Here is a 50,193-nt window from a genome sequence, read left to right as displayed (position 1 = left end):
TGTGTCGGTAAGTAACATAGGACTTGGGGTTGTAGAGGTTTATTTTTTTCCTCTAATTTTCACCTCAAGTCCTTATCTTTTTAATCTTAACTTTTTTATTATCAACCGTTTGTTGTCAATTTAATCCATAGCTCACGTTAAATAAAATATCAAATTTCAGTCCCCTTATAAATACGTCCGGATCGGGTATACGACAGATTTTCCATCCAAGCCTCCTTCTCCTTTGGATGCGACAAAAATGGAAATTTGTTGTGCAGATCTGTATAGTATTTCTCTTTGGTATTATTATTATTTTCAAGTATATTGGTCTTGCTTTTTATAAACCAAACTCTTCATCAAAAAATTTTTACCCATGAAATCAACTCTATCCCTGATCTTTTTTTTATTTTTTTCAATTCATGTATTTGCAGGCAATAGTGACAAGTGGTTTACCATTGGTGCCAGGGGCACTGTTACCGGACCCTTTCTGATCAACTCAAATGAATATAAAGACAAGGGCTTAAAGCACAATTTCGCTATAGGTGGAAGCGGTGGTGCAATGATCGGGTTTCACTTCAATGACTGGGGATCAATAAATGTAGAAGGATTGTATTCCATATATAGTCAGAAGCTTAAAAGTGCCGTTGACAGCTTACCCTGGACAAGTTCTACCACTCTTACCTATCTGGAGTTCCCTATACTGTTCAGAGCTGAGTGGAACTTCAAATATATTGAAGGAGGAATATTATTTGGACAGTTGATTGGCGCTAATGGATCATATGCAAATGAAAAATATCCCAAACTTGATTATGATGTAAAAGATATTAAAGACAATCTTAACCCGTCAAATACCGCTATTGTATTTGGCTGGGGTACAAACCTCATGGGGGATGGAGGATTGATGCTTTCTCTGGGGGTTCGTTTCACTTATGGATTAACTGATATAGTTAGCGACCTCGGAGGAAAAGGGAAAAGTTATTATCCCTTGGCTGACGGAGCAACAGCAACAGCTCAATCATATAAACCTACCAATACCGCTACTGTTGGTATTCACCTTAGCCTTGATTTTGACCTTGGGTATATTGTATCATCAAGCTGTGGAAGAAAGCATAAATTCTCGCTTTTCGGGCATTAATGATGCTATAAGGTGTTTTTAATTTAAGGGAGGCCTCATAATTTTATTCCTATCACCAGCAGATCATCCACCTGTTCAAATCCTTTCATCCAGCCATTGATGTTACCCTCCACAAGAGCAAGTTGCTTTTGAATCGGCATATCCTTTATGGAAAGGATGAATTTTTTGAAATTGGCCGTCATATATTTTTTTCCTTGCGGCCCACCGAACTGATCGGGGTATCCGTCACTGGTCATATATAATCTATCTCCTTCGGATAATTGCATTTCGTGTAATTTGTACTTAAAGTCGTGCACTGTATTGCTTGCTACGCTGGCCTTTGTAGGCTTTATCTCTTCCAGGTCATTACTTCCCTTTTTAACGATCCACAGGGAACGGTACGCCCCGGTATACCAAACCCTGCGTGTTTTTGTATTGATACGCAACAATGCAATTTCCATCCCGTCCTTTGTGGTATTTTCATCCTCACTTTGCTTCAGGGCAATTTTTATTTCATTGTTGGCATAATGTAAAATTTCTGAAGGCACCTGGGAAATATTTGCGGCCTCATTTAATTTATCCGAGCATATCATGCTCATGAACCCGCCCGGAACGCCATGTCCTGTACAATCGGCAGCGCCCAGCAAAAATTCATCGTCACTGATCTTGTGATACCAGTAAAAATCCCCGGACACAATTGCCTTTGGCTGAAAGAATACAAAAAGATCATTCCATGTTTTTTTAATTTCCCTGACCGATGGGAGTATCGCATCCTGTATTCGTTTGGCATAGTTTATACTATCGGTGATCTCCTGGTTCTTGTGTTCGATCTCTTCCTTCTGGTGCGCTATTGTTTTGGTTCGTTCGGTAATGACCTTTTCAAGTCTTATATTCTGCTCCTTTAGTCTTTTAATATTTAGCTTCACGATCAGCCAGATCAGGGAGGCTGTAAGAATTCCATAAAGCACATATGCCCACATTGTGCGATACCATGGAGGCAAAATGGTAAACGTAACAGTAACGGGATTCCCTTCTTGCCCCATCACATTACGCGCCTTAAGGTGAAATACATAACTGCCTTCCCGCAAATTGTTATATGTTATGCCAGAGGTCTTTGTCCAATTGCCATACTTTTCTTCTTTACCTTCCAGGTAGTAGGCAAATTTCAATTCATTCTTATCGTAATAGTCGGCCGCGGCCGGCACCACCATGATCTCATTTGAACGATAGGGTATTTCCAGATCAGGATATGTACCGCTGCCTGACAGATTATTCAAAACAGATATTGTGTCATCTTTAAACTCAAGTTTTGAAATAAATGTGTGAAAAGGATTTTGCTTCGGAGACGACCCGTTATCATAACAATAAAGCCCGACATTTGTAGAGATATAAACCCGACTTGAATCATTTAAAAAATTTCTTGCATTAACCCCTTTGATCCGGCGCAACATGCGATGTTTCTCCGTAACACCATTTGCATCAAACTTAACAGACCTCAACACATCGGTCTGTGTCTGGTTATCCGCAAGCATTTTGCCATGAAACCATATTTCATTGTCTATTTGTTTTGCATTTGTAATTGTTAAATTTTCCAATTGCAATGAAGCAAGGCTATTGATCTTCAAACACTGCGGCACTGTTGTGCTATTTATTATTTTATACAGACCTTTTTCTGTTCCGACCAAAAGCTCTCCTTCATAGCTAAATATGTAATTTTCGATCAAAGAAGGTAATCCCTCTTTTTCGGTCAGGTGCTGATAGCTATAACTTTTATTTACATTCAGAACAAATACTCCATTGCTTGAAGTGCCAAACCCAATAAGGCCCTCTTTGTTTTTAGCAGCCGACCTCACATCTCCCCATTCATCGAAGCTTTTTACTTTTGTAATCCCACCTTTAGAATATCTTACTATTGTCATTCCTTTGTCAGTCCCCAAATACAAAATAGTGGTATCGCTGGGGTCGGATAAAATACTGTAAACAGTAAGATCAAACAACCGTTCAACTTTACCTCTGGCCAGGCTGTATAAACCATTAGCTGTTCCCACAAGTAAACTTTTGTTTTTAACCAAAAGGGCAATTGACCGATCACCAATTTCGGTATCTGTAAATCTGTTTTGTTCTTTATTCAACACCTGCAACCCTTTGTCGGTTGCTATATACAAGTGCCCTTCAAATTTTGCAGATGATTCTATAACTCCTTTTATGCCGTTATTCTTCGTCCAATGTGTTATAGGAGTATTAAATTCAATGAACGACATTCCGAAGTTCAACGAAAGCCAAATGTTCTCATTCCAATCAACAAAAATATTTTTTACGCTATTGTCTAACAACCCGTCTTTATCAGAAATGCTTTTATATGTTTTGAAATTTTTATCCACCAGCAACACACCTCCCTTCAAACTGCCCAGTGCATATGTTTGTTCATTTATTTTTGCGCCGCAATACAAGTCATTTTTTGCCAGCCAATCATCAACTGCAGTTCTTATTTTTGAAAAAACAGATTTCCATGGAAACTCCAGATCATATACCAAAAGGTGCATCCCGTCATTCCGTGTTCCGACCCAAAAAGTTTGCCTTTTATATGGCATAATAAAATCAACGCGTTGATCGGCAAAATTTTCAGTGTTCTCCACCATTTTAAGCTTACCATCTACGAAAACCTTAAATCCCACTCCCTTTTCGCGTATAAACAAATGGTCTCCAACTGTGAAAAATGTATGAAACCCTTCCGAATCGGGAGAGAACGAACGGACCTTCCCATTTTTATACCAAAACAGTTTTGCGTTGGAGCCAAAGAATACTTCATCATTTATACACCGTGTGGCCCATACATAACCAAATTCCTGATCCATCAATGGTAGTTCTTTAGAAAGAGATTGGTATACGATCTGCCCGTTTGGCAAGGTTGTTAAATAACCAAATTCGTTTTCACCCCCTACAAATATTCTATTGTTCTTGTCTTTATCCAATGAGATACAACGGCTTTGATTTCTCAGCTTTACCGTTATCCACTCCTTTCCGCCATCATTTAACAATACTGCAAAATTGTTGGCAATGTATATTCTGCCATATTCATCCTGAACACTACACCAATTTTGATCGGTAGCGCCATAATCTGAAGGAGAAAAATTGCTGATATAGTAATTCCCGGTTTGACCATACGCCGAAAAAATAAATAAACTCAGAAAGAGTGAACAGCGAAACAGAAATCCGGAAACAATTGTCCGCTTGCTACCCAGGTTGCCAAATTCCGGCATCTTCGTATTCCCAAAGAATTTTTGAAGCCTGTGAAGTAAAGAGTGAATGCAGAAAATTGCTTTCATAATATATGCTGCAATAGTGGCTCTAAAGTACAAAAGGTTATTCAAATCTTCCTGGTAATTTCTCATAATTGACTGGCATTAACACATTTAAATATGAATATGGCTGACCTCTTTTCAATTACTTTATTTTGGCTTTGTTTACTATTTTTCCACATAATATTTATGCTATTATTTGATTTTTGAAGTATATTAGCTGCCTTTTATACTAAGAACTTGTTTTGAAACTATAATTTAGGAAAACAACGATTGTGCATGCCGTTATTAATGGCTGCTGAAAACGAAAAAATTAACAATTATAAAAATGAAAAAAATGAAAAAGTCGATTTTTACATTAGCGCTATCTGCCCTATTTTTCACTTATTCCTGGGCGAAAGTAAGAACAGTAAGCCAGGATGCCGCAACTCCGGCGCAATATACAACAGTCGCAGCGGCAATTACCGCTTCAGCTGCAGGTGACACAATATATATTCATGGTTCGGCCACACAATATCCGAATTTCACGGTAAATAAAATAAACCTCACATTTATCGGTGCGGGATATAAACCTACAAAGGAAAATCCTTTGTCAACCAAGCTTAACTATGTATATCTTGATACTACCGGAAACAACCAGACCGGCAGGGGCACAAAATTGATTGGATTTGAAATTTATGGAGTTTATGTTGGCCCAAACTGGGGAGGAGCCCCCGCTGGAAAAAATAATAATGTTGTTATTTCAAGATGTGATATTTCATACCTTGATGTTACCGGAAACAATTGGACTATCAACAATAACGTTATCACCGGCTGGCTTAATATTGAAGACCACAGCTCAACAGTTATCTCAAATAACATTTTCGATCAGTCATATATAACAAACAGCGATAAATCGAATGTGCTGATAGCAAACAATCTTTTCTACAGAGGGGGCAATGTTTTTTACAGCAATATTACCCAGGCAACAATTGCGAACAACATTTTAGTAGGAACGGCACTTACTGTTTCCGCCAATGTTACACTCAACAATATGAATAACAACCTTACCTATAGCATTTTTGGGATCACCGGGAGCGGTGAAGCTCTTCCTACAACCAATAATACCGGATCAGGAAATATTCAGGATCAGGATCCGATGTTCAACTTTGAAACCAGCGTAACACTTACTGCTACTACAAACTTAACCCTGGACTGGGATTTCAAACTTCAAAGCGGCTCTCCTGCATTAACAGCATCGGCCAGTGGAGGTGAGATCGGTTTATATGCAGGGGCTTTCCCATGGGTCGACAATACGGGGATGGGTGCCATGCCTTATATTAAACACATGAATATTTCAGGAGTGGTTCCGGCAGGTGGAAATATTAATATTGATGTGAAAGCTAAAAGGCATAATTAATAGAATAAATAAAGCAGCATGCTTTATTCTGATTTTTAAATTGTTGATTTACGGCAGATGCTTAGTTAAAAGCGTTCTCTTACATTAATATTGTATTTAAAACAAGACTGATGAAACGAATTATATACACCATTGCATTATTTAGTTTTTCGGTTTGCCTTTTTTCTCAGCAAATAACCAGCGGTGAATACTTTTTTGATACGGATCCCGGCCAGGGCAATGCTACAAGTATTAGCGTAACAACAGGCGACTCTGTTATGCTGAGTTCAGCAATTCCAATAAACAGTCTATCAGCGGGATTTCACAAACTGGGTATGCGCTTTCGTTATACTACCGGGGTATGGAGTCTGAATGAAGCACGGGCATTTTATGTAAGTTCTTCGCCAACTCCCAGCGCCACTATAGTCAACGCGGCCGAGTACTTTTTTGATACCGACCCCGGAAAGGGTAACGGCACAGTGCTTAGCATCACCCCTGGCGATTCCACAACTCTTTCATCAACTGTTCCTACAGGTTCCTTATCAGCTGGTTTTCATAAGCTTATAACCCGTTTTCGCGACGACAATAATGTGTGGAGTTTAAATGAGGCACGGGCATTTTATATTTCCGCTCTTCCCCAGGCTCCTGCAACACAAGTAACTAAAGCCGAATATTTTTTTGATACTGATCCCGGACAAGGTAATGCCACGGTCGCCACTATCACTGCCGGAGATTCGGCTTCTATAATTACAACTATCCCTGTCGCTTTAACACAGGGTTTTCATATCCTGTATTATCGTTTTCGTGATGATAATGGTAAATGGAGCATGAATGAAGCCCGGTCATTCTATATTGCTTCTCCGGTTACTCCGGCAAATGCACAGGTTGTTGCAGCCGAATATTTTTTCAATGATACGGATCCCGGTGTTGGGAAAGCTACCGCAATTCTTGGTTTTACACCCGGCGACAGCACAACTATAAAAAACATAATTGTTGCCTCCGGACTAACAGCCGGGCAGACACATAAACTTACCATACGTGTAAAAGACAGCAAAAATGTATGGGGACTGAATGAAACACGAAAATTTGATGTTTGTAATGCTCCTGCTGTTGCTGGCTTTACTGCCAGTGTAAGCGGCAATACTGTTACAGTTACCAACTCTTCTACAAATGCCTATGGCTACTTATGGAGATTTGGCGATGATAGCACCAGTACAAGTAAAGATACATCCCACACTTATGCATACGGCGGCATTTTTAATATATGCCTGATTGCCTATAACCCTTGCGGAAATGACACTGTATACAAGACAATTAATTTCAGCTGCACGCCTCCTTCGGCCTACTTTACCCCATCTATAAACCAATTAACGGTTGGTGTAAACAATTACTCGTCCGGAGCCACTACATATTCCTGGGATTTTGGAGATGGCTTTACTTCAACCGGCACCGCACCGCAACATACTTATTACGCTACCGGTATTTATACAGTATGTGTAACCGCAAATAATGGTTGCGGCAGCAGCAGCTATTGCAGTACCGTGAATGTTACCTGCGCTATCCCTTATGCACAGTTTTCTTCATCATTAAACGGATTAACCGCTTATTTTAACAATCAAAGTACAAATGCAGCGAATGTTAACTGGTATTTTGGCGATGGCGGGATTTCTAATCAACAGTCTCCTAATTACACCTATAACGCATCGGGAACGTATACTGTTAAACTGGTTGTAAGTAATGCCTGCGGGAAAGACTCTATCACTCATTCTTTAACTATAGCCTGCGCATTACCTGTGCCTTCCTACAGCTTTAATGCTGATGGGTTATCTGTTCAATTTGAGAATAATTCTACCAGCGCTATCTCCTATAAGTGGAATTTTGGCGATGGCAAAACCAGCTTACTTAAAAATCCTACTCATAAATTTCCTGTAACCGATGTTTATACTGTTTGCCTGGTAGCGACCAATGGTTGCGGGAAAGACAGCATTTGCGAAGAAGTGAGTGTATGTGTTGCTCCAACAGCCGACTTTATTTTTTATGACTCTTTATTGACTGCTAATTTTATTAATTCCAGCCTGAATGGCGACCGCTTTTACTGGACTTTCGGAAACGGATATGCATCAAACCAGATAAGTCCTTCCATTAAATACAATACTCCCGGAACTTATAATGTTTGCCTGAATGTTACCAACTCCTGCGGTGATGATAAAATATGCAAGAATGTGACGACTTCATGCTCTCCATTCGGACCGCCCCAAATATGTTTGGTGACTACGGACAGTCTCTCTCAATACAATGTCATTTATTGGGACAAAACTCCTTTTGCCGGAGGGATTGTAGATTCATTCATTGTTTACAGGGAAGTATCAACTAACACATATAAAACTATTGCAACCCTTGCTTATACGGATTCAAGTTTTTTTGTTGATACAGTCAGAACCAGGTATACGATCCCATTAGCTAACGGCGACCCCAACAAAGGCACATATCGTTACAAGATCCAATACAAAGACACTTGCGGCGGATATAGCCAGTTAAGTCATTACCATAATACTATTTACATTGTTTATAATGGGAATGGCCAGTTTTCGTGGAATCCGGGATATACGATTGAATCAACTGCCAATCCTGTAAGTAATTATTTATTATTGCGGGATGACAACGGCACAGGCAGCTGGAACTCGATTGCAAGCATCAGCGGTACACAAAATACATTGGTTGATCCGGCTCACGCAAGTTATCCGAACGGGAAATGGCGCGTGGCAACTCAATGGGGGATTGTATGCACTCCTACTTTTGTAACAAAAGGGAAAGAAAATAACATCGAGTTGTTTACTACCAAAACTGTTAATAACTCACGAAGCAATATTAAAGATAATCTTCCTGCCATTATTGGTATTAAGGAGCACGAAGCTAATGGTGCCGTTAAAGTATATCCAAACCCAGCTAACTCTGATTTGAATATTGAATGGTCGGAATTGTTAGCTGCTGATCAACCATATGTAGCCATTAGAAATTACCTTGGCATGGATATTATGAAATTTACGCCGGAAAAGAATCAACAGAAAATTACATTTAATATTTCCAGCCTTGCAGCAGGCTTGTACTTTGCTGAAGTACGAAGCAATAATTACCGCTCAGTTAAAAAGGTAGTTATTGATTAGAGGTTTTCCCGAGGGGCAAGAATACTCGTTACTAATCGTTATAGAAATGGAAACGAAGTGTTCTTTGCTATCACTTCAAAATAGTCACATTCCCCTTAAGTTTCACTTCAGTATTGGTTTTTGAGCAGGTGGCTTTCAGGTAGTAGACATAAGTACCGGCATCCATTGCGTTACCTTTTTTGGTTCCATCCCATCCATGCGCCTGATCAAAAGCCTCAAATAACAGATTTCCCCAACGGTCATATATAGCCCAATAAATATTTGCAAGGCTATTGCCCTGAATATATAATACGTCGTTCTTCCCATCATTGTTTGGCGAAAATATGTTTGCCACAAATACATCTGCATCATCGCCTACACAAGGCGGTGTAACAGTTATGCTGAACATAACCACTACAGTGCATCCTCCTGCATCAGTAGCTGAAAGCGTGTAAATAGTGGATGTCATAGGGGTCGCTACAGGGTTAGGACAATTTGTACACGAAAGACCCCCTGAAGGGGTCCAGGTATAAGTTACCCCTCCGCTTACAAGCATGTATATACTTGCTCCGGCCGTAATAGTTTGTTTTGCAGGAATATTGGTGAGAATGGTAAAAGTTGAATCACCAACCGTTGAAACAGAGCTCGTAGTGCAGCCTTTGCTGTCAGTTACTGTTACAGTATAAATTGCAGAAACCAGGCTATTTATTGTCTGACCCGGTCCGGCCGGGGAGGACCAGATATAGGTATATCCACCACTTCCACCTGTTGCAATAACCGAAACTGAACCGTTATTCTTCCCGCACTCGGCAGGAGTACTTGATGTAGTTATGTCAAGTATCGACGGTTCTGTAAGGATTTCGGAGGCAATAGTAATACAGTTTTTACTGTCTGTTACTGTTACAGTATAACTTGCCGCTTGCACCCCGCTGATCGTAGATTGCAAAGCTGAGGTAACAGAACTGCTGCCATTGCTCCAACTGTATGTATAAGGACCAGTTCCGCCACTTACAGTTACATTTACAGAGCCGGTATCTCCATTGCAGTTTATTGATGACACAACAGAAGTATTAGCCGTTGGGGCGCCAACATTAACTACACTTGCAACCGCCGATCGGGCACAATTGTTCGCATCGGTCACAACCACTGTATATGTAGCGGCAATCAGATTATTTGCAGTTTGCCCGGTGCTTCCATTACTCCACGAATAGATCAATGATCCTGTGCCACCGGTTGAAGTTGCCGTAATGGAACCATTACTTTGTCCACAGGCTGCATCACTGGTTATAAATGTAGTGGTTATTGCAGTAGGCTCGGTAATTGCAACGGTTGTTATGATCTGACAATTTTTAGCATCTTTCACTGTTACAGTATAAGTGGCGGATTGTAAATTACTGATACCAGATTGGGTACCTGTTGTAACAGATGTCGCTCCTGTACTCCATCTGTATGTATACGGAGCTGTGCCATTACTGATTATTACCACTGCCGAACCTGTTCCTCCTCCATTGCATAACAGATCAGTGGGGGTGACCGATGTTATGGTTGGACCTCCGCTATTACTAACATTTGCAACAGAAGAATTTGTACATCCATTTGCATCAGTAACAGTCAACGTATAGCTTCCTGTTGCGAGGTTATTTACCGCAGCAGTTGTTGAACTATTGCTCCAATTATAAGTTAAACTTCCCGTCCCGCCCAAAACAGTTGCAGTGGCCGACCCATCATTTACGCCGCAATTGGCATTGGTTGTTGTAAATGTCGGCGGGTTTAATACCGGAGGTTCCGTAATAGCAACTGCACTTATAGCAGTACAACCATTGGCATCAGCAACGATAACACTATATGTTCCTGCAGCAAGGCCTGTAATGGAAGTACCTCCTGATGACGTATTGCTCCATGAATAGGTCAGTGTTCCGGTGCCTCCGGACGCAGTTACTGTAACGGAGCCGCTGCTGTTTCCATTGCACAACAGGTTGGTGCCCGACAAGTTGGTGATTGAAGGAGAGGCATTGCTGATGATCGTTACTGTTGTTGTTAACGAGCAACTATTTGCATCGGTAACTGTAACGGTATATATTGCCGGAGCAAGTCCCGAAATGGTTTGTCCGGTCCCACCGGGAGCAGACCAGCTGTATGAGAACGTTCCGGTACCACCACCCGGATTAACGCTTGCACTGCCATTGGACAATCCGCATGAAGCTGGCACAGGAGTAACATTAGCTGTTATACTTGTTGGCTCAGTGATCTCCACTGTGCTTATTACCTGGCAGCTGCTGGCATCAGTAACTGTTACTGTAAAAATTCCTTTTATAAGATTATCAGCGGTTTGACCTGTTCCGCCACTGCTCCATGAGTACGTGAAACCTGGTGTTCCTCCGGTAATACTTGCAGTTGCACTTCCATTATTTCCTCCACTACAGCTTATATTAGACTGCACGGCTGTTGTAACATTCCCTGTGCCGGTATTGCTGATTATCGCCACAGCTGTTATTGTACAATTTCCGGCATCGGCAATTGTAACTGTATATGAACCGGCAATTAATCCCGAAGCAACCTGTCCCGTGAAACCGCCTGTCCAGTTGAATTGAAACGAACCGCTACCGCCACCGGCTGTAACACTGGCACTTCCATTGGCAGTACCACAGGTAGCAGGGGAAGAAGATGTATTCGCCGTTAAAGCAATGGGTTCAGTAATAGTAACACTGCTTGTTGAACTGCAGCCACTGGCATCCGTTGTTGTAACCGTATATGTTCCGGCAGTTAAGTTATTTGCAGTCTGAGTTGTCGAGGTATTACTCCATGAGTAAGAATAATTAGGCGTTCCTCCTGAAACGGTTGCTGTGATACTTCCATTACTACCTCCATTACAGCTTACGTTCGCTTGTGCAGTCGCACTTACTGTTCCACCGGTAATGTTATTTACTGTAACGGCATCCGTTTTAGTACAGCCATTAGCATCAGTAACAGTTAGAGTATATATTGCAGGTGCAAGTCCCGAAACAGTTTGTGCAGTTCCTCCATTGTTCCAGTTATATGTAAATGGGCCTGTACCGCCACTACTAACAGATACACTCACTTTTCCGTTCGATGACCCGCATGCAGCGGAAACAGGAACAAGGTTTGTAACCATCGCCGGAGGACTTGTAATGGCAACTGTACTTACTGCAAGGCAGCCATTTGCATCCGTTACTGTTACAACGTAGGTTCCGGCAGTTAATCCTGTTATTGTGGTTGTGCCAGAAACTCCATTGCTCCAGTTGTAAGTCAACAGTCCCGTTCCGCCGGATGCTGCTACTGATGAGGAACCATTACTTCCGCTGCTGCATTGCAAAGCGTTTCCTGTCAAACTATTTATTGCAGGAGAGGGGCTGTTGCTTACCGCAGCCACAGCTGACTTTGTACACCCTTTTGAATCAATAACCGTAACAGTATAAGAGCCCGCTCCCGCGCCACTGATAGTTTGTGCAGCACCACCATTACTCCAGGTATATGTAAACGGACCCGTTCCGCCGCTGACAGCTATACTTGCGCTGCCATTTGAAGTTCCGCAGCCGGCAGCTCCGGAATTGGGAGTAAGTGTTATAGCCGTTGGCTGATCCACCATAGCTGTCGCGGTTTTGATACAGCCCTTCGAATCGGTACTGGTTACGGTATATGTACCCGGAACAAGGTTTGAAGCGGTAGCTGAGGTGGATCCTGAACTCCATGAATATGAATAAGGAGCCGTTCCCCCTGTAGCAATCCCTGTGGCGGTTCCGTTTGTTCCTCCGGGGCAACCTACGTTTGTTATAGTTGTTGTTAAAGTGGTTGTTGGGTTAATGCTGACATTCACTACGCCGGTTTTCGTGGCTCCCGTATTGTCAGTTACAGTTACAGTGTATGCAGTGGCCGCTACAGGGCAAACGTTTATTGTAGGAGTTCCACCCCCGGAACTCCAGTTAAAAGTATACGGACTGACCCCAGAACTGGTCGTTGCAGTCAAATTTGTACATCCGCCGCTGCAAACCGAACTGCCGGCAACGCTTACCTGAGGGCCTACACAATTGCTGACATAGACCTTATAAGAAAATGTCTGGATACCAACACCGGGACAATTATCATCCTTTACATTCACAGTAAATATATAGGGTGCTGTTCTTACATCTGTAGCAGTAGGGGTCCAGCAAAAAGTCCCGGTAGGACGCGGGCCTCCGCTTGAGGTAAACGTGCCGGCCGGAATACCATTGTTCCAGGTTATTGTCAGGTTCTGACTTGCATCAGCATCTGTACTGAAAATATCGAAGCAAAGCGGACTGCCCTTACAAGCTGTTATTGAATAACTACTGGTATTGTTGACTCCTGAAAGAGTAGGAATATTATTTGTACATGCCTTAACATATATCTGCATATCACGGACAACATTACCGACAAGTACTTTGTTCCTGTATTCATCCACCCTGATTGCTATTACCCCAATTTGTTGGGTTGTAGGAGTAAAACAAATATCACCTGTAACTTTATCAATAGTTACGCCGGACGATGTTGCAATAGGATTGGTTCCTGAATAAGGAGGTGAATATGTTACAACATTAGAATAGGGAGTAGAGGAAGTCCCACCTCTTGCGGGGATCAATGAATAAACCAAAGAATCGCCATCCGGATCAATGGCTCCCGGGTTAAAACAAAATTTTTGCCCCACACAAGCTACCGGAAGCGGGATGTTTGAAAACGTAGGCGAGCTGTTACATCCAAGAGTATTATTAAGCAATGCATCAACATAGGCACAGGAAGAGCACGGAAGAATAATGGTGTTTATTGAACAACTGCGATTGCATTTACCGTAACCGAATGTAATATTATTACATGTACCGGCCAGCGTAATGGTGTCCACATATTCATAATATTGAAACCCGGGGGTAGTACCTCCGTTGCAAGTTGATTTACCGGTAGGACAAAGAAAAGTAACTTCCGGCCCTACATAATTGGTACTTGCATCGACATTTGTAGGTTTTGGAAACCTAATTGACCCTGAGCCACAAGAGGATGTCCAGGTAATGTCTTGCTCAGCGCCCACACCAAAATATTGGTTCAAAAATGAACTATATGAACTTATCATAGGAGCCCCTGAACAATCGCGGTAAAAGTGAAGTTTGATCTCATACTTGCCGCCACCCAGGCAGCGATATGACAGTTCCATGGCAGCTGTATGATCCGCTTTTACATTGAAACCCAGGAAAAGAAATAATATGCCGGCAAGTAGCTTTGTGTGTGTGTTCACAGGGTAAATCAATTTATATCAATCGGGGAATAGGACAAAATTCCTCGGAAATAAGTGGCAGTTTTGTTAATTTCCAACATATATCTGCTATATAAATGTAGAATATACTGTCTTCTAAGCAAAACCTCTTTGTGCTCAAAATTATGCCTCATTTAATACACTTTTTTCGCGTAGAAAAACAAATAAACCTCGTAATATCCGAGCCATTTCAATTATAATAGTTTGTTTCCCCACAAAAAGTATTAGACAATAGATATGTAAGTTTTTTGAAATTTCTTGATTCTTGAAAAAAAGTTGCATCAAAATTTTGCTTCAATCCAAAAATGCCGGGAAAGCTGAAATAATGCAGAGAACGGTATATGTCAAAAGTTTTTAAATCGTCCGAAAACTCCCAGAGGTAATTTGTGGCCGGAATCGGCTTGCAGATATAATTCTCCTGTCTGGAGATTATGTTTGGCCTTTTCTTTTAAAAGATTTTCAATGATCATGGATGAAAACCCAAGTGAGTATGCATTCAGGATAAGGAAATGCTGCTTTTCATCAAGGAGATTCAATACCCCTTTTATCATTTCATTGATATTGTCTTCCAGTTTCCATTTTTCACCTGCCGGGCCATGTCCATAGGCAGGAGGGTCGAGAATAATGCCATTATACTTGTTGCCGCGTTTCTCTTCACGCTTCACAAATTTCAACGCATCTTCAACCACCCAGCGGATATTATCAAGCCTGGATAGTTCCATATTTTCACGTGCCCAGGTAACAACCTGTTTAATGGAGTCAACATGTGTAACATCAGCCCCTGCCGCTTTCGCGGCCAACGAGGCACCACCGGTGTATGCAAATAAATTGAGGAAACGGGGTTTGTCCTCCCGTCGGCCCTCTCCTTCGGAGAGGGTATTGTTTTTCATAGTAATTATTGTATTGTAAATATATTCCCAATTAACACCTTGCTCGGGGAAAATGCCAACATGTTTAAATGAAGTTAAAGCCAAACGAAAATTAAGTACGTTGTTGGTTGTTGGTTGTTGGTTATTTGTCTCCGGTTGTTTCCCGACAACTGACAACCGATAACTGATTCCCCACCTATCCGGCATTTGTTTAAACTTCTTCCACTCCCCTGCCGAGCTCGATTTAGGCACAAACCGCACATGTGCCATACGCTCCCATTCTTTATCCGAAAGGTTTTTATCCCATACAGCCTGTGGCTCAGGGCGAACCACGATGTATTGACCAAAACGCTCCAGCTTTTCAAATTCGCCGCAATCAAGCAACTCGTAGTCGGACCAGTTATCGGGAGTTAATAATTGCATGCGGCGAATTTACGATTTACAAGGGAGAATAATATCTTTACACCGAATAAAAAATAACTATGGAAAACAGGAGAGTGAGAGTTCGTTTTGCCCCAAGTCCGACCGGGCCTTTACATATGGGAGGAGTGCGTACAGCGCTATACAATTATTTGTTTGCTAAAAAACATAACGGAGATTTTTTGCTCCGCATTGAAGATACCGACCAGGAGCGCTTTGTCCCTGGAGCCGAACAATACATTATTGAATCACTGAAATGGTGCGGGATCTGCCCGAACGAAGGGGTTGGATTTGGGGATGGCCCTCATGCACCTTATCGGCAGAGTGAACGCAAACCCATGTACCGCCAGTACGCTGAACAATTAGTGGAAAGCGGAAATGCCTATTATGCATTTGATACGAAAGAAGAGTTGGATGAAATGCGTAAACGCATGGAGGCCGCCGGCGGAACATCCGCATATAACGCAATTACAAGGCAGTCGATGAAGAACTCACTTACGCTTGCCGAAGATGAAGTAAAGCAACGATTGGATTCAGGAGAGGCTTATGTCATCAGGATCAAAATTCCACGCAATGAAGAGATACGGGTTCAGGACCTGATACGAGGATGGGTGGTAGTCCATAGTTCACAGATGGATGATAAAGTATTGTTTAAATCGGATGGGATGCCAACCTATCACCTGGCAAATGTGGTGGATGATTACACTATGCAGATCACACATGTGATAAGGGGAGAAGAGTGGCTGCCATCGGCACCCCTGCATTTATTATTATACAGGTATCTGGGGTGGGAAAATATAATGCCCCAATTCGCTCATTTACCATTATTATTGAAACCCGATGGCAATGGCAAATTAAGTAAACGAGACGGGGACAGATTAGGATTCCCTGTATTTCCTTTGGAATGGCAGGATCCGGTTACAAAAGAAATTTCATCCGGCTACCGTGAAAAAGGATATTTCCCTGATGCGTTTATTAATATACTTGCTTTGCTGGGCTGGCACTCCAGCGGCAATGAAGAATTATACACACTTGAACAACTTGTGAATGAGTTTTCACTTGACCGGGTAAGCAAAGCCGGCGCTAAGTTCGATCCTGAAAAAGCAAAATGGTTCAACCAGCAATACCTGCGCAAAAGAAGTGATGAAGAATTAGCAAAATTATTTCTCCCTGTTGTAAAAGAAAACGCTCAGTTGGCAAATGGCAATGTGCAGTTGGCAAATTTGCAATACGTAACTGCTGTTTGTAAATTAATAAAAGAGAAGGGGAATTTTTTGCATGAGTTCTGGTCGCTGGGAAGTTTCTTTTTTGTTGCCCCTGAAAAATATGATGCCGATGTGATCAAAAAGAGGTGGAATGAGAATACCGCGAAATGTATTAAGGAGGTAGCGGAAGCTTTCAAAATACTTACTCCATTTTCAACGACCGAAACAGAAAAAACATTTAAAGCAACCGCCGAAAGGCTGGGGATCAACCCCGGGCAGGTAATGCAATTGTTCCGTGTATGTATAAGCGGTTCAGGCGGCGGCCCGGCTTTGTTTGAAATGGTTGAATTGCTTGGGAAAGACGAAGTAGTGAAAAGATTGGAGAAGGCAGCAAATACTATTAACTTTAGTTAAGGCTATACACTTTTCCCGGCAGCGACCTCACCACACCGGTAAGTTCCAGGTTAAGCAATAACATGGAAACTTTACTCATATTTAACTTCGCGGTTAAACATAATTCATCAATACCTACGGGCTTTTCACGCAGTATTGCAACCACTGCTTCCTCTTCCGGACTAAGATTGTGAAATAAACTTCTCTGTTGTACCGTTTTTTTCTTCTGCTTCTGTTTTTCCCAACCCATCAACCGCAAAACATCCGCTGCCGATTCGATCAGCGCCGCTTTGTTGTTTTTTATTAATTGGTTGCAGCCAACTGAATATTCATCGTCTACCTTGCCGGGAAAGGCAAACACATCGCGGTTATAGGAATTAGCAATATCAGCAGTTATAAGGGACCCGCCTTCATCCTTCGATTCTATTACAATGGTCGCATCAGCCATACCGGCAACAATACGGTTCCGCTTTGGAAAGTTTTCACGGTCGGGCTGCGTCTGACTCAGAAATTCTGTTAGCAACCCTCCTTTCGCAAGCATCTTCTCGGCCGTTGAACGATGTGCCGCCGGATAAATTTTATCAAGGCCATGTGCCAAAACACCAATTGTCGGCAAATCATTTGTCAGGGCTGCCTTATGCGCGCATATGTCCACACCATATGCAAGTCCGCTCACAATAAGTACATCATGATCAGCAAGTCCACTTACCAGGTCCTGGCATATTTTTTTTCCATATAAAGTAGCATTCCGCGTTCCTACAACACCTACAACTCTCTTAGTGTTTAAATCGGCTTTGCCTTTATAATAAAGCATTACAGGCGAATCATGACAATGCTTCAGACGTTGTGGATAATCATCATCAAGGTAGAAAAGCGGCGCTATTTTATATTTTTCAATGAATCTTATTTCCTGTTCTGCCCTTTCCAATACATTGTGATTACGAATGGCATCAGCAAGGACAAGGCCAATGCCGGGTATCTTCTGTAGTTTTGCTTTCTTTTCTTTAAACACGCCCTCAATACTCCCGCAGTACGATATTAAATTTTTAGCCAGCACATCACCTATCCCCGGGATAAGAGTAATCCCTATTTTATATTTAAGCAACTCATTCATATTAAATCAAAAACGAAAAATATGAATTTTCAAGCTATTTAGGACTGTCAAAACCCTGAAATTATTTCTACATTTATACCGCTCTTGTAAGTTTAAGAAATGTGAATGCGGTATAACTGAATTCCTGCCCGCAGGCAGGCAAGCAGGTTGTTTCGCACAAGCAACCATAAACCTGCTAAGATTCAGTAATATTCCTTAACCTATTCTATTAAACCATGATAACACGTCCCTTAAATATCTTAAAATGGATAGATGAGAACCGCCATTTGTTAAAACCGCCTGTAAGTAATAAAGTTGTTTATAAAGACACCGATTTTATTATCATGATTGTTGGCGGTCCAAATTCCCGCAAGGATTATCACTACAATGAAAGTGAAGAATTTTATTACCAGCTGGAAGGCGATATTGTGGTTGGCATACAGGAAAATGGCAAGGCTGTTGATCTGCCGATTAAACAAGGAGAGATATTTTTATTGCCGGCCAAAGAACCTCATCAGCCGAGAAGAGGGCCGAATACAGTGGGCCTGGTAATTGAATACAGGCGCGGTCCGGGAATTAAGGACGGTCTCCTCTGGTTCTGTGAAAAATGCAACAATAAATTATACGAAGAATATTTTGTACTGACAAACATTGAACAGCAGTTTCAAACTGTATTTGCAAAATATTACGGCAGTGAAGAATTGCGTACCTGCAAAAAATGCGGGCACGTTATGGGGCCGCCTGCCAAACCTGTTTGATGAGTCTGTATTTATTGTGACGTATGCTGCAAAAGCAAAATGATGCCAATAGGGAAATCCATTATTTTCACTTAATCGACCTCCCTAGTGTTTAAAAACTATCAAGTGTAGTCGTATGTCAAAAAAACTGACGCGAAAAGAAAAAAATGCACTTCAGCAACAGACCTCTTCTGTTAAGGCCGAATCTCAAAAAACAGTTCTCAAGGGAGACCAATTAAAAAAGACCAGGTTCAGCATAGGTCTTATTATTGCCGTTCTGGGGTTTTTACTTTATGCGAACACGCTCGGCCATGAATATGTACTGGATGATTACTCTCTTATAAAAGAAAATTTTCAAACTAAAAAGGGAACTGCAGCTTTAAAAGACATTTTTACAGGCGGTTATCGTTCCGGTTATTTTGCCGCAGGAGAGGATGTGTATCGCCCATTATCAAAAGCCATGTTCGCTATTGAATGGGAACTTTCCCCTGATAAACCGGCATTATCACATTGGATTAATGTTATTTTATATGCACTTACCGGGTTTCTTTTGTTTTACGTACTAGTGTTATACCTCCCTCAGCACATCTGGCTTTGCGCTATTGCATCATTATTGTTTATTGCGCACCCAATACACACGGAGGTTGTAGCCAACATAAAAAGCAGGGATGAAATATTGTGCTTCCTGCTGTTTCTTTTAACCGCATTATTTACATTGAGGTACATTCAAAAAAATAGTTTTATCTGGCTGGCATTTGCGGGCATGAGCTTTTTCCTCGGCCTTCTTTCAAAAGAATCCGCGGTTACATTTATCGCTGTCATTCCGCTTATGCTGTATTTTTTCACCAATACGGATACCAAAAAACAGATTATTGCACTTGTTGTATTAGGAAGTGTAACGGCTTTGTTTTTTGTGATACGGATGAACGTATTGGGCACAGGCCCTGTGACGGCCCAGGCACTGTCAGACAACCTGCTCGTCGGAGCACCCGACAAACTTTCGCAAATAACAACCGCCATTTATATTATGGGGATCTACTTAAAACTTTTATTTATACCCCATCCGCTGGTATCGGATTATTCATTCAATCAGATTCCGATCGTTGGAATAACCGACTGGAAATTCCTTCTGTCCTTTATCATTTATACTGGAGCAGGTGCATTTGCATTAATGCGCTTCCGGCAAAAAAACATATGGGCGTTTGGGATTCTCTACTTTTTTATTACGGCATCATTAATATCAAATGTTGTGATCTTAATTGGCACCTCATTCGGAGAGCGGTTAATGTATGCGCCATCTGCCGGCTTTTGCATAGCAATAAGTGCATTACTTATCCATTTATTCAAGGTTGATGAAAATACGCCGGGATCATTGAATTTATTTTTAAAACAAAACAGCAAATTGGTTTTACTTATCGCAGGAGTTATTTTACTCTTTTCTCTTAAAACATATTCCCGCAATAAGGCCTGGGAAAGTAATTACACCCTTCATTCAACGGATGTAGTACTTTCGCTCAACAGCGCACGTGCCCATTATTACTATGGGAATATTATTACACAGGATGAATACCTCGCAAAGATCAAAGACCCTGTTGAGAAAAAAAACACACTGGATATTGCGTTAAAAGAAATGCGCAGAACCATTGAAATATATCCAACGTATGCTGACGCATTCCATAAAATAGGTAAGATCTACCTCGTACAACAACAATATGACAGTGCTGCCTTTTATTACAAAAAGGCTTTGTCATTTAATCCCGGCAATTCAATGTACCTTAATAATTATGGCACTGTGCTGTATAATACGGGTCATCTGGAAGAAGCCAAAAAACAATTTGAACTTTCCCTGCAAACAAACCCTAATCAACCCGACGCTTATAGTAATATTGCAAGTGTTTACGGTACCGCAGGACAGCAATTGGCTGCCCAAAATAAGCCTGAAGAGGCCCGCAAAAATTTTGAAACAGCTATTATATATTTCAAAAAATGCATTGAATTTGACCCCGGCAATGCCAGTGCATTTTACATGATGGGTCTAACCTACCGGAATATTGGCGATGAGACCAACGCACAATATTATATTAACGTTGCCAAAAAATTAAACCCAGGCTATAACTAAATTAAATTATGTTCACGATAGACATTCATACGCATATACTTCCTGAACATATTCCCAACTGGAAAGAGAAATTTGGTTATGGAGGCTTTGTTCAACTCGAACATACAAGACCCTGCTGCGCACGAATGATGGTGGATAATAAATTTTTTCGTGAAGTAGAGGATAACTGCTGGGATCCAACAAAAAGAATTCATGAATGCGACCATCATCATGTAGATGTACAGGTTCTGTCTACCATCCCGGTCATGTTCAGCTATTGGGCCAAACCGCAGGATTGTCTTGAGTTGTCCATGTTTCTGAATAACCACATAGCCGGTATTGTTCAGAAATATCCTAAGCGTTTCATTGGCCTGGGGACAATACCACTGCAGGCTCCTGACCTGGCGATCAAAGAACTTGAACGCTGCAAAAAAATTGGTCTTGCGGGAGTTCAGATCGGTTCTCACGTTAATGATTGGAACTTAAATGAACCGGCAATATTTCCTGTTTTTCAGGCTTGCCAGGAATTAAACATGCCTGTATTTGTACATCCCTGGGATATGATGGGTCAAAGTAAAATGCAAAAGTACTGGCTGCCCTGGTTGGTTGGCATGCCTGCCGAAACATCTCTTGCCATATGCTCAATGATATTTGGAGGAGTATTTGAACGTTTACCAAAACTACGTGTAGCTTTCGCGCATGGCGGAGGTTCTTTCCCTTCCACCATAGGCCGCATTGAACATGGATTTGAATCGCGTCCCGACCTGGTGGCTGTGGACAATAAAGTGAATCCACGAAATTACCTGGGCAAATTCTGGCTTGATAGTCTTGTTCATGACCCCTTAATGCTTACTTATATTGTTGATCTTATTGGAGCTAAACGAATTGCACTTGGCAGCGACTATCCTTTCCCGTTAGGCGAAAATGAACCGGGTAAACTGATCCGAAATTCCACATTTAGCAAAGATGTTAAAGAATTGCTTTTAAGCGGAGCCGCCCTGGAATGGATAGGGCAGAAAAAGGAGAATTTCATCTAAATTGTTGGTCTTACTCTCCAACTTTTTTACTTAAAAAGTTCTGCGATATCTCCGCTTTACTCTCGTCAAAAAGAGCTAAATTTGCACTGTACATGAGCGATCAAATAAAGCACGAGTGTGGGATAGCAGTTATCAGGTTACTAAAACCTCTCCAATATTACTACGACAAATACGGAACAGCTCTTTACGGGATAAATAAGTTGTGCCTTTTAATGGAAAAACAACACAACCGTGGCCAGGACGGCGCGGGAGTAGCTTCTATTAAACTGGATACTAAACCCGGAACCGCTTACATCAACCGTCATCGTTCATCATCCAGCCGGGCCATACAGGAAATTTTTTCAAAGATAAATGCCCCGTTCAATAGTGTTTTTAAAAACAAACCCGAACGTGCCGGCGATACAGAATGGCTCAAAAAAAATATTGACTTTGCCGGTGAATTATTACTCGGCCATTTGCGTTATGCGACTTATGGAGGCAATAGTATTGAAAACTGCCATCCTTTTCTTCGGCAGAATAACTGGAAGACCCGCAACCTTGTTGTCGCCGGGAACTTCAATCTCACCAATGTGGACGAGCTTTTTAATCAGCTCGTTGATCTCGGACAACATCCCCGTGAAAAGACAGATACAGTTACAGTGATGGAAAAGATCGGGCATTTTTTGGATGAAGAAAATGAACGCCTTTTCAAACAATTCAAAAAGCAGGGTAATAGTAAAGCTGCCATTTCAGAACTTATTGCTCAGAATATTGATATAGTAAAAATATTAAAGGACTCCAGTAAGAAATGGGATGGCGGCTATGCAATGGCAGGGATGTTTGGTCATGGTGACGCCTTTGTTTTACGTGATCCAAATGGCATCCGCCCTGTATTTTATTATATTGACGATGAAGTAGCAGTTGTCACTTCTGAACGTCCTGTAATTCAAACGGCATTTAATGTTTCCATTGAAAAAATAAAAGAGTTAACCCCGGGACACGCGCTGATCATCAGAAAGAATGGTGAGGTAGGCGAGCATAAGATCATAAAAGAGGGCATGAAAAAAGCCTGCTCTTTTGAACGGATTTATTTTTCACGCGGGAGTGATGCATCTATTTACGAAGAGCGTAAAAGTCTTGGTTACAACCTGGCTGACCGTGTGCTTGCTTCAGTAGATCACAATATTGAGAATACAGTATTTTCATATATTCCGAATACCGCCGAGGTAGCTTTTATCGGGCTCGTTGATGGAGTCAACAATTACCTGAACGATCTCAAAATAAAAAAAATAAAAGCAGCAAATGGCAAGCTGAGTGATGAGCAACTAAAAAAGATTTTATCTCAACGGCTTCGCATAGAAAAAATACCGATCAAAGATGCCAAGTTGCGTACATTCATCACCAATGACAGTGCACGCGACGACATGGTTGCCCACGTTTATGATACAACATACGGTGTTGTGAAACGCGGAGTTGACAGCCTCGTGGTACTTGATGATTCTATTGTACGAGGCACCACTTTAAAGCAAAGTATCATACGTATCCTGGACCGTCTTGAACCAAAGAAAATTGTTGTTGTTTCTTCAGCACCGCAAATACGATACCCCGACTGTTATGGCATCAATATGTCGAAAATGGCCGAGTTCGTTGCTTTTGAAGCGGCAATCAAACTCCTGAAAGAGAATTATAAAGAAAATTTCATTGAAGAATTGTATGAGCGTGCCAAAGCGCAGGAAGATCTGCCAAAGGAAAAAATTAAAAATATAGTGAAGGAGATTTATGCTCTTTTCAAATATGACCAGATCTCTGCTAAAATATCCGACTTGCTTCGTCCTGAGGGTCTTAATGCTGAACTTGAGATCATTTTTCAATCAATCAAGGGTCTGCACCAATCATGTCCTAACCACAAAGGCGACTGGTATTTTACGGGTGACTATCCTACTCCCGGCGGGAACAAAGTAGTGAACCGAGCTTTCATCAATTTTATGGAAGGGAAGAATGTGAGGGCTTATTAAAGCAGGGACGAGGGAAAGGGTCGAGGGACAAAAAAGTAAAAAAATTATTTCTTTTTATAAAGTGGGACTGTTGAACACGGCTCACCATACATAATGCTTTTGGCAACCGGACGAAGGATGCGGGTAATTTCCACATAAGCTGATTCCGGCACAGGCAGGTTGCTGCAGCCTTTAATAACTATTCGTTGATCGGCATAATCAGCAGGGTTTATTTTAGAAAGCGCTTCGTTATATAAAATTGTTTCCAGCGTTTTCAGATCACCGAACACTACTTTTTTTGCAAAAGGCTCTATAACTGTTACCAGCAGCATATACGCCCAGGTTGGAACTATGGCATCCGCCGAACAAACAATAGCTACATATTTATCCCTGTATTTGCTCCAATCTTCATTTTTCACAAACTCGCGGAACTCCTTTTCTCTTAATATCAAACCCTGGAACAAATGTTCTTTCACGTCCAGCAACACGCGTTCTCCTTCAGGATAATGATCCTCCAGGTTAAACTCAACCAGGCCGCTTTGCGCTACTTTATTTACTATCATTGGATGTGAGTATTGAAATATGAGATATGAGAGTCTCAATACTCATATCTCACATCTCATATCTGCCTTACATAAACCCTAGCTCCACCTGCGCCACCTCGGTCATCATGCTTTTATCCCAGGGCGGCTCAAACGTAAGTTCAATTTTTGCTGATTTAATTCCTTCAACTCCTCTTAATTTTTGTTCAACTTCGGGCGGCAGCGTTTCTGCGACCGGACATGATGGTGAAGTTAATGTCATTTTTACTTCGAGGTTATTTTCATCATCAAGCCTGATCTCGTATATCAATCCGAGTTCCCATATATCAACAGGTATCTCCGGATCATAGCACGTTTTAATCATGTCGATGACCCTTTGAGTCAGCTCTGTGTTTTTTGATATAATTATTGCACCCATAGTTTAGTTCAAGGTTCAAGGTTCCGTGTTCAAAGTTGTTTTAACCTTGAACCCGGAACCTTGAACTTTTTAACCTCTCGTCTTAAAGGCGAGAGCATCCATTTTCATTTGTTTGATCATACTCACCAAACCATTCGCACGCGTTGGTGACAAATGTTCTTTTAATCCGATCTTATCAATGAAATCCATTTTCGCGTCAATAATCTCATCAGGAGTGTGATCTGCTAATACTCTAACAATCAATGCTACCAACCCTTTTGTAATGATCGCATCACTGTCGGCCGTGTAAATTACTTTCCCATTTTTCAATTCTGAATGAAGCCAGACTCTGCTTTGACATCCCTTAATAAGCTTATCTTCTGTTTTATATTTTGCATCAATCAATGGTAAGGATTTTCCCAGCTCAATTAAATGTTCGTATTTTCCTTCCCAATTGTTTTCAAACAATTCGAATTCTTCAATTATTTCCCGTTCAATTTCTTCAATTTTCATGCTTATTTTCTTGATCCTTTTTAACCTTGAACTTTGAACACAGAACCTTGAACCTTCTTACTTTAACATCTTTATCGCTTTCTCTATTCCTTCTGCCAATTTATCTATTTCTTCCTTTGTATTATAAAACGCGAAAGAAGCACGGATCGTTCCGGGAATACCATAGTGCTCCATCAACGGCTGTGTGCAGTGGTGGCCTGTACGAACAGCTATTCCCTGCTTATCCAATATTGTTCCGATATCCAAGGGATGTAATCCATCAATTACAAATGAGATAACACTTGCTTTACTTTTTGCATTCCCGATGATCCGCAAGCCGCTTATATGCATTAACCTTTCGGTCGCATATTCCAACAATCCATGCTCATAAGCAGCAATATTATCCAAACCAATATTATCAATATAATTAATCGCGACAGCCAAACCAACTCCCCCTTCAATATGAGGAGTTCCTGCTTCAAATTTTAAAGGCAGGTCGGCATAGGTTGTTTTAGCGAATGTTACAGTTTTAATTGTTCCTCCCCCACCCTGGTATGGAGGCATATCATTAAGCCATTTTTCTTTCCCGTATAATATACCAACACCTGTTGGCCCGTAAACCTTATGCCCGCTGAAACAATAAAAGTCACAATCAAGGCCCTGTACGTCAACGTTCATGTGTGGTACAGCCTGCGCTCCATCTATCAGAATACAAGCTCCACCCAGCCCTCCCCGTTGGGAAGGGTTCATCTCACGCACAAGGCGAACTATTTCTTTTACAGGGTTTATTGTACCTAGAGTATTTGATACGTGGGTTACAGCAACCATTTTGGTTTTGGAGTTCAACATTTTTTTAAACTCTTCCAAAATAAGTTCCCCCTTATCATTGATGGGAATCACTTTTAATGTTACACCTTTTTCTTCACACAATAACTGCCAGGGCAAAATATTGCTATGGTGCTCCATTTCACTCACAATGATCTCATCTCCGGCTTTAATAAATTTTTTTCCGAATGATGCGGCGACAAGGCTGATAGATTCCGTAGTTCCTTTGGTAAATATTATTTCATGTACAAATTCAGCATTCAAATGCTTTTGAATAGTTACACGGGCTGCTTCATATTCAATGGTAATATCCTGGCTCAAACGGTGTACGCCGCGATGAATATTGGCATTATCGTACTCATAATATTTTTTTAATGCGTCAATTACCACTTGTGGTTTTTGGGCAGTGGCAGCACTGTCGAAATAAATAAGTGGCTTGTTATTAACCTCGCGCGATAGAATAGGAAAGTCCGAACGAATTTTCGCCTGATCAAATTTCATTTTATGTTCTACTGCCGTTTTCATTTATTTTGGGACACAGAGAGCCACAGAGAATTACACAGAGGACCACAGAGTATGTTGCGTTCATTTTTTTGATATAATTCAATCATAATATTTTTTTCTCAGCGAAACTCTGTGACTACTCCTTTTTTCTCTGTGTAATCCTTTTAATTCTTATTTTGGATTACTTAATCTTTTCTCAATCAACGCATCCACATACACTCTCAACGGCTCAATACGTATAGTATTTATAGCATCAGCCGCAAAAGCATACAACAACATCCGCCTGGCGCTTTCTGTTCCCAATCCCCGTGAGCGAAGATAAAATAAGGCATCTTCATTCAAATGCCCGGTTGATGAACCATGCGAGCATTTTACGTCATTGGCATATATTTCCAACTGAGGCTTAGTATTGATCGTTGCGTCATCACTCAGCAAAATATTTTTAGAGCTTTGGTACGCATTTATTTTCTGCGCATCCCGACGAACGTAAATTTTCCCATTAAATACGCCCGTGGACTTGTTATCAAGAATCCCTTTGTACAACTGGATGCTTTCACAATTCGGCTTTTGGTGATCAACCAATGTATGGTTATCCACGTGCTGATTATCCCTTGTAATGAATAATCCATTGAGGTGCGTTTCACAGTTCTCTGCGTCTGCAACTATATTCAAATTATTGCGTACCCATTCACCATTTAAAGTAACCGTATTTGTATCGAAATGTGACCTGGCCTGTTGATGAACTTGTGTTGTATTGACCAGGTAAATATTTTCACAATTATTCTGAAGCTTGTAGTATTGGACCTTTGCATTTTCGGCCACATTGACTTCTGTAACCGCATTGACAGTCGTTTTTACATTCAGCTGATGTGTATTAAACGATTCAACAATTTTTACTTCAGCGTTTTTGCCAACAATAAATAAATTTCGCGGCTGAATCAAAGCGGCTTCTTTTACAAAAACAATATTAATGATGTGCAGCGGGTGCTCCATTACAACTTTATCGGGCACATAAATAAATAATCCGTCTGAAGCAAAAGATGTGTTTAAAGCAATGAAAGAATCCGTATTTACATCAGCATATTTTGAAAAATGGTCTTCTATTAAATCCGGATGGTTTAAAAAGGCACCCGCAAGATCAGTAACAATAACTCCTTTGGGCAATTTAGTTACAGATGATAATTGTTTTGAGTAAAAGCCATTCAGCAATACAATATGGTTGTCACTGATACCCCCAATCTCGAATTGCTTGACAGAATCTGCCGTTAGCGTAGTATTCCGTGCAGCAGTTAAGATCAAATAGTCTGCTTTAAATAACTTTTCAGGATTGGAATATTTATACTCTTCGCTTTTACGATTAGGGATCCCCCTATCAAGAAATGCGTTTATCGCCTTTTGACGGATATCCTGTAATGCAGCATTGCCAGGCAGTTGTGGCCGTTGCTTTTCGAACGCCACTGCCAATTTATCTTCTGCTTTTATTTTTTCTGCTGTTGTGTTCATTTTTTTTATTTACACACCCCTCTCCACACACTACCCGTCGCACCACTGTTTCGGCTCCGCTCAACACGGGTCTCAAGAGGGGAGAACAGGGCTAAGGTCTTTGATCCAATCATATCCCTTTTCTTCAAGTTCCAATGCTAATTCTTTTGTGCCTGATTTTACAATGCGTCCATTATATAATACATGCACAAAATCGGGGATTATATATTCAAGTAAGCGCTGGTAGTGAGTAATGACAATAAACGACCTGTCTTTTGAACGTAGCTTATTTACACCATTGGCAACAATACGAAGCGCATCAATGTCAAGCCCGGAATCAGTTTCATCAAGCACAGCAAGCGTTGGCTCTAACATTGCCATTTGAAAAATTTCATTTCGTTTTTTTTCGCCACCGGAAAATCCTTCATTCACAGAACGATTAGCGAGCGTGCCTTGTAATTCAACCAAAGCTTGTTTTTCTTTTAACAATTTCAAAAAGTCTTTTGCTTCCAACGGCGGGAGTCCTTTGTATTGACGGATCTCAGCTATAGCTGTTTTTAAAAAATTAACATTGCTAACTCCTGGAATTTCCACAGGATATTGGAATGCAAGAAACAATCCTTCGCGTGCGCGGTCTTCAGGAGAAAATTCGAGGAGATCTTTTCCCTTAAATTTTATTTCGCCTTCCGTTACAACATAATTCTCGCGGCCGGCTAACACATTACTCAATGTACTTTTGCCTGAGCCATTAGGACCCATGATGGCATGAACTTCACCGGGCTTCACTTCCAGGTTAATCCCTTTCAGGATTTCCTTTCCTTCAATACCGGCTTTCAGATTTTTTATGCTTAACATAATTGGTTTCAAGTTTCAGGTTTCAAGTTTCAGGTTGGTTAGCGTACGGAACTATTGGTTCATTAAATTTTGTTCCCGAATAATCACTACCCTTTAAATAAGTCATTAGACCTGAAATCATTTTACCTATTTTGTTAGACATATTATATAAGTCTTCGAATCTTTCTTTTGTAATGTAATTTCTGTCAATAGCCCGGTATAATTGTGATCTCACCTCCCCACAGGAAGCTTTTGCTATCGATAAAAACTGGATAAACTCCTTCCGGCCATCCCGTTCATAACCTTCGGCAATATTATCCATGACTGACCCGGACGATCCGTTGATCTGGTCACGCAGTTTATAATCCTTAACAAACGGACCTTCATTAGTGATTTTGTAGACTTCACTACATAACACTCTGGCCTGTTGCCAGGCTTCAATATCCTCAAATCGTTTTATGGTTGCCATTAACTATATTTTAAAACCCTGATTTTTAAAATTCGGGGTTAAGTTCTAAGTTCAAAAAACCTGAAACTTGAAACCTGAAACCTTTTTCAACCAACACTCCCTTCCAGGCTTACCGCTAAAAGCTTTTGCGCTTCCACAGCAAACTCCATTGGTAACTGGTTCAATACTTCTTTACAATATCCATTGACAATCAATCCGATCGCTTTCTCCGTTTCAATGCCGCGTTGGTTGCAATAAAAAAGCTGATCCTCACCGATTTTTGATGTGGTAGCTTCGTGTTCAACGATGGCTGTTTTATCTTTTATCTCGATGTATGGAAACGTATGTGCTCCGCACTTATCGCCCATCAACAACGAGTCGCATTGTGAAAAGTTGCGCGCGTTACTTGCTCCTTTCATAATACGAACAAGCCCACGATAACTATTATTGCTTTTACCGGCTGATATCCCTTTTGAAATGATGGTACTCTTTGTATTTTTTCCGATGTGGGTCATTTTTGTACCGGTATCGGCTTGCTGCATATTATTGGTAACGGCCACAGAATAAAATTCGCCGGTTGAATTATTTCCTTTTAATATTACTGATGGATATTTCCATGTTATCGCGGAACCTGTTTCCACCTGCGTCCATGATATTTTTGAATGATCACCCAAACAGATGCCTCGCTTGGTAACAAAGTTGAAAATGCCGCCTTTACCCTCTTTATCACCGGGGTACCAGTTTTGCACGGTACTGTATTTTACTTCTGCGTCTTTGTGTGCGACAATTTCAACAACGGCGGCGTGTAACTGGTTTTCATCACGCATGGGAGCAGTACAGCCTTCGAGGTAACTAACATACGCTCCTTCATCAGCTACAATAAGCGTGCGTTCAAACTGGCCCGTTCCTGCTGTATTGATGCGAAAATAGGTAGAGAGCTCCATCGGACAGCGCACCCCTTTAGGGATATAACAGAATGAACCATCGCTGAATACAGCCGCGTTAAGAGCAGCGTAAAAATTATCGTTGTAGGGAACTACGGAACCCATATAACGTTTGATCAATTCAGGATGTTCCTGTACCGCTTCACTGAAAGAACAAAAAATAATTCCCTTTTCAGCAAGCACTTCTTTGAAAGTTGTTTTAACAGATATACTGTCAATCACAGCATCAACAGCAATTTTACTTTCAACCCCGCTTAAGCGCTTTTGTTCTTCCAGCGAAATACCCAGCTTCTCAAATGTTTTCAAAAGTTCAGGGTCAACCTCATCAAGACTTTTTAATTCTTTTTTTTGCTTTGGCGCCGCGTAATAAATAATATCCTGGAAATCAATTTTGGGGTAGTGTATATGTGCCCAATGCCGGGGCTCTTCCATTTTAAGCCAATACCGGTATGCCTTTAAACGTAAATCAAGCATCCATTCGGGTTCATTCTTTTTCTTTGAAATAAAACGGACAATATCCTCACTCAGCCCTTTGGGAGCTGTATCCATATCAATATCACTCGACCAACCGTATTTGTACTCGCTGCCGGTAACTTCCTCTAATATTTGATTTGAATCTGACACGGATAATTATTTTTTTGTTCTCAACTTTCGCAATTTCTCTGCATCATCACGATCTTTTGATCTATCTGATCTTTCTTTTTCATCAATTAGCTTATTAATATGTAAAACTTTCACGGATGCGGTTTCATTTATTGAAAAACTTTCTGATAATTGATAGCATTCTGCAAAATCCACCTGTTTTAACAATACCATATCGGCCATCAAATCAATATAAATTCCCGAGTCTAATAGTATTTCTGCATATCCGGCCATGAGCGGATAAGTTAAAAATGCTTCGGCTCCTTCCACTCCAAATGCTTTCAGGGCATTTACTAATTGTTCCCGGTTAGTAATCGAATCGTCTACCCAAATATCAACATCGCCGGTTGCACGTGAATAACCATAATAGTTAACAGCTAAGCCACCAACTAAGATGTACCTTACATTATATTGGTTTAATATGGCAAGGAACGATAATATTTCTTCGTCAAAAAGATTCACGCTTTTCTTTTTAATACAACCCCCAATCCTTGAGGAATTTTTATAGGCCCCTTTTTAAACAAAGCAGCCAACCCCATAAGTGTAAATGCTTTTTTAAGACGTTCAACAGGACTGAGCTTCAGATTTTCAAATAATCTATTCTCGGCAATAGCCTCCCTACTTGTTTTAGTATGAAAAATAACTTTGCTCATGTACACATAAAATTCTGTATTTGTTTCAGGTTAAACAACTTGAAACCTGAAACTTGAAACCTTTTTTCTTATACCGAAAAACTTTCCCCACATCCACAAGTCCTGCTTGCATTCGGATTAATAAATACAAATCCTTTTCCGTTAAGTCCGCCTGTGTAATCCAGTTCAGTCCCCACGAGGTACAGGAAACTTTTTTTATCTACCACCACTTTTATTCCTTTATCTTCAAATACCTGGTCGCCTTCTTTGATCACGTTGTCAAACTCCAGTTTATACGACAGACCAGAGCAACCTCCCCCTTCAACACCTACACGGATAAATGCATCACCCGGCTTATTCTCCTCTTTCATGAGATGAAGAGCTCTTTCTTTTGCTTGTTCCGAAACTGTTATCATTTTGATTATCAATTATATAACTACGTATCCTTATTTAGAATAATTCTAAACACAATGCAAAAATACCTAAAAGTGGGTAGATGGCCAAGAAATTTAAAGGGAAAATGGTGGGCTGCAAATGATGTTTGAAATAATGAAAAGAAGTTTAAAATTCAGGATAAAAGCACATTTTCCATCTTCCATCTTTAGCTTCCATTGTTGTTATATCTTTGGCATTCCAAAATCGCTCAAAATATTGGTTACCAGTAACAAAATAGCGCAACAACTTTCAATTTCAATTGGCAACCTGCTGTTCAGACATTTTTTTCCGGTCTATAATATTATTTACCCGCTTTTTAAATACAGGCAGGATGCTGACGAAATAGAGTTCCTAAAACGTACAGTTAAAAAAGGAGATGTTGTTCTTGATATTGGCGCCAATATTGGCTTTTACAGTAAAATTCTGTCAGGCCTGGTTGGAGCATCGGGTAAGGTATATAGCTTTGAACCCGACAAAGTGAATTTCAATTACTTTCTGAAAAACACCAACAGCTTAACAAATATTGTCCCTGTTAACAAAGCGGTTGCCGATCAAACAAAAACATTAAAACTGTATACTTCCAAATTACTAAATGTGGACCACCGCACTTATAAGGTAGATGAATACGAGAAAGAGCTAACGATCGATGCTGTGAGCATTGATGATTTTGTAAACGACGTATTTAAAGTTGATTTTATCAAGATGGATATACAGGGGTTTGAGCTGACAGCATTGAAGGGCATGGTTAAAACAATTTCACTAAATCCCGATCTAAAAATAATTATGGAATTATGGCCACATGGATTGCAAAAATCGGGTACCTCATTTGATGAATTCTTCTCCTTTTTTAGAACCCTGAAATTAAAATTATACGCCTTAAATGGAATTGACTTAACTCCGTACAATGGAAGTGAATTGAAACACGATTTTTCTTATTCAAAAGAATATTATTTTAATATCTTGATATCCAATAAATAAGATGAAGCAAAATAAGGGACAGAATACAAATGCCGTTAAACATAAAAGCAAAAGCACCGATGGCAACTTTTTACTGCCCAGAATCGAGCGGCGTTTACTTAATAATGAGCGTTTAATTTTCTATACTTTATGTTTTCTGTGTTTATTGTTCAGCTTTTTTTTATTTAATGCCCGCGTAAGTGAAGGTAATGACGATTCCCTTTACATTGAAGCCGGATATAATTACGCGCATAATTTTTCAAATTATTCTTATACAGCGAATGCGCCGATGTATCCGCTTTTTCTTGGTGGGTTAACTGTATTATTTGGCATTAACCTTATTGCTTTCAAACTTTTTTCAGTTCTTTTTAACTTTTTGGGTGTTGTATTCTTATATAAATCTTTTAAGGGTCGCGTCCCTTATATTATTTTATTTACAGTTTGCTTTACCGTTGCTATAAATAGTTATTTCCAATATTTCGCCAGCCAGACATATACGGAATCTTTATTTTTAGCATTGCAGTTTATTTTCCTTTACTATTTTTTCAGACTACTTGACAAAAACGAGAAGGGCGAGGATCTGACGAAAAGAAAACACCTTGGATTATGGTTAAACATTGGAGGACTTCTCTTTTTACTGATAATGGCACGCAATGCTGCTGTAGCAGCGATTCCAGCTATTATTCTCTTTTTTATTTTTATAAAGAAACATAAATATATTTTATGGGCAATTGGCTCATTTCTTGTGTTCAAAATTCCTTATGAAATCATTCATTCTTTTCTTTGGAAACAAAAAGATCAGTTTAGTTCTCAATTTAGTATTCTGAAATTGAAAGATCCATATATGCCTAATAAAGGCGAGGATGATTTATTAGGTTTTGTTTCACGCTTTTTTGACAATATTCAGCTGTATTTATCTAAACGCTTTTTTCAAGTACTAGGATTTTTCTCCGAAAATTATAATGAAGTAAATTTAACATGGGCTATCGTAGTTATTGCTTTAATTGTTATTGGCTTCATTAAGGCACTGCGATCAAATAATAGAGTGCTATTCTTTGCTGTTCTGTATATGTCATCTCTTGTTGCGCTTACATTTATAATGCTTCAAGCCAGGTGGGATCAACCCAGACTGATCATGATTCATATGCCTATCATGCTTATTACCATTTTATATGGAATATTTCAATGGGTAAAAAATTCTCCATACGCTCAAAATTTGTTTGTATTGATATGCTTAATCATACTGTCCTCAAGCTTTATTTCTTCATTTAAAAAATCGGCAAACAATATCCCAATTGTTATAAAGAATCTGAAAGGAGATAAGTATTTTGGTTACACTCCTGACTGGAAAAACTTTTTTAAAATGAGTGAGTGGTGTTCTGGCAATTTACCAGATACTGCATTAGTTGCGAGTCGAAAAGCTTCTATGTCCTTTATTTACGGGAATGGAAAAAAGTTTTTTCCTGTATATAAGGTTTTTGCACTTGACACAACAACAGGATATTCAAATCCCGATTCTGTCCTGGCGTACTTTAGGAGGAATAAAGTAACGCATGTAGTTCTGGCGAGCCTGCGCCGTGATCCGGCTAAAGCAGATGGCAATGTAATTAACACTCTACACCGCATGATGGAACCAATTGCAAAAAAATATCCCGAAAAAATTAAATTGATTCATCAGATACCTTCTCCTGTGGAATCTCAGATCGAGCCTGCTTTTCTTTATCAAATTAATTACTGATGAGCTTTTTAAAATATAAAATAGAAACGCATCTTGACGACCCCCAAACAACTTTGCTGCATCGTGAGATCATTTTATCAAAGCCATTTTTGAAACAAATTTACATTGATTGGTATTTGATTTTTAAAAGACACCTTGCTGAAGTGCCGGAGGGCAAACTTCTCGAAATTGGTTCCGGAGGCGGCTTTATTAAGGAAGTTATTCCTTCAGTTATTACATCAGACATTATGCCCCTTAATCATTGCGACATGACTTTTTCAGCCGAAGAAATTCCATTTAAAGATTGTGAGTTAAGTGCAATCTTTATGATCAATGTCTTTCATCACATACCAAAACCATACTTATTTCTCGCTGAAGCGCAACGTACACTTAAAAAGGGTGGAAAAATTATTATGATCGAACCTGCAAATAGTATCATAAGTCGTTTTATTTATAAAAACTATCATCACGAACCTTTTGATGAAAAAGGTTCGTGGGAAATTCAATCTTCAGGTCCCCTTTCAGGATCTAACCAGGCTTTGCCGTATATTTATTTTGAACGGGATATTAAAAAATTTCAGGATACCTACCCAAAACTTAGGTTAAAAACGATTGAGTACCATACACCAATTCGTTACGTTTTAAGCGGAGGCGTTTCGAGAAAGTCACTGGTACCAGATTGGAGTTATAGCGCCTTTAAAGGAATTGAATGGCTCCTTTCCCCAATATTACGCCAAATTGGGTTGTTTGAAACTATAGTTTTAGAAAAAACAGTTAATTAGTCTATTTTCTTTCATTTGCAAAGACAAATTATTGATTTTCAGCTAAAATGGATTAAATTTACTTGTTCAATTAAAAAAAATTCTATGGAAACAAAGTACTTCCGATTACTGATGTTCTTACTCTTAATTTCTGCTTTTACTAAAACATTTGGCCAGGCAAACCTGGATAGCGGATTAGTTGCATGCTATACCTTTAAGGGTGATGCGAATGATCACAGCGGAAACAATAATAATGGGGTGGTAACTGGCGCTACTTTGGCTTCTGATAGATTCGGCAATTCAAATAGTGCATATCTGTTCAATGGTTCAACCGACCATATTGCTATAAGCAATTTTAATAACCTTATTTCAAAAAACGAACTAACTATTAGCCTTTGGGCAAAGGCTACCTCACTGACATCAAATTGTCCTATTTTACTGTCTCCTGATGCTTCTTCTGATCGCTGCGTTGCATGTGTTCAATATGTAGCTTCTCCATCTGCTGTTATCTGGGATTATGGCAATATATTTAGTGGAGGACGAACATTTATTGATGGAATTACATATCAATCAAAATGGGATCATTATGTATTCATTGTCAGCCAATCAAAAAATATTAAAAAAGTATTTAAAAACAATGTCCAAATAAGTAGTACTGCTTATACTTCCTCGTTGACTAACAAAAATCGAACACTTTTTATAGGCGGAGGCACTGATGCCAGTGGGGGAGACATAGGCTTCACAGGTTATTTAGATGATATTCTTATTTTTGATCGTGCAATCACCGCTTCTGAAGTTGATGAATTATTTAATTATCCGGCGAATAGTTGTATCCCGACTGCAAACAAATTAGATAGCGGATTGGTTGCTTGTTTCCCTTTTAAAGGGGATGCAAATGATTATAGCGGAAATAATCGTAATGGGGTAGTCAACGGTGCATCCTTAGCTCCTGATAGATTTGGCAACTCAAATAGCGCTTATTTATTCAACGGATCTTCTGATAATATAGCAGTAAATAATTTCAATAATCTTATTTCACAAAATGAACTTTCCATTAGTCTTTGGGCGAAAGCCACCTCATTAACATCAAATGCGGTTTTTATGCTTTCCCCTGACAATACTGCCGACCGTTTAGTTGGAGCTGTACAATATATAGCTTCGCCATCTGCAATCTTTTTTGACTATGGCGACATCTTTAATAATGGCAGAACGATGATAAATGGCATTACTTATAAATCAGCTTGGGATCACTATGTTTTTATTATTAGTCAATCTAAAGGCATTAAAAAAATATACAAAAATGATAGTGTAGTAAGTAGCACAGCTTATACATCTTCTTTGATTAACAGAAATAAAACATTGTTGATAGGTGGGGGAACTGATGCCAGCTTGGGAGACATTCATTTTACTGGTTATATAGATGATATACTCATTTATAATCGTGCAATTACAGCTTCAGAAATTGATCAAATTTACAAAGGCTATACTTGCAGTTCTGCCTTTTCTGCCTCGCCAACCAGTGTTTGCCAAGGCGATTCGGTTCAGTTCACCGATAATAACAAGAAAAACCCCACAAACTGGAAATGGACTTTTTCAGGCGGCAACCCTTCTACTTCAGCACTGAAAAATCCAAAAATCTCTTATCCGGCTGCAGGTTCTTATGATGTAGTTTTAATTGTAACTGATTCTGTTGGGATTGATACAATAACTTATAAAAAATACATTACGGTTTTATCTCCGCCTACACCTTCCATAACTGTTAATGGGGGAAATACTTTTTGTTCCGGCACGGGCAGCTTAAGCTCCAATTATTCATCCGGGAACCAATGGCTCTTTAATGGAAATCCGATTACCGGCGCAACAGCGCAAAATTATTATCCGACACAAACCGGATTTTACACTTTAAAGAAGACGGATGCCAACGGATGTACCGCTATTTCAAATCTTGCTTCTGTAACAGTCTTACCTAAACCAACAGCAGGAGTTAATGCGGCAAACAACACCATTTGCAATGGTCAGTCCACAAATTTAAATGGCACGGGGGATGGTACTTATACCTGGTCCACTGCTGAAACAACAAGTTCAATTATGGTATCACCAGGTGCAACAACTACCTATACTTTAACGGTAACAGGCAGCAACAGCTGTACGGCCACTGCCACACAAACAATAACAGTTAATCCTGTTCCACCTGTTCCAACAATATTGCAAAACGGGAGCTTGCTCGCATCATCAGCTTCAACCGGAAATCAATGGAACCTAAATGGCAGTCCTATAGGCGGTGCGACAGGTCAGTTTTATACTCCAACCGTTTCAGGCTTTTATTCAGTGACTGTAACAAATGGGTTCGGCTGCTCCTCTACTTCAACCATTTTAAATTTTACGTTAACAGGAATAAATAATCTGAGCTTGCCGGATGCGTATATAAATATATATCCAAATCCTTCGGATGGCTACCTGAATATTGATTTCGGTTCTGCACTAAATGAACGTATGACGGTGACAATATTCAATACACTGGGCGAGGTTGTTTATTCCAAAAATATACTGCCCGGTAATAAATTATTATCCGTTAATTTATCGGGAGTTATAAGTGACGGGATATACACCCTGATGTTACAAAATAATTCCGGAAGAAGGATAGAAAAGGTTGTTTTTGCGGAGTAAACAAATTTTTTCTATTTGTGCTAAAAACGGGGATGCTAAAAACATCTCCGTTTTGCTTTATATAACTACAGACTAATAATTGCAAAGTAATTCATTTGTATATTTTTTACGTTCCTATTGTCAGAAGCCTGCCTGTCAGTAGACAGGGAACGTGCCACATATTCTTACTGTTTATCAAAAACTCATGATTAATTCCCCTGAACATATTTTATATGATACTGAAGTTCAAGTGCCTGCTTGCATCGCTTTCGCAAAGCTTCAGCGGAGCCAAACTGGACAGACCTGGAACCCGCATTTTATGCTTATTATGGCTCTAGTATAAATTACACATGCTCGTTTCATCCATTAAATAATTATGACTATATTTGTCATGTATAAAATATTCATAAAATGAAAACCTTTCCCACAATAATTAAAGAAGCACGTGTAGCCAAAAACATGACCATGATGGAAGCGGCCCATAAGCTTGAAATGGATCAGGGTTTATTGTCGAAGATCGAAAGTGGCAAAAGGCTGGCAAGCAGGCCACAGGTAAATAAACTGGTGAAACTATTTGGCTTAAACGAAAAAGAAGTGATCGCTCAATACATAAGCGATAAAATATTAGCTGAATATGGTGAGGATCCTTATTTTCTGGATGGATTACTGGTAGCTGAGCAAAGGACAGGCTACGGCAAAAAAGAAGAAGAAATGAAAACAACGGGACCAGATCCCGAAATCAGGCTGCTGTTGGATAAGATTGATATGCTGAAAGCGGAATGGGAAACCATTAAACCGCTTTCAAAAGCACAATTGCACAACCTGGGAGAGTACTTTGATATTGCATATACCTATGAAAGTAACCGCATAGAAGGAAATACCCTTACCATGCAGGAAACCGCCCTCGTGGTGAACAAAGGCATAACCATTGGCGGACGTTCCATGCGTGAACACCTGGAAGCCATTAATCACCAACATGCGATCGATTACATAAAAGACATCATACGTTCAAAATATAAATTTGATGAACGGTTGGTAAAAGATATTCACTCACTTGTTCTAAGGGGGATTGACAATGAGAATGCCGGCAGATACCGCAATGTGAATGTGCGCATATCCGGCAGCCGGCATGTGCCATCCGAATATTATAAGCTGCCTGAATTGATGCATGGCTATTTTAGTTATTATAAACGGTCAAAAAAAATGCACCCCGTATTACTGGCCGCTAACATGCATGAAAAGCTCGTTACCATTCATCCCTTTATTGATGGAAATGGCCGTACAGCGCGACTTATAATGAATTTGATCTTATTGCAAAATGGCTACACAATCGCCATTATACCGGGTGACAATAAAAGCCGTTTTGCATATTATGATGCGCTTGAGAAAGTTCAAACGCAAAAAGGAAGCACGGCTTATATATTATTTATCGCCCGGCAGGTAAAGAATTCATTGATGGAATTTATTAAAGCTGTGAAAGGGAAAAGATAATAATCATAATGAAACATTGCAGTATCAATAATTAATTACCTGCTGTACCGTGTTAACCGGCAACTCACGATACTCATATTGCTGCGTACGCAATTGTGGCTCAAAACCAGCTTCGCGTATCGCATCCTGTATGCCTTTCGAAGTAAACCGGTGGGGCGCACCGGCCGCGGAAACTACATTCTCCTCGATCATAATTGAACCAAAATCATTCGCCCCGGCATGTAAACACAATTGGGCTACCTGTTTACCTACGGTCAGCCAACTGGCTTGTATATTCTTAATATTCGGCAGCATAATGCGGCTCATCGCGATCATACGCACATATTCATCGCCGGTAACATTATTTGAAATTCCTTTATGACGTTTCAACAAAGTGCCATCGTCCTGAAATGGCCATGGAATAAATGCAAGAAATCCTTTGGCAGTTGCCGGTTTTTCATCCTGTACCTGGCGCAAAAGCACCAAATGCTCAAAACGCTCTTCAATAGTTTCAATATGCCCGAACATCATCGTCGCGGATGTGGTCAGATTAAGCCTGTGCGCTGCACGCATTACATCCAGCCATTCACGACCTCCGCATTTTCCCTTTGAGATCAGGCGCCTCACCCTGTCGTTCAGGATTTCGGCACCGGCACCGGGCAGTGAATCAAGCCCTGCATCGATCAATGCTTTCAACACTTCTGTATGCGTTAATTTTTCGAGTTTTGCAATGTGCGCTATTTCAGGAGGGCCGAGTGAATGAAGTTTCAGATCAGGATATAAAGTCTTTAGCTGCCTGAACAGGTCAACATAAAATTTCAAGCCCAGATCGGGGTGATGGCCGCCCTGAAGCAAAAGTTGCTCTCCTCCCAGGCGGAATGTCTCTTCAATTTTACGTTTATATGTTTCAATATCGGTGATATAAGCTTCTTTATGCCCGGGGATACGGTAAAAATTGCAGAACTTACAATTAGCAATACATACATTCGTGGTATTAACGTTGCGATCAATGATCCAGGTTACTTTGTTATCCGGCTTTTGGATCTTACGGAGTTCATTTCCCACAAACATCAATTCAGCAGTCGGCGCATTCCTGAACAGAAACACACCTTCCTCAATAGAAAGATGTTCAAAATTCAATGCCCGCTTTAAAAGTGAATCAATGATCATGCACCTGCGAATTACGAATAAAAGACGAATTTACGAATCCTTTAGCATAATCAGATACTATTCCAGATTCGCAAATTCGGTCTATTCGTAATTCGCAGGAGAGCCATACTTATTTTGTTTAATTTAGCGCATTATTAACAATACAACCATGTCGGGTAAAATACGTGTAGGAATAAGCCAGGGTGATATTAACGGGATCGGCCTGGAGGTTATTATTAAAACCTTTGTTGATCCTGCAATGGAGGAGTTATGCATCCCTATTCTTTTTAGTTCACAAAAAACAGCCTCCTATCACCGTAAAGCTATGGGAGTTGAGGATTTCAGCTTCAATATTATCCGTGATATTGATCAGGCAAATCCTAAAAAACCCAATCTGCTGAACCTTTATGAAGAAGAAGTGAATTTTGAATTGGGGAAGTCAACTCCTTCAGGGGGTAAGTATGCTTTTAAATCGCTTGAAACGGCCTGCAATGCATTAGCCACTAACAAAATTGATGTGCTGGTTACTGCCCCCATCAACAAACACAATATACAATCGGAGGAATTTCAGTTCAAAGGACATACCGAATATCTTGATCAAAAATTTGCCGGTGGAAAAGATGAAGCATTAATGTTGATGGTATCCGACACACTAAAAGTGGGCCTGGTTACCGGTCATATCCCGGTTGAAAAAGTAGCGGGATCTGTTTCGGTTGAAAAAATAATTAAACGCATCAAAACTCTGAATCGTACACTGATAGAGGATTTTGGAGTGCGTAAGCCCAGAATTGCTGTATTGGGACTTAACCCCCATGCAGGAGACAATGGGACAATTGGCAATGAAGACATACAGGTGATCACAACAGCAATTAATAAAGCGAAAGACGAAAGTATCCTTGCATACGGGCCTTATCCGGCTGACGGCTTTTTTGGGAATTCGACTTATCTTCAGTTTGACGCTGTGTTAGCCATGTACCACGACCAGGGATTGATTCCATTTAAAACAATAGCATTTAACAATGGTGTAAATTATACCGCGGGATTGCCTGTGGTCCGCACTTCACCCGATCATGGTACCGCATACGCGATCGCAGGCAAGAACATAGCCTCCGAAGAATCCTTTCGTAAAGCCATTTACACAGCCCTCGATATTTTCAGGAAACGAAATGAATACAAGCAGATCTCTGCCAATCCCCTTAAATCAACACCATTACGTAAGGAGTGACTCCAGCAATAAATAAGGTATTGAACCGGGCTGGTGTTTTTATCCTGCTATGTATGCTCTTCGCATGCTCATGCGGCAAGTCGCCATTGGCGCAATATGGAGAATCATTTGAAAAAGTGATGCGATCGGATACCGGCCTATTCAGGGGGCTTACGCTTGGTGTATCCAAAGAACAAATCGCGAAGTCTGAACCAATAGGTCTCAAAGAGGAAGACAGCAACGACGGCATCGACTACCTGTTCTATGAGCTGGGCATTGATTCAACTACAAGCTATACCATTGCTTATTATTGCCCCGATAACCGACTAAACAATATTGAGGCCGACATTTATTTGTTAAATGAACCGCAGGCAGCGGAGCTGTTTACTTCTTTTAAGACTTATTTTGAAAAAAAATACGGAAAGCCTGAAACCGAGGGCGACTTCTTACTCTGGATCGCCGAAACGGGTTCCGGAAAGGCCCGCATTGCGCTTGCCGATGAAAGCCCCACCTATAAACGCGGCAAATTAACATTGGTCATACATAACGCGAAAGATTGACCAGACGCAGGACCATAATTAACTTCCCGATATTTATGAAGTTTGTTGCCAAAAACTTAAATTAGCAAACCAGTTGATCAGCTATGAACGACATTCTGCTTGAAGTAAAGAATTTAGTCACCGAATTTCGTACAGAAGACGAAACGATCAGGGCGGTTGATAATATTTCATTCTCCTTACGTAAAGGCAAAACCATTGGGATCGTTGGAGAATCGGGATCAGGAAAATCGGTAACCGCTTTATCGGTTATGCGGCTTATAGCCAATCCTCCCGGCCGCGTCGTTGGAGGAGAGATCATCTACCATTCCAAAGAGTCGGGCCCTGTTGACCTGTTAAAAATTACCGAAAAAAACATGCGGAAATTCCGGGGGAATGAGATCGCCATGATCTTCCAGGAGCCCATGACATCGCTGAACCCTGTTTTTACATGCGGGGATCAGGTGATGGAAGCCATTGTGCTGCATCAGAAAATTTCCAAAAAAGAAGCGAAAATAAAAACGATAAGCCTGTTCAAAGAGGTTCAACTGCCCCGCCCGGAAACCATATTCGACAGCTATCCCCACCAATTATCAGGCGGACAAAAGCAGCGGGTGATGATCGCCATGGCGATGTCGTGTAACCCTTCCATTTTGATCGCGGATGAACCAACGACAGCCCTGGATGTTACCGTTCAAAAAACAATTCTTGAACTGATGCAAAAGCTGCAGCAGGAACATCACATGGGTATTTTATTTATCACTCATGATCTTGGCGTGATCGCCGAACTGGCTGATCATATTGTGGTGATGTACAAAGGAAAGATCGTTGAACAGGGGGCTACGCTTGATATTTTTTCTGATCCGCAACATCCTTATACCAAAGGGCTGCTTGCCTGCAGGCCACCCCTAAACAAGCGCCTGCACTGGCTTCCCACCGTTTCGGATTTTATGCAAACGGATGACGCCGGAGTGATGTACGAGAGCACTAAATCGATCCAGGAGGTTACAGAAAAACTTATTATCACCGGGGAGGAACGCAAGCAGCATCACAAAATAATTTACGCCAAAGAACCCCTGCTAGAGTTAAAAAATATCAAAACGTATTTCCCCATCCGTAAAGGGATGTTCGGGAAAGCAACTTCATACGTAAAAGCGGTTGATGATGTGAGTTTTAACGTATATCCGGGCGAAACACTCGGATTGGTGGGTGAATCAGGCTGCGGGAAAACCACATTGGGCCGTACCATTTTACGTTTGATAGAACCCAGCGAAGGAGAGATCATTTTCCGCGGACAAAATATCACACACATTTCAACACGGGAGATGCGCGCTTTGCGCAAAGACATCCAGATTATTTTCCAGGATCCCTATTCATCGCTCAACCCCCGTATTACAATCGGTGAAGCTATTATGGAACCCATGCAGGTTCATAAAATTCACGACAATAACAAAATGCGAAAAGAAAAAGTGATCGAACTCCTCAACAGGGTTAACATGAATGAGTCACATTTCTATCGCTACCCCCATGAATTTTCCGGCGGGCAGCGGCAACGTATTTGTATAGCACGCGCGCTGGCACTTAACCCGCAATTTATCATTTGCGATGAGTCCGTATCAGCGCTTGACGTTTCGGTGCAGGCACAGGTGCTTAACCTGTTGAATGAATTAAAAAAAGAATTTTTGTTTTCGTACATTTTTATTTCACACGATTTGTCGGTTGTAAAATTCATGAGCGATCGCATGGTTGTAATGAGTCACGGAAAAGTTGCTGAAATAGGAGATGCCGATGACATTTACCTGAATCCTCAAACTCAATACACTCAAAATCTTATTAACGCCATACCAAAAGGCGAACTGGCCGATATTGAGGCCGCCATTGAAAAGAAAAAAAGCTGGAAACAGCCAGAAACAGAAAAAGTACCGGGAGATAGCGGCATTTAGTAACAATAAATAATAATATACTTGCAGGAAGTTCAGGACAACCTTACTCCTTTACATGAGAAGCGGATCGTTTACATTATTTTGTTCATTATATTTTTTGTCACTTCCCTCCTGGCCTGGTTCTCTACCGGCACCTATGAAAGCGGGGACAGCATACAGCATTATTTAATTGCACGCTACTCGTTTAAACATCCTGAATTATTTTTCGATCACTGGGGAAAACCCCTTTTCACATTGCTTGCCAGCTCATTCGCCCAATTCGGGTTTTTCGGCATTTGTTTATTCAACATCTCTTGCGCCACAGCAACCGGGCTTGTTGCTTATAAAACAGCCAGCCTGATCGAACCCCGAAGACCCTGGCTCGCTCCCGTTTTTGTCCTGTTTGCCCCTATCTATTACGTCACACTTATTTCAGGATTAACAGAACCATTGTTTGCATTGGTTTTAATCACCGGAATTTATTTTTGTTTGAAACAAAATTTTTTAATTGCAGGTATAATTGTTTCCTTTCTGCCCTTTATCCGTACAGAAGGATTTTTATTGCTGCCCCTGTTCGCGCTTGTATTTGTTACTCAGCGAAAATATAGTCTTTGCCTGGTGCTGCTTACCGGTACGATCATTTATTCCGTGGCCGGCTGGTTTCATTACCATTCATTATTCTGGATATGGAATGAGAACCCTTATAAAGGCGCTGAAGATATTTACGGACGCGGCAGCTTGTTTCACTTTATTGGCAAAAACGAATTTATTCTCGGAACGCCGCTTGTTATTTTATTTGTGCTCGGTATTTTCAACTATGTAATGTCTAAAAGAAAAACTTCACTTACCGAACTGTTCCTCATCCCCGGAATATTTTTCATTTATCTCGCCGCTCATTCTGTTTTTTGGTGGAAAGGCCTGTATAGCTCTTTGGGTTTGATACGGGTGATGGCGGGCGTAACACCTTTAGCGGGATTATTGGCATTAAAAGGAACAAACACCTTAATGGAATTTCTTTCGCGCATCAAATTGTTGAACAAATTCCCCTTCTTACAAACAACTGTTCTATCAATTATTATTGCTCTTATTATATGGATGCCCTTCAAACAGCATCAATTTCCCCGTTCATTGGGTTATGAAGATGAAGTGGTGAAACAGGCAGCCGATTGGATAAAACAAGGCCAGACGGCTGCCTCAATGTATTGCTATCAATATCCTTACTTGTCCGTTTTTCTCAATCTGGACCCGTTTGACAGCGATCACTACACACCCCTTTGGTCAATGCAGACAGAAAATCTTTCAGCAGGATCAATAGTGATCTGGGATAGTCATTTTAGCCCGAATGAAGCCAAATTACCGTTAAGTCTATTGACCGAAAATTCAAATTTTGAGTTACTGAATACATTTAAAGCAGATCCAGCTAAAACTCCGGACGATAAAAGCCTATTCGAGATCTATATTTTTAAAAGAAAATAGAGTTTATATCGAATAAATTTTTTTGTGGGTTTTAGTGTTTTTGTGCTTTAGTGGCAATTGGATTTTGGCCACCAAAGCACGAAAGCTCTAACCCTTCCTGCCGGCAAGGGTTTCAACTAACGAATGAGACCAATGAATGCGGATCAATCCTCATAACAAATCACAATGAACCTAATAATTTGCATTCTATTTTAAGTTATCTCAAAAATAGTACTCATTGTGTGCCGAGTCAGGTTGAGTTCCGTCGAAACCTGTGGGAAAGCCAGCCAACGCTACATTTCAACAAGCTCAATCTGACCACGTGCACTGCATTTATTAAAAAATTCATTTTTGAGATGGCTTCTAATATTTGGATCTAAATTTTAACTTTGTGACATTATGATATTAGGCAAAAAACTTGTGATCGTTCTTCCGGCCTATAATGCCGGTCTTACCCTTCAACAGACTTATAGCGAAATTCCTTTTGATATAGTGGACGAGGTGATCCTTGTTGATGACGCAAGTAAAGACAACACCGTTGAAGTGGCAAAACAGATCGGCATTAAACACATCATTTCGCATGAGAAGAACAAAGGGTACGGAGGCAACCAAAAAAGTTGTTACGACAAAGCGCTGGCATTAGGAGCCGATATTGTGATCATGCTGCACCCGGATTATCAGTATACTCCCAAACTTATTCCTTCCATGGCAAATATTGTTGCACAGGGGTTGTACGATGCTGTATTCGGATCACGCATACTTGGCAAGGGGGCCTTAAAAGGCGGCATGCCTCTTTACAAATTTATTTTTAACCGCATGCTTACTTTATCGCAAAATATATTAATGAATCAGAAACTTTCCGAATATCATACCGGCTATCGTGCATTCTCAAAGCAGGTATTGGAAAAGATCAACTACCACGCTAACTCCGACGATTTTGTATTCGACAACCAAATGGCAGCCCAGGTGTTTTATGCCGGCTTTGAAATTGCCGAAGTCACTTGTCCAACCAAATATTTTAAAGAAGCGTCATCAATAAATTTCAAGCGCAGCGCAGTATATGGACTGGGTGTGTTATGGGTGTCATTTCAAAGCACTAAAGCACCAAATCCCACTAAAAATAAAAATACGAACGACCAAATCCTTAACTAAACAACATTGAATAAACATTTAATGTTGTTTAGTTAAGAGAGTATTTTGGTGAAAACCTGCCTGACCGACAAGCAGGTTTGGAGTTTTGGTGACAAAAATCAACTCGCCACCAAAGCACTAAAGCACCAAATCCCACTAAAAAGAAAAATACGAACGACCAAATCCTTAACTAAACAACATTGAATAAACATTGGTAATTTAGCATCAGGGAGCACTTGGCAGATTGGTCGTTTTTCGTTAACTTCATAAAAACATTTTAAATGGAAAAAGTTGTTCGAATTACCTCTTTTCGTGAACAATCAGATGATGCTGATATAGACTATTGGCTTTCTAAAACTCCCCAACAACGCATTGCCGCACTTACTAAACTGGTAATTGATTATTGCTACTTTAAAAATATTCCTCTTAAAATGGCAAAAATTGTTACCATAAAGAAATTGTCTGAACAAGATGGAGATCTGTAGCGAATTCAAAGAAATGGTTCAGTGCCTTAATAATAATCAGGTAGAAGATCGGTGTGGTAAAGTTTAGAATTTTTGAGCTGAAGTGATCCATTCTCATCAGAGTGCTCTTTATAATTTCCATTGTATTTTAACAAAAACCAGCTAAATTTAGGCTTGTTCGTCATAGAGATCAGGTCTAAAATTTTTATTGCTCTTTTGTAATGCCGGAAAAAACAATGATAGATCAATCAATATATTCATTACAGGGCAATTTACGACTGCAGCTTATTGAAATGTATCATTCAGCCAATGCCGGTCATATTGGCTGTTCACTCAGCTGCATTGACCTGATGATAGGCTCTCTGATTCATCATAAAAAGGAGGAGGACTCTTTTATTTTATCAAAGGGCCATGCGGCAGCTTCGCTTTATGTTTGCCTAAATCACACAGGCGAAATTTCTAACGAGGAATTAAACACATTTTATAAAAACGGAACCAAATTACCGGCTCACCCGGCAGCAAATAAATTTAGCGGGATACCTTTCGCCCTCGGGTCTTTGGGTCACGGATTTCCTATTGCGGCAGGAATAGCAAAAGCCAACAAATTAAAAAAGAATACTGCCTATTCTTATGTATTAATGTCGGATGGAGAAACGAACGAGGGGACAACATGGGAAGCAGCCCATTTTTCCGTAATGCATAAACTCGATAATTTAATTGTGCTCATAGATAAGAACGGACTACAAGGCTTTGGCAATACAAAAGATATTTTGGGAGATACCGCCAGTGAAGAAAAATGGCAGACATTGGGCTTTGAAGTATTAAGTATAAACGGCCATGATCTTGAACAAATAATAAACGGGATTGATAAATTAAAGAAATCGAAAAACAGTAAACCAAAAGTTATTATCGGGAATACTGTTAAAGGCAAAGGAGTTAGTTTCATGGAAAATGAAATGAAATGGCATTATCTTCCGTTAGATCCCAGATTATATCAGCAGGCAATCAATGATATAAAAAAACAATATAGTGCGTAAGGCTTTTTCAAACATAATAAGTAAGGTTGCCGAAGATGAAAAGGTTATTTTCATCACAGGTGATCTTGGCTTTAATGCCTTTGAAAATATACAGGAAAGTATGAAGGACAGGTTCATCAATACCGGTGTGGCCGAACAAAATATGATAGGCGTAGCCGCCGGCCTCGCGCACAAAGGATATAAAGTTTTTTGTTACAGTATCGCACCTTTTATAACATATCGTTGTTTAGAGCAGATAAGGATAGATGTTTGTTTTCATAAGCTTCCTGTGTTTATTGTAGGCAATGGGGGCGGATATGGATATGGCATCATGGGCGCAACTCATCATTCCATCGAAGACATTGCCTGCATGAGCAGTATGCCGGGGATGACTTGTTATGTTCCTTCATTTGTTGAAGAGGTGGAAACTTCAGTTTTGAAAATTCTTGAATCAGGTGCGCCGGCTTATTTACGTTTAGGACTTGGAAAAAAAAGTCTGATCAAACAAACAAAACCGGAGTCAGTCAACACAGTATCTTCTTCTCCCGAAGCAAAAATAACTATCCTCGCTCTTGGGCCGGTCATCAATAATGTAATTGCAGCTATTGAAAATGCGGGATATAAAGACAAGGTGAATTTATTCTCTGCCGTTAAGCTCCCTTTTGAAAATTTAAATGCTGCATTTTTGCAGAGCGTTACAAACACAAAAAAACTACTTGTGGTTGAGGAACATATCGCCAGGGGAGGTATTGCGGAACACCTCGCTTTAAGTTTAATGAATAATAATATCCATTTAAATAAATTTAAATCTTTGCACGCGCTCGGTTACCCGAACGGTTTATATGGCGACCAGAATTATCATCAAACACAATCAGGCATTGATCCAGGGAATATTCAAAAAATAATAAAAGAGTGGCTTACAATGAGTAACCCCGATGCAGAGCATCGGGGAATTCACTAGTGTTAAGTTAAGTATAATTTGAAAGAGCAATATAATATAGAACTTAATGACATTGCACTTGAAGTGATGTCATCCCTGATTTTATATGTCATTTTAAAATTAACCTGACACTAGAATATCCTGGCTGCCTTTTCTGTTTATACCGAAGGAACTTGATTTTTAAACCCGCCCGGATGAACTCCGTTCGGACGGGGATTTTGATGCTCAGCATATCCCGTTCTAAGCCAACCTGACTGCCGGTCAGGCAGGTTTGGCTTATGAAAAAGCCTTAAATTGACTAAGAACCGGTATCCTTAATCATTGGAATATTTGTGCAGAAGCCCGGGAAGAATTAAAGCGTATCCCTGCTTTGATTAAAAGACATTACCCTAAAATTGCGCATAATACTTAATTAAAATGCCTAAATGATTATTTAAAATTAGGTATTTATACGGATTGTTGGTGTTGCTTAATGATGGTACTTTAGGCGCAAATGAATAACCCCGAGGCAGAGCCTCGAGGTATCGCGTTACTCGAACAAGCTTAATTGATTTTTATGAAACCTTTTATAAACATTTTTTTCATTGCCTTGATTGTGAATATACTGTTGAATTACATCTTCGTTTGCATAT

At 40.3% G+C, this 50,193-nt stretch carries 37 protein-coding genes; 21 read left to right on the top strand and 16 right to left on the bottom strand.

The annotated features are described in order from the left end of the window. Positions 1 to 352 precede the first annotated feature (352 nt). The gene (locus HYU69_08360) at positions 353 to 1,114 is read left to right on the top strand and encodes a PorT family protein (protein ID MBI2270355.1); all 762 of its coding nucleotides are present in this window, start codon (positions 353 to 355) and stop codon (positions 1,112 to 1,114) included. Between the two features lie 35 nt (positions 1,115 to 1,149). On the opposite strand, the gene HYU69_08355 is transcribed toward HYU69_08360, so the two are convergent. After that, a complete protein-coding gene (locus HYU69_08355) occupies positions 1,150 to 4,419 on the bottom strand; it encodes a SpoIIE family protein phosphatase (GenBank protein MBI2270354.1) in 3,270 nt (1,089 codons plus the stop codon). 310 nt (positions 4,420 to 4,729) lie between these two features. Between HYU69_08355 and HYU69_08350 the strand changes: the two genes are divergently transcribed. Next, on the top strand, positions 4,730 to 5,791 hold the full coding sequence (locus HYU69_08350; GenBank protein ID MBI2270353.1) for a hypothetical protein: 1,062 nt from the start codon (positions 4,730 to 4,732) through the stop codon (positions 5,789 to 5,791). Positions 5,792 to 5,901: 110 nt separating this feature from the next. Next, complete coding sequence (locus HYU69_08345; protein MBI2270352.1) at positions 5,902 to 8,934, top strand: PKD domain-containing protein; 3,033 nt, start codon at positions 5,902 to 5,904, stop codon at positions 8,932 to 8,934. A 70-nt stretch (positions 8,935 to 9,004) separates the two neighbouring features. Here the strand turns inward: HYU69_08345 and HYU69_08340 are convergent, their stop codons facing one another. Together HYU69_08340 and HYU69_08335 are read right to left on the bottom strand one after the other, a co-directional pair. Continuing rightward, entirely contained in the window at positions 9,005 to 14,173 is a 5,169-nt protein-coding gene (locus tag HYU69_08340; protein MBI2270351.1) for a gliding motility-associated C-terminal domain-containing protein, read from the bottom strand. 362 nt (positions 14,174 to 14,535) lie between these two features. Continuing rightward, positions 14,536 to 15,483, bottom strand: coding sequence for a class I SAM-dependent methyltransferase (locus tag HYU69_08335; GenBank protein MBI2270350.1), 948 nt, complete (start codon positions 15,481 to 15,483; stop codon positions 14,536 to 14,538). Positions 15,484 to 15,542: 59 nt separating this feature from the next. Between HYU69_08335 and HYU69_08330 the strand changes: the two genes are divergently transcribed. Then, positions 15,543 to 17,099: a glutamate--tRNA ligase gene (locus HYU69_08330; protein MBI2270349.1), complete on the top strand. Its 1,557-nt coding sequence runs from the start codon at positions 15,543 to 15,545 to the stop codon at positions 17,097 to 17,099. Here the strand turns inward: HYU69_08330 and dprA are convergent. Beyond that, entirely contained in the window at positions 17,092 to 18,192 is a 1,101-nt protein-coding gene (dprA, locus tag HYU69_08325) for a DNA-protecting protein DprA (protein MBI2270348.1), read from the bottom strand. The genes HYU69_08330 and dprA overlap by 8 nt on opposite strands. Positions 18,193 to 18,407: 215 nt before the next feature. Between dprA and HYU69_08320 the strand changes: the two genes are divergently transcribed. The 4 genes from HYU69_08320 (at position 18,408) to HYU69_08305 (ending at position 24,037) form a co-directional block, all read left to right on the top strand. Beyond that, a complete protein-coding gene (locus tag HYU69_08320) occupies positions 18,408 to 18,929 on the top strand; it encodes a 3-hydroxyanthranilate 3,4-dioxygenase (protein ID MBI2270347.1) in 522 nt (173 codons plus the stop codon). Between the two features lie 115 nt (positions 18,930 to 19,044). Further along, positions 19,045 to 21,027: a tetratricopeptide repeat protein gene (locus tag HYU69_08315; protein ID MBI2270346.1), complete on the top strand. Its 1,983-nt coding sequence runs from the start codon at positions 19,045 to 19,047 to the stop codon at positions 21,025 to 21,027. A gap of 8 nt (positions 21,028 to 21,035) precedes the next feature. After that, on the top strand, positions 21,036 to 22,043 hold the full coding sequence (locus HYU69_08310) for an amidohydrolase (protein ID MBI2270345.1): 1,008 nt from the start codon (positions 21,036 to 21,038) through the stop codon (positions 22,041 to 22,043). A gap of 92 nt (positions 22,044 to 22,135) precedes the next feature. Continuing rightward, complete coding sequence (locus HYU69_08305) at positions 22,136 to 24,037, top strand: class II glutamine amidotransferase (GenBank protein MBI2270344.1); 1,902 nt, start codon at positions 22,136 to 22,138, stop codon at positions 24,035 to 24,037. A gap of 44 nt (positions 24,038 to 24,081) precedes the next feature. Here the strand turns inward: HYU69_08305 and HYU69_08300 are convergent, their stop codons facing one another. The 11 genes from HYU69_08300 to HYU69_08250 all read right to left on the bottom strand — a co-directional run bounded on the left by HYU69_08300 (position 24,082) and on the right by HYU69_08250 (position 32,174). After that, the gene (locus HYU69_08300; protein MBI2270343.1) at positions 24,082 to 24,579 is read right to left on the bottom strand and encodes a DUF2480 family protein; all 498 of its coding nucleotides are present in this window, start codon (positions 24,577 to 24,579) and stop codon (positions 24,082 to 24,084) included. A 67-nt stretch (positions 24,580 to 24,646) separates the two neighbouring features. Further along, positions 24,647 to 24,976: a DUF59 domain-containing protein gene (locus tag HYU69_08295; protein MBI2270342.1), complete on the bottom strand. Its 330-nt coding sequence runs from the start codon at positions 24,974 to 24,976 to the stop codon at positions 24,647 to 24,649. A gap of 69 nt (positions 24,977 to 25,045) precedes the next feature. Continuing rightward, a complete protein-coding gene (locus tag HYU69_08290; GenBank protein MBI2270341.1) occupies positions 25,046 to 25,468 on the bottom strand; it encodes a SufE family protein in 423 nt (140 codons plus the stop codon). Between the two features lie 57 nt (positions 25,469 to 25,525). Continuing rightward, entirely contained in the window at positions 25,526 to 26,797 is a 1,272-nt protein-coding gene (locus tag HYU69_08285) for a cysteine desulfurase (protein MBI2270340.1), read from the bottom strand. Positions 26,798 to 26,947: 150 nt separating this feature from the next. Then, positions 26,948 to 28,279, bottom strand: a complete 1,332-nt coding sequence (gene sufD / locus HYU69_08280; protein MBI2270339.1) for a Fe-S cluster assembly protein SufD — start codon at positions 28,277 to 28,279, stop codon at positions 26,948 to 26,950. 72 nt (positions 28,280 to 28,351) lie between these two features. Beyond that, on the bottom strand, positions 28,352 to 29,113 hold the full coding sequence (gene sufC / locus HYU69_08275; protein MBI2270338.1) for a Fe-S cluster assembly ATPase SufC: 762 nt from the start codon (positions 29,111 to 29,113) through the stop codon (positions 28,352 to 28,354). Positions 29,114 to 29,135: 22 nt separating this feature from the next. After that, positions 29,136 to 29,561: a four helix bundle protein gene (locus HYU69_08270; GenBank protein ID MBI2270337.1), complete on the bottom strand. Its 426-nt coding sequence runs from the start codon at positions 29,559 to 29,561 to the stop codon at positions 29,136 to 29,138. Between the two features lie 86 nt (positions 29,562 to 29,647). Continuing rightward, the gene (sufB, locus tag HYU69_08265) at positions 29,648 to 31,108 is read right to left on the bottom strand and encodes a Fe-S cluster assembly protein SufB (GenBank protein ID MBI2270336.1); all 1,461 of its coding nucleotides are present in this window, start codon (positions 31,106 to 31,108) and stop codon (positions 29,648 to 29,650) included. 6 nt (positions 31,109 to 31,114) lie between these two features. After that, positions 31,115 to 31,588 (bottom strand): hypothetical protein, encoded by a 474-nt coding sequence (locus HYU69_08260; protein ID MBI2270335.1) that lies wholly within the window; start codon positions 31,586 to 31,588, stop codon positions 31,115 to 31,117. Continuing rightward, positions 31,585 to 31,779 carry a hypothetical protein gene (locus tag HYU69_08255; GenBank protein ID MBI2270334.1) on the bottom strand — a complete coding sequence of 65 codons (195 nt, stop codon included), beginning with the start codon at positions 31,777 to 31,779 and terminating at the stop codon, positions 31,585 to 31,587. The genes HYU69_08260 and HYU69_08255 overlap by 4 nt, the downstream gene beginning before the upstream one ends. A gap of 68 nt (positions 31,780 to 31,847) precedes the next feature. Next, positions 31,848 to 32,174 carry an iron-sulfur cluster assembly accessory protein gene (locus tag HYU69_08250; GenBank protein ID MBI2270333.1) on the bottom strand — a complete coding sequence of 109 codons (327 nt, stop codon included), beginning with the start codon at positions 32,172 to 32,174 and terminating at the stop codon, positions 31,848 to 31,850. A 133-nt stretch (positions 32,175 to 32,307) separates the two neighbouring features. Between HYU69_08250 and HYU69_08245 the strand changes: the two genes are divergently transcribed. The 5 genes from HYU69_08245 (at position 32,308) to HYU69_08225 (ending at position 39,765) form a co-directional block, all read left to right on the top strand. Then, complete coding sequence (locus HYU69_08245) at positions 32,308 to 33,171, top strand: FkbM family methyltransferase (protein ID MBI2270332.1); 864 nt, start codon at positions 32,308 to 32,310, stop codon at positions 33,169 to 33,171. Between the two features lies 1 nt (position 33,172). Then, entirely contained in the window at positions 33,173 to 34,888 is a 1,716-nt protein-coding gene (locus tag HYU69_08240; GenBank protein ID MBI2270331.1) for a hypothetical protein, read from the top strand. Then, positions 34,888 to 35,649: a class I SAM-dependent methyltransferase gene (locus HYU69_08235; protein MBI2270330.1), complete on the top strand. Its 762-nt coding sequence runs from the start codon at positions 34,888 to 34,890 to the stop codon at positions 35,647 to 35,649. The genes HYU69_08240 and HYU69_08235 overlap by 1 nt, the downstream gene beginning before the upstream one ends. Before the next feature lie 84 nt (positions 35,650 to 35,733). Next, positions 35,734 to 38,295 carry a PKD domain-containing protein gene (locus HYU69_08230; GenBank protein MBI2270329.1) on the top strand — a complete coding sequence of 854 codons (2,562 nt, stop codon included), beginning with the start codon at positions 35,734 to 35,736 and terminating at the stop codon, positions 38,293 to 38,295. A 390-nt stretch (positions 38,296 to 38,685) separates the two neighbouring features. Continuing rightward, positions 38,686 to 39,765 carry a Fic family protein gene (locus tag HYU69_08225; GenBank protein MBI2270328.1) on the top strand — a complete coding sequence of 360 codons (1,080 nt, stop codon included), beginning with the start codon at positions 38,686 to 38,688 and terminating at the stop codon, positions 39,763 to 39,765. A gap of 24 nt (positions 39,766 to 39,789) precedes the next feature. Here the strand turns inward: HYU69_08225 and mqnC are convergent, their stop codons facing one another. After that, positions 39,790 to 40,914: a dehypoxanthine futalosine cyclase gene (gene mqnC / locus HYU69_08220; GenBank protein MBI2270327.1), complete on the bottom strand. Its 1,125-nt coding sequence runs from the start codon at positions 40,912 to 40,914 to the stop codon at positions 39,790 to 39,792. A gap of 148 nt (positions 40,915 to 41,062) precedes the next feature. Between mqnC and pdxA the strand changes: the two genes are divergently transcribed. The 8 genes from pdxA (at position 41,063) to HYU69_08180 (ending at position 49,582) form a co-directional block, all read left to right on the top strand. Continuing rightward, complete coding sequence (gene pdxA / locus HYU69_08215) at positions 41,063 to 42,118, top strand: 4-hydroxythreonine-4-phosphate dehydrogenase PdxA (protein MBI2270326.1); 1,056 nt, start codon at positions 41,063 to 41,065, stop codon at positions 42,116 to 42,118. A gap of 53 nt (positions 42,119 to 42,171) precedes the next feature. Next, the gene (locus HYU69_08210) at positions 42,172 to 42,657 is read left to right on the top strand and encodes a hypothetical protein (GenBank protein MBI2270325.1); all 486 of its coding nucleotides are present in this window, start codon (positions 42,172 to 42,174) and stop codon (positions 42,655 to 42,657) included. Between the two features lie 83 nt (positions 42,658 to 42,740). Beyond that, a complete protein-coding gene (locus HYU69_08205) occupies positions 42,741 to 44,576 on the top strand; it encodes an ABC transporter ATP-binding protein (GenBank protein ID MBI2270324.1) in 1,836 nt (611 codons plus the stop codon). A 21-nt stretch (positions 44,577 to 44,597) separates the two neighbouring features. Next, positions 44,598 to 46,031 (top strand): hypothetical protein, encoded by a 1,434-nt coding sequence (locus HYU69_08200; protein ID MBI2270323.1) that lies wholly within the window; start codon positions 44,598 to 44,600, stop codon positions 46,029 to 46,031. A 378-nt stretch (positions 46,032 to 46,409) separates the two neighbouring features. Beyond that, complete coding sequence (locus HYU69_08195) at positions 46,410 to 47,162, top strand: glycosyltransferase family 2 protein (GenBank protein MBI2270322.1); 753 nt, start codon at positions 46,410 to 46,412, stop codon at positions 47,160 to 47,162. 260 nt (positions 47,163 to 47,422) lie between these two features. Further along, positions 47,423 to 47,626 carry a hypothetical protein gene (locus HYU69_08190; GenBank protein MBI2270321.1) on the top strand — a complete coding sequence of 68 codons (204 nt, stop codon included), beginning with the start codon at positions 47,423 to 47,425 and terminating at the stop codon, positions 47,624 to 47,626. A gap of 215 nt (positions 47,627 to 47,841) precedes the next feature. Further along, positions 47,842 to 48,642, top strand: a complete 801-nt coding sequence (locus tag HYU69_08185; protein ID MBI2270320.1) for a transketolase — start codon at positions 47,842 to 47,844, stop codon at positions 48,640 to 48,642. Further along, entirely contained in the window at positions 48,635 to 49,582 is a 948-nt protein-coding gene (locus HYU69_08180) for a transketolase (GenBank protein MBI2270319.1), read from the top strand. Before HYU69_08185 ends, HYU69_08180 begins: the two co-directional genes overlap by 8 nt. Positions 49,583 to 50,193 lie beyond the last annotated feature (611 nt).

The sequence above is a fragment of the Bacteroidota bacterium genome, from assembly GCA_016183775.1.
Taxonomy (GTDB): domain Bacteria; phylum Bacteroidota; class Bacteroidia; order JABDFU01; family JABDFU01; genus JABDFU01.
This window is presented reverse-complemented; position numbering and strand designations above follow the sequence as displayed.

Excerpts from the sequence above, each read along its gene's own strand:
- HYU69_08360 (MBI2270355.1), top strand. The coding sequence starts at position 353 with ATGAAATCAACTCTATCCCTGATCTTTTTTTTATTTTTTTCAATTCAT.
- HYU69_08355 (MBI2270354.1), bottom strand. The coding sequence starts at position 4,419 with ATGAAAGCAATTTTCTGCATTCACTCTTTACTTCACAGGCTTCAAAAA.
- HYU69_08350 (MBI2270353.1), top strand. The coding sequence starts at position 4,730 with ATGAAAAAGTCGATTTTTACATTAGCGCTATCTGCCCTATTTTTCACT.
- HYU69_08345 (MBI2270352.1), top strand. The coding sequence starts at position 5,902 with ATGAAACGAATTATATACACCATTGCATTATTTAGTTTTTCGGTTTGC.
- HYU69_08335 (MBI2270350.1), bottom strand. The coding sequence starts at position 15,483 with ATGCAATTATTAACTCCCGATAACTGGTCCGACTACGAGTTGCTTGAT.
- HYU69_08330 (MBI2270349.1), top strand. The coding sequence starts at position 15,543 with ATGGAAAACAGGAGAGTGAGAGTTCGTTTTGCCCCAAGTCCGACCGGG.
- dprA (MBI2270348.1), bottom strand. The coding sequence starts at position 18,192 with ATGAATGAGTTGCTTAAATATAAAATAGGGATTACTCTTATCCCGGGG.
- HYU69_08320 (MBI2270347.1), top strand. The coding sequence starts at position 18,408 with ATGATAACACGTCCCTTAAATATCTTAAAATGGATAGATGAGAACCGC.
- HYU69_08315 (MBI2270346.1), top strand. The coding sequence starts at position 19,045 with ATGTCAAAAAAACTGACGCGAAAAGAAAAAAATGCACTTCAGCAACAG.
- HYU69_08310 (MBI2270345.1), top strand. The coding sequence starts at position 21,036 with ATGTTCACGATAGACATTCATACGCATATACTTCCTGAACATATTCCC.
- HYU69_08305 (MBI2270344.1), top strand. The coding sequence starts at position 22,136 with ATGAGCGATCAAATAAAGCACGAGTGTGGGATAGCAGTTATCAGGTTA.
- HYU69_08300 (MBI2270343.1), bottom strand. The coding sequence starts at position 24,579 with ATGATAGTAAATAAAGTAGCGCAAAGCGGCCTGGTTGAGTTTAACCTG.
- HYU69_08295 (MBI2270342.1), bottom strand. The coding sequence starts at position 24,976 with ATGGGTGCAATAATTATATCAAAAAACACAGAGCTGACTCAAAGGGTC.
- HYU69_08290 (MBI2270341.1), bottom strand. The coding sequence starts at position 25,468 with ATGAAAATTGAAGAAATTGAACGGGAAATAATTGAAGAATTCGAATTG.
- HYU69_08285 (MBI2270340.1), bottom strand. The coding sequence starts at position 26,797 with ATGAAAACGGCAGTAGAACATAAAATGAAATTTGATCAGGCGAAAATT.
- sufD (MBI2270339.1), bottom strand. The coding sequence starts at position 28,279 with ATGAACACAACAGCAGAAAAAATAAAAGCAGAAGATAAATTGGCAGTG.
- sufC (MBI2270338.1), bottom strand. The coding sequence starts at position 29,113 with ATGTTAAGCATAAAAAATCTGAAAGCCGGTATTGAAGGAAAGGAAATC.
- HYU69_08270 (MBI2270337.1), bottom strand. The coding sequence starts at position 29,561 with ATGGCAACCATAAAACGATTTGAGGATATTGAAGCCTGGCAACAGGCC.
- HYU69_08255 (MBI2270334.1), bottom strand. The coding sequence starts at position 31,779 with ATGAGCAAAGTTATTTTTCATACTAAAACAAGTAGGGAGGCTATTGCC.
- HYU69_08250 (MBI2270333.1), bottom strand. The coding sequence starts at position 32,174 with ATGATAACAGTTTCGGAACAAGCAAAAGAAAGAGCTCTTCATCTCATG.
- HYU69_08245 (MBI2270332.1), top strand. The coding sequence starts at position 32,308 with ATGAAAAGAAGTTTAAAATTCAGGATAAAAGCACATTTTCCATCTTCC.
- HYU69_08240 (MBI2270331.1), top strand. The coding sequence starts at position 33,173 with ATGAAGCAAAATAAGGGACAGAATACAAATGCCGTTAAACATAAAAGC.
- HYU69_08235 (MBI2270330.1), top strand. The coding sequence starts at position 34,888 with ATGAGCTTTTTAAAATATAAAATAGAAACGCATCTTGACGACCCCCAA.
- HYU69_08230 (MBI2270329.1), top strand. The coding sequence starts at position 35,734 with ATGGAAACAAAGTACTTCCGATTACTGATGTTCTTACTCTTAATTTCT.
- HYU69_08225 (MBI2270328.1), top strand. The coding sequence starts at position 38,686 with ATGAAAACCTTTCCCACAATAATTAAAGAAGCACGTGTAGCCAAAAAC.
- mqnC (MBI2270327.1), bottom strand. The coding sequence starts at position 40,914 with ATGATCATTGATTCACTTTTAAAGCGGGCATTGAATTTTGAACATCTT.
- pdxA (MBI2270326.1), top strand. The coding sequence starts at position 41,063 with ATGTCGGGTAAAATACGTGTAGGAATAAGCCAGGGTGATATTAACGGG.
- HYU69_08210 (MBI2270325.1), top strand. The coding sequence starts at position 42,172 with ATGCTCTTCGCATGCTCATGCGGCAAGTCGCCATTGGCGCAATATGGA.
- HYU69_08205 (MBI2270324.1), top strand. The coding sequence starts at position 42,741 with ATGAACGACATTCTGCTTGAAGTAAAGAATTTAGTCACCGAATTTCGT.
- HYU69_08195 (MBI2270322.1), top strand. The coding sequence starts at position 46,410 with ATGATATTAGGCAAAAAACTTGTGATCGTTCTTCCGGCCTATAATGCC.
- HYU69_08190 (MBI2270321.1), top strand. The coding sequence starts at position 47,423 with ATGGAAAAAGTTGTTCGAATTACCTCTTTTCGTGAACAATCAGATGAT.
- HYU69_08185 (MBI2270320.1), top strand. The coding sequence starts at position 47,842 with ATGATAGATCAATCAATATATTCATTACAGGGCAATTTACGACTGCAG.